The organism is Halomonas getboli (genome assembly GCF_023094245.1).
GTDB lineage: Bacteria > Pseudomonadota > Gammaproteobacteria > Pseudomonadales > Halomonadaceae > Halomonas > Halomonas getboli.
Map to the genome: position 1 here is coordinate 1 of NZ_JALMEW010000011.1, position 56,441 is coordinate 56,441.

Sequence of the window (56,441 nt, forward strand, 5' to 3'; positions counted from 1 at the left end):
TGGGCTTCACCGGCTCGCGCAGCGGCGGCACCGCGCTGATGCAGGCCGCCCAGGCGCGCCCCGAGCCGATCCCGGTCTACGCCGAGATGAGCTCGATCAACCCGGTGTTCCTGCTGCCGGAAGCGCTCCAGGCGCGCGGCAAGGCGCTGGGTGAGGCCTTTATCGGCTCGCTGACCATGGGCGCCGGCCAGTTCTGCACCAATCCCGGCCTGGTCATCGCCGTGAAGGGCGAGAGCCTGGACGCCTTCGTGGCCGCCGCCGGCGAGGCGGTGAAGGGCGCCGCGGCCCAGACCATGCTGACCCCGGGCATCCATGACGCCTACGTGCAGGGCGTTGACGGCCTCATTCAAAGCCGCAAGGCCCGCGAGGTCGCCCGCGGCGCCGCCGGCGACGGCCCCAACGCCTGCCAGACCGGGCTGTTCGTGGCCGCCGCCGAGGACTTCATGAGCGACGAGGCGCTGCAGGCCGAGGTCTTCGGCGCCACCTCGCTGGTGGTCGAGTGCGCCGACCTCGACGAGGTCAAGCGCGTGGCGGAATCCCTGGAAGGCCAGCTCACCGCCACCCTGCAGATGGACGACGCCGACCTGGATGCGGCCCGTGCGCTGCTGCCGACGCTCGAGCGTCGCGCCGGCCGGGTGATGGCCAACGGCTGGCCGACCGGCGTCGAGGTGTGCCACGCCATGGTGCACGGCGGCCCGTACCCGGCCACTTCGGACTCCCGCACCACCTCGGTGGGCAGCGCGGCGATCCATCGCTTCCTGCGCCCGGTGTGCTACCAGAACCTGCCGCAGGGCCTGCTGCCCAAGGCCCTGCGCGACGGCAACCCGGCCGGCGTCAGCCGCCTGGTCGACGGCCAGCGCGAGGCCTGAGGTCCAGCATCGCAACAGGCAAGCAAGCACGTCTTGGGGCGGCCTTCGGGCCGCCTTTTTTATGCTTGAAGCGGGGAGCAGGCGGCGGCAGACGCTGTTCGATGCGAGGCGCCAGGAGAACGTCGTGCTATACCAGCCCGAAGACTTTAAGGGTAAATATCCCCGCGCTGATGGTGAACAGGCTGAGCGTGGTGCTGACCACGATGATGCTGGCAGCCAGGGCGGCATTGGCGCCGGCGCCACGGGCCATCACGTAGGCCACCGCCGCGCTGGGGCTGCCCAGAAACAGGAAGAGGATACCGAGTTCGGGGCCGCGGAACCCCATCGGCAGGGCCAGCAGGATGCCGAGGGCCGGCATCAGCATGACCTTCCACAGGCTCGCCTCGAGGGAGAGCGCACTGCCTTGCTTGATCGCCGATACGCTGAGGCCTCCGCCGATACAGATCAGCGCCAGGGGCAGCGATAGCGAGGCCAGGTAGTCGCCCGACGTCATCAGCCAGGCCGGAAGCTGCACGCCCAGATAGTTGAGCGGTAGCGCCGCCACGATGCCGAGGATGAGAGGATTGATCGCAACGTCCTTGAGGATCGCCAGGGGGTGCGAGCTGATGGTGGGGCTATAGACCGCCAGTACGATGGCCGACAGCACCAGGTTGAGCACGATGATGGCGCCGGCCATGATGCCGCCGAGCGACAGCCCGAGATCGCCGTACATGCTGGCCGACAGCGCCAGGCCGACGATGCCGCAGTTGCCGCGGAAAGCGCCCTGCACGAAGACGCCGCGATCTTCGCGAGGGCAGCGGGGCAGAGCCCATAGCCAGATCAGCCCGAAGGCGAGGGCCGACACGCCGAGATAGAAGCCGACCAGATCGAGGTTGATCGCACGGCCGGGCTCGGCGCGCAGGATGCTCAGGAACAACAGCGTCGGCATGGTGGCCTTGAACACCAGGCTGGACGCGGTATTGACGAAGGCTTGATCGATCCAGCCCAGGCGTTTCAGCAGTGCGCCAATGAACACCATGGCGAAGACCGGGAGACTGACTTCCAGTGTCCCGTGCAGGATGCTTTCCATCGCTTACCCCTCTCTTCCTGGTGATCGAACGCCCCTGAAAGCCGCGGCAACATCGGCGCATGTCACGCGATCGTCTCGCGAGTCATCGGCGGTCTGACGTTGGCTTCGTCCCAGGCTCTGTTTCATTGCACTTTGGTATGAAAAGCGCTCCGGGGCGTTGTCAGTCATATGACGTCCGTCTAGCTTGTAATTCATATGATGTATTACATAGATTTCTCGCGTTAATTTCCAGGCATTCGTCGAGGGCGGGCGTTCACGGCCGGTAGACGCTCGTCAGGAAGAAAGAGGGCGGCTGAAACGCCGCTGCATGTCGCCCGGCGACGGGCAGATGCCTCGCCACAACACGCCACCTCACCCTGCACTCAAGGAGCTTGTCATGCTGATCAACAAGACCATCAATCTCAGCAAGACCCTGACACTCGTCGCCCTGGCTGGCGCCGTATCGGCCGCTTCGGCCTCGGCCCTGGCCGATCAGTGGCGCGGCTGGAACATCCATCCGCCTTCCTACCCGAACAGCATTGCCCTGGAGAGCTTCGCCGACGAGGTCGCGGAGAAGACCGAAGGCAGGATCGAGCCCAAGATCTATCACAACGCCGTGCTGGGCGATCAGCCGGATGCGATCGAGCAGACCCGCAACGGGGCCCTGGATTTCGCCAACTTCAACATGGGGCCGATGGGGCCGATCGTGTCGGCGACCAACATCCTGTCGCTGCCGTTCATCTTCAAGAGCCCCGATGACATGTACCGGGTGATGGATAGCGAGATCGGCGACCGCTTCGCCGATGCGCTGGAAGAGAAGAACCTGATGGCGCTGTCCTGGTTCGGCTCCGGCGCGCGCAGCCTCTATAACACCGATCATCCGGTGAACACCCCCGTCGACGTCGAGGGCCTCAAGGTCCGGGTCATGAACAACGATCTCTACGTGCAGATGATCGACGAGCTGGGCGGCAACGCCACGCCGATGGCCTACAGCGAGGTCTATCAGTCGCTCAAGACCGGCGTCATCGACGGGGCCGAGAACAACTATCCCTCCTACGAATCCAGCGGCCACTACGAGGTGGCGAAGTACTACTCCCTCACCGAACACCTGATCCTGCCGGAGTGCCTGTGCGTGGCGAAGTCGAGCTGGGACACCCTGTCCGCTGAGGACCAGGGGATCGTGCGCGAGGCGGCGCAGCACGCGGCCGTCGAGCAGCGCCAGCTGTGGAAGGAGCGCGCCGAGACCAGCCGCCAGCGGGTGCTCGATGCCGGCGTGGAGATCAACGAGGTCGAGGACAAGGCCGCCTTCCAGGCCAAGATGCAGCCCATCTATGACGACTTCGTCGCCGAGCACCCTGACCTCGAATCGCTGGTCGAAGACGTCCAGGCCGCGCAGGAGTGATCCTGCCAATCCCACCCGGTTTCCCGGCACCGGCCTCGGGTCGGGAAACCCCGCAAGGATGGAATATCGTGTGTGCTTACTCTGAACACGCCGCCGACGCGGAAGAGGAGGCGGTGGCGCCATCCGCCGTCGACAAGGTGCTGGATGGCGTCGCTCATGCCTGCATTGCCCTGTCGGGCATCCTGCTGGTGTTCCTGATCGCCTCGTTCGGCTGGCTGGTCTTCGGCCGTTACGTGCTCAACGACACCCCGACCTGGGTGGAGCAGTCATCCCTGCTGATCGTGGTCTACGTGACCTGCCTGGGAGCGGCCGCCGGCGTGCGCAACGGGACCCACCTCAGCATCGAGATGGTGCGCGAGGGGCTGCCGGCGCTGCCGCGGACGCTGATGTGCCACGTGGCCGATCTCTTCGTGCTCCTGTTCGGGGCCTTCATGGCCTGGCAGGGCGGGATCATGGTGCTGGACAACATCGGCCGCCCCATTCCCATGATCGGGCTCTCCGAAAGCTGGCGCGCACTGCCGCTGGTCATCTGCGGCGGGCTGATGATGCTGTTCTCGCTCGCCAACATCGTCCAGCGTCTCGTCGCGCATCGGGGGAGGTAATCTCATGGGACTCACGATCCTCTTCGGCGTCTTCTTCCTGGGGCTGATCGTCGGCGCGCCGGTGGCCTTCGCCGTGGGCCTGGCGTCGGTCGTCACCTTCCTCTATGAGGGGCTGCCGCTGTTCGTCGGCTTCCAGCGCATCCTGTCCGGCATCTCGGTGTTCTCGCTGCTGGCGATTCCCTTCTTCATCTTCGCCGGCGAGCTGATGCTTCACGGCGGCATCTCCAATCGCCTGGTGCGCCTGGCCTCGGCGGCCGTGGGGCGCATGCGCGGCGGGCTGGGCATGGTCAACGTCTCGTCGTCGATGCTGTTTGGCGGCATCTCCGGCTCGGCGGTCGCCGATACCTCGGCGCTGGGCTCGATCCTGGTGCCGGTGATGAAGGAGAAGGGCTACGACGCCGACTATGCGGTCAACGTGACCGTGACCTCGTCGGTGGCCGGGGTGGTGATTCCGCCCAGCCACAACATGATCCTCTACGCCGTGGCCGCCGGCGGCGGCATCTCGGTGACCCAGCTGTTCATCGCGGGCATCGTGCCCGGCATCCTGATGTGCCTGGCCCTGGCCGTCGCGGCCTATGTGGTGGCCGTCAAGCGAGGCTATGCCGGCGAGGCCTTCCCCGGCTGGCAGGCGCTGGCCGTCAGCTTCGCCGCGGCGCTGCCCGGCCTGCTGACGGCGGTGATCATCGTCGGTGGCGTGCTCTCGGGCATCCTGACGGTGACCGAGTCCGGCGCCTTCGGGGCCATCTACGCCATCGTGGTCACCGGTCTGGTGTATCGCGAGCTGCGCTGGGAATCGTTCAAGCAGGCCGTCTACCAGTCGGTGCGCACGACCTCCCTGGTAATGATCCTGGTGGGCTGCGCCTCGGCCTTCTCCTACCTGCTGGCGCTGTACAGCGTGCCGGAGATGCTGAGCCACGCGCTGCTGGCGATCTCCGACAACCCCTACGTGATCCTGCTGCTGCTCAACCTGCTGCTGCTCGGGCTGGGCATGATCATGGACATGGCGGCGCTGATCCTGATCTGCACGCCGATCTTCCTGCCCGTCGCCACCCAGTTCGGCATGGATCCGATCCAGTTCGGCATCATCCTGATGATCAACCTGGGGCTCGGGCTGTGCACGCCGCCGGTAGGGTCCTGCCTGTTCGTCGGCAGCGTGATCGGCAAGATCAGGATCGAGCAGACGGTGCGCACCATCTGGCCTTTCTACCTGGCGCTGTTCGCGGTGCTCATGCTGGTCACCTACGTACCGGCGGTGTCGCTGCTGCTGCCTTCCTTCTTCCAGTAACGCTCATCGCAAGCGACAGGACAGGAAACCACGATGAAGATCGAACGCGTACACACGCACATCCTCGACTACCGGCTCGACCAGGCCTTCGAGAGCGCCTCGATGCGCTTCGAGCGGCGCCAGCACTGCCTGGTCGAGATCGTCTGCGACGATGGCACCGTCGGCTGGGGCGAGTGCCTGGGCCCGGCCAGGGCCAATGCCACCATCGTCGGGCTCTATGCCGGGGCGCTGATCGGCGCCGACCCGCTCGAGACCGAGAAGCTGTGGCTCGAGCTCTACAACCGGCTGCGCGACCAGGGGCAGCGTGGTCTGACCATGACCGCCCTGAGCGGCATCGACATCGCGCTGTGGGACATCAAGGGCAAGCGCTACGGCGCGCCGGTCAGCGAGCTGCTCGGCGGGCGCTTCCGCGATGAGGTCCGCGCCTACGCCACCGGCTCGTTCCGCCGCGACGGCGTGGACCGCGTCCAGGACGTCGCCGAGGAAGTGGCCGACCATGCCCGGGAGGGCTTCCATGGCGTCAAGATCAAGATCGGCTTCGACGTCGAGGAGGACCTGCGCGTCATCGCCGCCGTGCGTGAGGCCATCGGCCCCGAGCGGCGGCTGATGATCGACGCCAACCATGGCTATGACGTGCTCGAGGCGATCGAGGTCGGCAAGCGCGCCGAGCGCTTCGGCATCGACTGGTTCGAGGAGCCGGTGCTGCCCGAGCAGCTCGACGCCTATCGTGCCGTGCGCCGGGGCCAGCCGATCCCCGTCGCCAGCGGCGAGAACTGGCACGGCCGCTACGCCATGCTCGAGCCGCTGTCGACTCGGGCGGTGGACATCGCTCAGCCGGACGTCTGCGGCGTCGGCGGTTTCTCGGAAATGCGCCGCGTGGCCGATATGGCGGCGATGTTCGGCGTGCGTCTGGTGCCGCACGTCTGGGGTACGGCGGTATGCATTGCCGCCAGCCTGCAGGCCATGGCCGCGCTGCCGCCCAATCCGCCGCGTCGTCGCCCCCTCGAGCCGATCATGGAATTCGACCGTACCACCAACCCCTTCCGCCAGGCCGTGGTCGAGACGCCCCTCGAGCATCGGGACGGCATCATGCGCATTCCCGACGGCCCGGGGCTGGGGATCGCCATCGACCGCGATGCCCTGCGGCGGTTCGCGCTCGAGGAGCAAGACGCATGACCGAGGTCCCCGCCAACACTCGGCCCCTCTACGGGCCTGCTCCTCGACTCCAGGCACCGCCCGGCGCTACCGACTGTCATATCCATCTCTACCTGCCGGGGCATCGGGCCCAGCCCGGCGGACCGGCGATCCCCGAGCTCGCCACGGTCGAGGACTATCGCCGCGTACAGCGTCGCCTGGGGCTGGAACGGGTGGTGGTCACTCAGTCCAACGCCTACCAGACCGACAACGCAGCGCTGCTCGAGGCGCTCGCCGAACTCGGCACCGACAGCGCCCGCGGCGTGGCGGCGGTGACGCCGGAGACCTCGCCCCGCGAGCTAGAGGCCTGGCACGAGAGAGGCGTGCGCGGCGCGCGCATCATGCAGCTGCCCGGCGGCGCGGTGCCGATCGAGCGCATGCCCGAGGTCGAGCGACGCATCCGACCGCTGGACTGGCACCTAATGGTGCAGTTCAACGGCCGCCATCTCGACGACTACCGTGACGCGCTACGCCGCCTCGAGGGCGATTACATCATCGACCACATCGGCAAGTTCATGGACCCGGTGGCGGCAGACGATTCGCGGGTCGACGAGATCCTGCGGCTGCTCGATCGCGGCAACGCCTGGTTCAAGATCTGCGCCGGCTACGAGGCCAGCCTGACGGGCGGGCCGCATTACGCCGATGTCGGGGCCATCGCCCGGCGCGTCATCGCCCACGCGCCGGAGCGCATCCTGTGGGGCAGCAACTGGCCCCACGTCGGGGTGCCGCGTTCGCAGTACCCCGACGATGCCGAGCAGCTCGACGTGCTGCTGGAATGGGCGAGCCCCGAGGCGCGACGCAAGATCCTGGTCGACAACCCGGCCGCACTCTATGGCTTCGGCGTCGACTGACGTCAACACTCGATGCTGCCCCCACTTTTTTCATTCGCTCCCGTCCTTCGGGGCCGGGAGCGACGCGAACGCGAAGGAGACAACCTGATGCTGAATCGAATTCTGGTGACCGGCGCCGCCGGCGGCGTGGGCAAGGCCATTCGCCCCCACCTTGCGCGTCTGGCTCACAAGGTACGGCTGTCGGACGTCGCCGACCTGGGCGAGGCGGCCGAGCACGAGGAGCTCGTATCCTGCGACCTGGCCGATGCCTCGGCGGTCAACGCCCTGGTGGCGGACTGCGACGGCGTGATTCACCTGGGCGGCGTGTCGGTGGAGAAGCCCTGGGAGGGCATCCTGCAGTCGAACATTATCGGCACCTACAACCTCTATGAAGCGGCGCGCAACCTGGGCAAGCCGCGCATCGTGTTCGCCAGTTCCAACCACACCATCGGCTTCTACCCGCGCAGCACCCGGATCGACAGCCGGGTACCGCACCGTCCCGATTCCCTCTACGGGGTCTCGAAGTGCTTCGGCGAGGACCTGGCCAGCCTCTACCACGACAAGTTCGGCGTCGAGACGCTGAGCGTGCGCATCGGCTCCTGTTTCCCCAAGCCGGCGGACACGCGCATGCTGGCGACCTGGCTGAGCGTCGAGGATTTCGTGGCCCTGCTCGAGCGCGCCTTCGCCGCGCCGAAGCTGGCCTATACGGTGGTCTATGGCGCCTCCGCCAACGCCGAGCGCTGGTGGGACAACAGCCAGGCGGCGTTCCTCGGCTGGATGCCCCGCGACAGTTCAGAGCCCTGGCGCGTCGAGGTCGAGGCCGAAGCGGGTGAGATCGATCCGGACGACCCGGCGGTGGTCTATCAGGGCGGCAAGTTCGTCACCCTTGGCCACCCCGACGATTGAGCGATGCCGTGCCATCGCCTCATTCGATACTCAGGGGAAACTGCCGCCATCACACGTAGCGAGGGGGCGGCCCGACGGCGCAGCCGGGAGTACGGGGTGCGATTCCCGAGCCCCTGTATCGTGAGCTGGTACGGCTGCGAGATGATAGCGCATGAGCCGCCGGCCATGCCGTTCGGAAGGGCTTTTCGTGTGATGTATGATAAATAGAGCGTGTCCCGTCGCCGCCGTCGAGGCGACCGACGGATAGGCCATCGAAGGCAAAGGATTCGGACATGACGAGATCGGGAACGTGGGAGGTTCAGCGCGTCAATCGAGCGGGCAGCCTGTCCCAGGCGGTCGTGGAGCAGCTCGAGCGGCGCATCGTCTCCGGCGAAGTGCCGGTGGGCAGCAAGCTGCCCACCGAGAGCGAGCTGTGCGAGGCCTTCGGGGTCAGCCGTACGGTGATCCGGGAGGCGGTCACGCACCTCAAGTCGCTGGGGCTGGTCGAGACCCGCCGCGGCGTCGGCACCACGGTGCTGCGCAACGAGGCCGCCGAGGCGCGCCCGGCGGTGCACGTCAGCCCGCGCACCGTGGAGGACATCCTGCAGGTGCTGGAGCTGCGCCTGACCCTGGAGCCGCGGGCCGCCGAACTGGCCGCCCTGCGCCACGACGACGAGGACCGCCGGCGGCTGGAGGCGCGCCATGCCGAGTTCGTCGCCGCCCAGGCGGCGCATTCACAGGCGCGTCGCGAGGACTTCGCCTTCCATCACGCCATCATCAAGGCGACCCACAACGACTGCTTCGACCGCCTCTACGAGCCGCTGAGCGACAGCATGATCCCGCGGGCCAAGCTGCTCAGCGCCGACATCGACCCACGCGGCACGGCGCGCTATCTGGAGCGGGTCAACGAGGAGCACGTGCGCATCCTGGAGGCCATCCTCGAGCGCGACGGCCCGGCGGCCCGCACGGCGATGCAGCAGCATCTTGAGCGCTCGCGCGACATGTACGCCCGCTATCGCGACAGCTGACACGGCATGGAGAGGGGCGTTTGAGGCCGGCTCGCTTCAGCGGGCCAGCCACAGGCCGACCACGATGGCGGCGATCACGGTGGCGAAGAACAGGCGGTTGCGCAGGCGGGTATCGCGGGGCGGCTTGTGGGGATTCACGCGGGACTCCGTTGGACGGGGTGGCCGAAAGACGACTTGGCGGCCCATGGTATTCTCGTTAGCCTGCCATCGCCACTCGCGCCCCGCGCCTCAACACGGATGATGCCATGCGCCGACACGCCACCGATGCCCCTCCACCGCTGGTCTTCGCCCACGCCAACGGCTTTCCGGGCCAGAGCTATCGCAGCCTGCTGGCACCGCTGGCCGAGCGCTTCGATGTCCATCCTCTGGACCGCCTCGGCCATCACCCCGATTTCCCCGTCGGCCACAACTGGCTGGCGCTGCGCGACGAGCTGCTCGAGCGCCTGGCCGAGTTCGACGAGCCGGTGATCGGCGTCGGCCATTCCATGGGCGGCGTGCTGATGGCGATGGCTGCCGAGCAGGCCCCGGAGCGCTTCCGCTGCGTGACGATGCTCGACCCGCCGCTGATGCTGGGGCTCGATGCCCTGGCGATGAAGGCGGTCAAGCGCCTGGGGCTGACCGACCGCTTCACGCCGGCGGGCAAGACCCTCGGCCGTCGCGACAGCTGGTCGAGTGCCCAGGCCATGCGCGACTACCTGCGCCGTCGGCGACTGTTCCGGAACTTCACCGACCAGGCCCTCGACGACTACGTGGAGGGCGGTACCCGCACCCTGGACGACGGCCGCGTGGTGCTGCTGTTCGACCCCGATATCGAGGTCGCGGTGTTCCGTCATCTGCCCGACCATCTCGATACGCTGCCCGACCTGCTGCAGGTACCGGTAGGCGTGTTGGCCGGGGGCGAGTCCGACCTGCTGACGCCGCATCGCTGCCGGCGGCTGAAGCGCCGCGGCGTGCGCCTGGCCGAGGTGCCGGGTGGCCACATGTTCCCCATGGAGCATCCCGACGCCACCCGGCGTGCCCTGACGGCGATGATCGACGAGATGCTGGAGACCACGCCATGACGGCGCCGACACCGCTGCGGCTGGCCGGTGGCCGCCTCGCCGCCCTGGCCTGGGGCGAGAGCACGGCGCCGACCTGGCTGGCGCTGCACGGCTGGCTCGACAACGCCGCCAGCTTCACGCGGCTGGCGCCGCTGCTGCTCGAGCGCCTGGGCATTCGCCTGGTGGCGCTGGACTTCGCCGGCCACGGCCACTCTCGGCACCGGCCGGGCAACGATGACTATGCGATCTGGGACTATTGCCACGACGCGCTGGATGCCCTGGACGAGCTCGGCGTCGAGCGGACCACGCTGCTCGGTCATTCCATGGGCGCCGGCGTGGCCTGCCTGCTGGCCGCCGCCGTGCCGGAGCGCGTGGCGGCGCTGCGCCTGATCGACGGGCTCGGCGTGCTGACCACCGAGGCCCTTGATGCGCCGGCGCAGCTGCGCAAGGGGCTGCGGGCCCATCGCCGGCCGGCGTCCCGGGCGCCGCGCTATGCTGATGAAGAGAGTGCCGTGGCGGCCCGGGTGGCCGGCGGCGTCACCCCGATCGACGCCGAGACCGCCCGCCCGCTGGTCAGGCGCAACCTGGCCGAGGAGGATGATGGCCGTCTGCGCCTGCGCACCGATCCACGCCTGCTGCGGGCGTCGCCGGTGCGCTTCACGCCCGAGCAGGCGACGGCCATGCTGGCGGCGATTCGCTGCCCGGTGCTGTGCGTGGAGGGAGAGGCGGGGATCCTCGGCGAGCGGGAACGGGCGCAGCGGGCCCGCGCCGCGGTGAGCGAGCTGCAGCGGCGCGTGCTGCCGGGCGGGCATCACCTGCATCTGGAGCCGGACCGGGTGGCGGCGGTGGCCGAGGCGATCGTGGCCGGCCAGGCGTGACGGGGGACGAACGATGAACGCGAGACGGGAAAGCGAGGGGCGTCGGGTCTCGCTGACGCTGGGCAGCGGCGGCGCCCGGGGCTATGCCCATATCGGCGTGATCGAGGAGCTGGAGGCGCGCGGCTACGAGGTGGTGGCGCTGTCGGGCTGTTCCATGGGCGCGCTGGTCGCCGGCGTGTACGCGGCGGGGCAGCTAGACCGCTATAAGGAGTGGGTGTGCCGGCTCGACTACTTCGATGTGCTGCGTCTGGTGGACGTCACCTGGAGCCCGATGGGGGCCATGAAGGCCAACAAGGTGATGGGCAAGCTCGACGAGCTGATCGGCGACATCCGCCTGGAGGACCTGCCGATTCCGGTGACCACGGTGGCCACCGACCTGACCCGCCAGCGCGAGGTGTGGTTCCAGGACGGCCCGCTGCTGGAAGCGATCCGCGCCTCCATCGCCGTGCCGGGCGTGATCACGCCGGTCCATCGCGGCGACCAGGTGCTGGTCGACGGCGGGCTGCTCAATCCGCTGCCGATCATGCCCACCGTGTCCACCCGTGCCGACCTGGTGATGGCGGTCAACGTCACCGCCCAGAGTTCCCAGCCGGTCACCCTGGAGGCCCTGCTGCCGCCCGACGAGGCGGCCGAGGAGCAGGCCCGCGAGGTGGCGCGGGACAAGGGCGCGGTCGACTTCGGCGGCTGGATGGAGGGCGTGCGCGGCGCCACCCGGCGGCTGTTCGGCAACGGCAGCGAGGGTGAATCCGCCGAGGCCGCGGAGCCCGAGCCGGGCCGCCGCGCCTGGGGGCGGCTGGACATGATCCTGGCGTCCTTCGACATCGCCCAGGCGGCGCTGGCCAAGTACAAGGTGGCGGGCTATCCGCCGGACGTGCTGATCGAGGTGCCCAAGACGGTCTGCGGGGCCTACGAGTTCCACCGCGCCGAGGCGCTGATCGCGCTGGGGCGGCATCTGGCCCGGGAGGCGCTCGACCGCCGCGAGCAGGGGCTCGGCCGGGTCTCGGGGCCGGAGGTGGTGGAGGCGCGGCCGGTCACGCCGAGCGCGACGGATGATCGGGAAGAGAACGCCTAGCGTTCAGCGGCCGTCGCGCTGGCGGCGCAGCATCACGTAGACCGCCCCGGTGCCGCCGTCGGCCTCGGTGGCCGAGCAGAACGCCAGCACGCTGGGCCATTCACGCAGCCAGGCGTTGACGTGGCTCTTGATCACCGGGTAATCGGCCTGGCCGGTCCAGGCCTTGCCGTGCACCACCAGCACGCAGCGGGCGCGGTTGGCGGCGGCGTCGGCGAGGAAGGTTTCCAGCTCGGCGCGCGCCTCTTCCAGGGTGTAGCCGTGCAGGTCGAGCCCCGCCTCCCAGGCGAGCTGGCCGCGCTTGAGCTGCTGGCGGTCGCGATAGGGCATGTCCGGCAGGAAGAAATCCAGATACTCCGAGGGGCGCACCGCCTCCACCCGACCGTCCGAGGTGCGCCCGCTGGCGGCGTCCTCGCCGGCCGAGGTGGCGGCCTCGCGCCGCGCCCGGGCGGCCTCGTCGGCGCGCCGGGGGCGACCCGGATCGGCACGGTTGCTCGCGAGCGGACGCACGCCGGCGTCGCTCAGGGCCTGGCGGAAGGCGCTGATCTCGTCGTCGTCGGGGCGGTGGCGGCGTCGGCTCATGGGGCTCTCTCGAGGCTCTCTGGCGGTGGCGGGGGAAACGGGATGATGGCGACGCGTCGGCCTCGGCGGGCGCGTCGCGAGAGACCCGAGTATACCGGCCCTGACGTGGCTGTGAACCGCCGCCGCGGGTACAATCACGGGCCTTGCCGATTTCCAACCGTCAACCACAGGATGTCTCGTGGCCGAACCTTCCGCTTCCTCGTCCGCTTCGACCCTGACGCTCTCCGATGAGGCCCTCGCCGAGGGGCTGATCACGCTCAGGGACTGCCTGCGCTGGACCGCCAGCGAGTTCCACCTGGCCGGCCTGCATTACGGCCACGGCACCGACTCCGCCTGGGACGAGGCCGTGGCGCTGACGCTCGGCGCCCTGCACCTGCCGTGGGACGTCGATCCCGGCGTGCAGGATGCGCGCCTGCTGCCCATGGAGCGGGCCCGCATCGTGGCCCTGGTGCGCGAGCGCATCACCAGCCGTCGCCCGCTGCCTTACCTGCTCGGCGAGGCCTTCTTCGCCGGCCTGCCGTTCAGCGTCGACGAGCGGGTGCTGATCCCGCGCTCGCCGATCGCCGAGCTGATCGAGCACGGCTTCGGCGCCTGGTTCCCGATGGAGCCGCCGGCCCGGGTGCTCGACCTGTGCACCGGCTCGGGCTGCATCGGCCTGGCCACCGCCCTGTACCTGCCGACCTGCGAGGTCGACCTGGCCGACATCAGCCCCGAGGCGCTGACGGTGGCGCGGCAGAACATCGCCCGCCATGACGTCGCCGACCGGGTGCGGGCCGTGGAGTCGGACCTGTTCGCCGGTCTCCAGGGGGAGCGCTACGACCTGATCGTCTCCAACCCGCCCTACGTGGACGCGCGCGACCTGGCCACCATGCCCGCCGAGTTCGGCCACGAGCCGGGCCTGGCGCTGGGCGCCGGCGACGACGGCCTGGACATCGTGCGGCGCATCCTGCGCGAGGCCCGCGACCATCTGACCGACGACGGCGTGCTCATCGTCGAGGTCGGCAACTCCGATCGCCACCTGGAGGCCGCCTTCCCCGAGGTGCCCTTCCTGTGGCTGGAATTCGAGCGCGGCGGCCAGGGCGTGTTCGCCCTCACCGCCGCGGAACTCGACGCCCATGCGGCGTCCTTCAGCTGAGCAGTCAAGAGGCACGCCCATGTCCGGCAACACCTTCGGCAAGTTGTTCACCGTCACCACCTTCGGCGAGAGCCACGGCCCGGCGCTCGGCGCCATCGTCGACGGCTGCCCGCCGGGCCTGCCGCTGACCGAGGAGGACCTGCAGCGCGACCTCGACCGTCGCCGCCCCGGTTCGTCGCGTCATACCACCCAGCGTCAGGAGCCGGACCGGGTGCGCATCCTGTCCGGCGTCTTCGAGGGCGTGACCACCGGCACCTCGATCGGCCTGTTGATCGAGAACACCGACCAGCGCTCCAAGGACTACTCGAAGATCAAGGACCAGTTCCGCCCGGCCCACGCCGACTACACCTACCAGCACAAGTACGGCATCCGCGACTATCGCGGCGGCGGACGCTCCAGCGCCCGCGAGACCGCCATGCGCGTGGCGGCCGGCGCCATCGCCAAGAAGTACCTGGCGAGCCAGGGCATCACCATCCGTGGCTACATGAGCCAGCTCGGCCCCATCGCCATCGATTTCAAGCAGTGGGACGCCGTCGAGCAGAATCCCTTCTTCTGCCCCGACCCGGACCGGGTGCCGGAGCTCGAGGCTTACATGGACCAGCTGCGCCGCGATCAGGACTCGGTGGGCGCCAAGGTCTCGGTGGTCGCCGAGGGCGTGCCGCCGGGGCTCGGCGAGCCGGTGTTCGATCGACTGGACGCCGAGCTGGCTCACGGGCTGATGAGCATCAACGCGGTCAAGGGCGTGGAGATCGGCGACGGCTTCGCCTCGGTGTCGAGCCGTGGCAGCGAGCATCGCGACGAGATGACCCCGGAGGGCTTTCTCTCCAACCACGCCGGCGGCGTGCTGGGCGGCATCTCCAGCGGCCAGGCGATCGTCGCGCATCTGGCGCTCAAGCCGACCTCCAGCATCACCACGCCGGGCCGGTCCATCGACCTGGACGGCAATCCGGTGGAAGTGGTCACCAAGGGCCGCCACGACCCGTGCGTGGGCATTCGCGCCACGCCGATCGCCGAGGCGATGATGGCCCTGACCCTGCTGGATCATCTGCTGCGCCATCGCGGCCAGAACGCCGACGTCAGCGTGAGCACGCCGCGGCTGTCCTGAGGTCGCGACTGCTACACTGACGGCACAGCCATTCATCTTCGACAAGGCGGTCATATGAAGATCAACGTCGAGTTCGACCTGACCCCGGACGAGTTTCGCCGCGCCCTGGGCCTGCCCGACGTGGAGGCCTTCCAGCAGGAGCTGCTGGCGCGCATCCAGAAGCAGATGGAGTCCGGCGTCGAGGGCTACGACCCCATGAGCCTGATGCAGCCCTTCCTGCAGCAGTCGATGTTCCAGCAGCCCGGCTTCCAGCAGGGGCTGTCCCAGGGCCTGGCCAGCTTCGGGAACTATCAGCAGATGATGCTCGACATGCTCAGCAAGGCCGCCGCGGGAGGGCGAAGCGGCGCCGGCGAGGGCGACGACGGCAGCCAGGACGGCGATGATGCCAAGGGCGGCGCCGGCGCCAAGGCCTCGGCCGCCAGCGCCCGCTCCCGGAGCAAGCGCGAGGGCTGATGCCGTGCGCGGCTCGCGCGCTTTTCCTGCGGGACTTGACGCCTGTCATGCGCTTGCAACGGCAGGCATGCAAGACTAGTCTTTGTGCAGTGCAGCACGGCTTTCGTCAGCATTCCTTCGGGAGGAGCGACCATGCAGGACAAGACGTTCGATGCCATCAACGAACAGACCCGTCAGTTCTTCGAGCCCATGCGCAAGCTGAACTCGCTGATGCTCCAGAACATGGAGCGCGTCAGCGAGTATCAGATGGAGTCCCTCAAGCGCTACAGCCAGATGGGAACCGAGCGTCTGCGCGACGCCACCGAGATCACCGATGCCGACAGCCTGCGCGACTTCGGCACCCGCCAGGCCGAGATGATGAACGAGCTCTCCCAGCAGATGCTGGAAGACGCCCGCACGCTCGGCGAGATGAGCCTCAAGTTCAAGGCCGAACTCGAGCAGCTTTACACCGAATCCGGTCAGGCCTTTGCCGAGCAGGCCGGCCAGGCGGCCAAGCCCGCCGCTACCGCCAAGCCCGAGGCGGAAAAGCCCGCGACCGCCGAGAAGCCGGCGCCGGCCAAGTCCACCAGCCAGGCCGCGCGCAAGCACAGCGGCGGCAGCGCCAGCTGATCGTTCGACCCGCTAGGTGATGGCCACCGCCCCGTGGTGCGAGGGGCGGTGGTCTTTCGTTTATGGCAGCGCGACAGGAGGTGTCAATGCAGCCAGGGAGTGAAGCATTCTCGCAGGCCGATCTGGAGGCCTGGGGCGCCCAGGTCCAGGCGATCGGCGAGGAGTACAAGGCCCTGTTGGAGGAGCTGATTCCGCGGATGGTGCCGGACGACGCGGCCCAGTCCGTCTATGCCCACATGCGCGAGGCCTTCCAGGCCGGGGCGGAATCGCTGATGCAGGATCCGGCCCTGCTGTGGGAGACCCAGGCGCGCCTGGTGCAGGACCAGTTCCAGCTGTGGCAGAACGGCATGCGCGCCATGGCCGGCGAGGCCGTGGAACCGCTGGTCACGCCGGCCAGGGGCGATCGCCGCTTCCAGGACGAGGCCTGGACCAGCGATCCTCACTATCTCGCCATCATGCAGCAGTACCTGCTGTTCTCGCGCTGGGTTGAGGAGCTGATCGAGCGCCTCGACGGGCTCTCCGCCGAGCAGAAGCGCAACCTGGCCTTCTACGCGCGCCAGCTGGTCAACGCCATGGCGCCGACCAACTTCGTCTCCACCAATCCCGAGGTGATGCGCCGCACCATCGAGACCCGCGGCGAGAACCTGGTCGAGGGCCTGGCCCGGCTGCGCCAGGACCTGCTGGCCTCCGCCGAGGGGCTGAACGTCACCATGACCGACCGCAGTGCCTTCAGCGTGGGCGAGAACATCGCCGTCACGCCGGGCTCGGTGGTGTACGAGAACGAGCTGATCCAGCTGATCCAGTACGCGCCGAGCACCGAGCAGGTGTTCAAGACGCCGCTGCTGATCGTGCCGCCGTGGATCAACAAGTACTACATCCTCGACCTGCGCCAGGACAACTCGCTGGTCAAGTGGCTGGTGGACCAGGGCCACACCGTGTTCCTGATCTCGTGGCGCAACCCGGGCCCCGAGCAGGGCGACCTGACCTGGGCCGACTACATGCAGCTGGGCCCGATCAGCGCCATGGAGGCGATCGAGCAGGCCACCGGCGAGAAGTCGGTCAACCTGCTGAGCTACTGCGTCGGCGGCACTCTCGCGGGCTCCACGGTAGCCTATCTGACCAGCACCCGGCGCGGGCGCAAGGTCAAGTCGGCGACCTACATGACCAGCCTGTGGGACTTCCGCGATCCCGGCGAGATCGGCGTCTTCCTCGGCGAGCCGGTGCTCAGCGGTATCGAGGCCAAGCTCGAGCAGGACGGCTACCTGGATGGCCGCATCATGGCCTATTCGTTCAACCTGCTGCGCGAGAACGATCTGTTCTGGTCGTTCTACATCAACAACTACCTCAAGGGCGACGTGCCGGCGCCCTTCGACCTGCTGTACTGGAACACCGACGGCACCAACCTGCCGGCGGCCACCCACGGCTGGTACTTGCGTCACCTCTATGCCGAGAACCGCCTGGTCGAGCCCGGCGGCATCGAGCTCGATGGCGTGAAGATCGACCTGCGCAAGATCTCGGTGCCGAGCTACTTCGTCTCCACCCGGGACGACCACATTGCCAAGTGGAACAGCACCTACCACGGCGCGCTGCTGCCCAAGGGGCCGGTCAAGTTCGTGCTGGGCGGGTCCGGCCATATCGCCGGCATCGTCAATCCGCCGCACAAGAACAAGTACGGCTTCTGGACCAACGACGAGCTGCCGCCGACCCCGGAGGAGTGGCTGGAAGGGGCCGAGGCCCACGAGGGTTCCTGGTGGCCGAACTGGCAGGCCTGGATGACCGACAACGGCTACGCCGACGCCGAGAAGAGGGTGCCGGCGCGCCAGCCCGGCGACGGCGAGCTGGATATCTTGGAGCCGGCGCCCGGGCGGTTCGTCCGCATGACCATTCCGGAAGTGCTCGGGGAAGCGCAGGAGTAAGGGGTTAGGGGAAAGATGCGAGAGGTAAGGAGCAAGGGGCGGCTAGGCCGCCCCTTGTGCTATCCGAGCGGCGGCTCAGGCTGTCCTCGCACCTCGCACCTCGCACCTCGCACCTCGCACCTCGCACCTCGCACCTCGCACCTCGCACCTCACCCCTTGCGGCGAATCCGCAGCCCCGGCAGCACCAGCAGCGCGCCGAGCAGCCACATCGGCCAGCTGCCGGTGCGCGAGAAGGGTGTGAGGCCCTGCATCGGCGTGACCTCGCCGGTCAGCGTGGCGACCTCGAACTGCGGTGCCCGGTCGGTGACCCGGCCCTGGTCGTCGATCAGCGCGGTGACGCCGTTGCTGGTGGCGCGGATCACCGGACGGCCGTTCTCCAGCGCCCTCAGCCGGGCCATCTGCAGGTGCTGCAGCGGGCCGATCGAGTGCCCGAACCAGGTGTCGTTGGAGACGGTAAGGATCACGTTGGAGCGGCGCGCCTGGCGGGCCACCAGGTCGGCGTAGATGATCTCGTAGCAGATGGCGTTGCCGATGCGGGTGCCGGCGGCGTCCAGCGGCGCCTGGTGCTGCGGCCCCGGGGTCATGGCCGGCATCGGCAGGTCGAAGAAGGCGATGGCGCCGCGCAGCAGGGCCTCCAGCGGCAGGTACTCGCCGAACGGCACCAGGTGGCGCTTGAGGTAGGTCTCGCCGTCGTCGACGTCGAGCACGCCGTTGTAGTAGCGGCCGTCTTCGCGGGTCAGGATGCCGGTGAGCAGCGTGCTCTGGGGCGGCAGCAGGGTCTGGGCGCGCTCGAGGATCGGCCGCGCCTGGTCGGCGAACATCGGCAGCGCTGCCTCGGGCCAGATCACCAGGTCCGGGGCGTCATCCAGCCGGGCGGTCAGCGACAGATAGGTGTTGGCGGCCTGGCGCTGGCCCTCCGGCGTCCACTTGATCAGCTGGGGCAGGTTGCCCTGCAGCAGGGCAACGCGCAGCGGCTCGCCGGCGGGCGTCGTCCACTGGGCGGGCAGCGCCAGCGGCACCAGCCACAGCGCGGCCAGCGGCAGGGCGGCCCACCAGCGGCGGCGCAGCAGCGACACGCCGAGGGCCCCGGTCAGGGCCACGATCAGCGACAGCAGGTAGACGCCGCCGACCGGCGCCCAGGGCGCCAGCGGCGAGTCCACCTGGCCGCTGCCCAGCAGCAGCCAGGGAAAGCCGGTGAACAGCCAGGTGCGCAGCGCCTCGCCCAGCACCCAGGCGCCGGCGAAGGTCAGCACCGACAGCCGTGGCCCGCACAGGCGACGGTAGAGGCCGAGGGTGACGGCGAAGAACAATGCCAGGGCGGCGACGAACAGCGCGGTCAGCGCCAGCGCCAGGGGCACGCCGGTATAGCCGTAGTCGTGGATCGACACATAGACCCAGGACGCGCCGGTGCCGAACAGGCCGAGCCCGTAGCACCAGCCGCGCCAGGCGGCCTGGCGGGCATTGAGCGATGGCAGCCCGGCATAGAGCAGGCCGGCGGCCACCGGGGCCAGCCACCAGAGCTGAAACGGGGCGGCGGAGAGCGTGGTGAGCACGCCGGCGGCGATCGCCGCCAGGGGCCCGAGGAACCGATGAAGGCGAGGGGGCGTCATGGCACCGTCCTTGGTGAAAAAAGCCGGCGGAAAAGGGCCTGGGGCAACGGGTGAGCGGATCAGTCCTCGGCGGACGCCGAGGCCGGCTCGGCTTCCAGCAGGCGGATGCGGCGGTTGTCGGCGTTGAGCACGGTGAAGCGCCAGCCGCCGATCTCGGTGTGCTCGCCGCGGCCGGGCAGGTGGCCGAAGCGCTGCATCACCAGGCCGCCGAGGGTGTCGAACTCCTCGTCGGAGAAGCGCGTGCCGAAGCGCTCGTTGAAGTCCTCGATGGGGGTCAGGGCGCGGATCGCATAGCGCGACTCGTCGAGGGCACGGATGTCTTCTTCCTCGTCGGTGTCGTGCTCGTCCTCGATGTCGCCGACGATCTCCTCGAGGATGTCCTCGATGGTGATGATGCCGGCGGTGCCGCCGTATTCGTCCACCACCAGGGCCATGTGATTATGGGTGTCGCGGAACTCCTTGAGCAGGCTGTTCAGGCGCTTGGATTCCGGCACGAACATGGCCGGGCGCAGCACCTCCTCGAGCCGGAAGGGATGTTCGCTGTCCTGGCCCTGGCGCAGCAGCGGCAGCAGGTCCTTGACCAGCAGGATGCCCTTCACCTCGTCGAGGTTCTCGCCGACGACCGGATAGCGCGAGTGGCCGGTCTCGAGGATCAGCGGCAGGTACTCCTCCAGCGGCTGGTCGAGGCCGATGGCGGTGATCTGGGAGCGCGGGATCAGCACCTCGCGGACCTGCTGATCGCTGATGTTCAGGGCGCCCTCGATGATCATCATGGCGTCCTGTTCGAGCTTGAGGCGGGTCGCCGCCTGGCGCAGGAACTCCAGCAGCTCGTCTCGCGAGCTCGGCTCGTCGCTGTCGCTGGACAGCGCGCTGAACAGCTTATCGAGCCAGGACCTCTGGCCCTGGCCGGTCGATCGGTCTTCGCTCATGCGTCGGCTCTCTCGTCATCGGGGTCGGAATCGCGATGCGCCGGGCCGGAGGCCCGATAGGGGTCGGCGATGCCGAGGCCGGCGAGAATCTCTCGCTCCAGCGCTTCCATGATCTCGGCCTCGTCGTCCTCGATATGGTCGTAGCCCATCAGGTGCAGGGTGCCGTGAACCACCATATGAGCGTAGTGATCGCCGAGCGCCTTGTCCTGATCGAGGGCTTCATCGACCACCACCGGGTGGCAGATCACCAGATCGCCGAGCAGCGACAGCGGCACGCCCGGCGGGCACTCGAAGGGGAAGGACAGCACGTTGGTGGGTTTGTCCTTGCTGCGGTAGTCGCGGTTGAGCGCCTGGCTTTCCTCGGCGTCGACGAAGCGCACCGTCAGCTCATGGCGCGTCTCGTCGGGTTGTTTGGCCAGTACCGCGCCCACCCAGGCCTCCAGCGCATCCTGGCTCGGCAGCCCCTCGGCGTCGATGGCCGTCTGGCGGTCGATCTCGGCGGCGCTCATTCGTCTTCCTCGCGGCCGTTCTGGCGCTCGAGGCGCTCCTGGCGGATGGCCTCGCGCTCCTGCTCGCGGGCCTCGCGCTTGGCGCGGGCCTGGGCCTCTTCCTTGGCCTCGAACTGGTCGTAGGCCTCGATGATGCGCTGCACCAGCGGGTGGCGTACCACGTCCTTGGCGGCGAAGTGGGTGACGCCGATGCCCGGGGTGCCGTTGAGCACGTCAAGCACCTGGATCAGCCCCGAGGCCTGGCCGCGGGGCAGGTCGACCTGGGTGATGTCGCCGGTGATCACCGCGGTGGAGCCGAAGCCGATGCGGGTCAGGAACATCTTCATCTGCTCGCGGGTGGTGTTCTGGCTCTCGTCGAGAATGATGAAGGCGTTGTTCAGGGTGCGGCCGCGCATGTAGGCCAGCGGCGCGATCTCGATGATCTGGCGCTCGATCAGCTTGGCGACCTGCTCGAAGCCGATCATCTCGTACAGGGCGTCGTACAGCGGGCGCAGGTAGGGGTCGATCTTCTGCGCCAGGTCGCCGGGCAGGAAGCCGAGCTTCTCGCCGGCCTCGACCGCCGGGCGCACCAGCAGGATGCGGCGCACCTGCTGCTGGTTCAGCGCCTCCACCGCGGCGGCAACGGCCAGGTAGGTCTTGCCGGTGCCGGCCGGGCCGATGCCGAAGTTGATGTCGTGGTCGCGGATGCTCGAGACGTAGCTCTGCTGGTTGAGTCCGCGCGGCTTGATCAGCGCCTTGGGCGTGCGCAGCAGGACGTCGCCGTCGCCGCTGCCGCCTTCTTCCTCTTCCAAGGCCTCGAGGCCGGATTCCTGCAGGAACAGGTGCACGGTGTCCGGGGTCAGCTCGCCGGCCTCGGTCTCGCGATAGAGATGCTCGACGACGTTGGAGGCGGCCTTGACCCGGGGGCCGGGGCCGGCCAGCTGGAAGACGTTGCCCCGGTTGCGCAGGGTGACGCCGAGGCGTTCCTCGATCAGCTTGAGGTGCTCGTCCTGCTGGCCGCAGAGGTTGGCCAGGCGCTGGGGATCGTTGGGCTCGAGATTCAGGGTGATGACGCGGTTGGCCGCGGAGGCTGCTGGCTGGCTCAAGACGGGCGAGTCCGTGAGTTGATGGATGTCGGGGTCAGCTTACTGCCCCGGCAGCTGCCGGGGCAATGTGCGTGGACGTCCATGATCTGCTGCGCGTCGGCCATACGGCGTTGAAACCGTGATCAGAATGCTCATTTGGCGAGCTAAACTGCGCTTCTTCTCACGGTTTCGCCTTGTCTGGCCTTAGCTCGCGAGATCATGAATCGTCCCCGGCCTGAGGAGGGAAGGGTCAGAAACGCTCCGGCGAGGCCAGGTCGCCGCGCAGCGAGTTGGGCAGCGCCTCGGTGATCTCCACGTCGACGAAGTAGCCGATCAGTTCGGTGGGGTTCGGCGCGCGGAAGTTGACCACCCGGTTGTTCTCGGTGCGGCCGGACAGCTGGCCCGGGTCCTTCGGCGAGAAGCCGGTGACCAGCACGCGCTGGACGGTGCCCACCATGCGGCGGCTGATCTGCATGGCCTGCTGGTTGATGCGCTCCTGCAGGATCGCCAGGCGCTGCTTCTTGACCGACTCTGGGGTGTCGTCCTCGAGGCCGGCGGCCGGGGTGCCGGGGCGGGCCGAGTAGACGAAGCTGAAGGAGACGTCGAAGCCGATGCGACCGATCAGGTCCATGGTGTTCGCGAAGTCCTCCTCGGTCTCGCCGGGGAAGCCGATGATGAAGTCCGAGGAGAAGCTGATGTCCGGACGTAGCGCACGGATGCGCTCCATCTTGTCCACATACTCCTCGACGGTGTGGCCGCGCTTCATGGCCGCGAGGATGCGGTCGGAGCCGGCCTGCACCGGCAGGTGCAGGTGGCTGACCAGCTCCGGGATCTCGCCGTAGGCCTCGATCAGGCTGTCGGAGAACTCCACCGGATGCGAGGTGGTGAAGCGGATGCGGTCGATGCCTTCCACCGCCGCCACGCAGGCGATCAGCTCGGCCAGGTCGATCTCCTCGCCGAGCTGGTTCTCGCCGCGGTAGGCGTTGACGTTCTGGCCCAGCAGGTTGATCTCGCGCACGCCCTGGTCGGCCAGGTGGATGACCTCGTCCATCACCGCTTCGAAGGGCCGCGAGACCTCCTCGCCGCGGGTGTAGGGCACCACGCAGAAGGTGCAGTACTTGGAGCAGCCTTCCATCACCGAGACGAAGGCGGTGGCGCCGTCGGAGCTCGGCTTGGGCAGGTGGTCGAACTTCTCCACCTCGGGGAAGGTCACGTCGACTACCGAGATCTGGTTGTCCTGGCGAGCGTCGAGCATCGACGGTACCCGGTGCAGGGTCTGTGGACCGAACACCATGTCGACCTGGGGCGCGCGCTTGCGCAGTGCCTCGCCTTCCTGGCTGGCGACGCAGCCGCCCACGCCGATGACCAGATCCGGGTTGGCCTCCTTGAGCTTCTTCCAGCGGCCGAGCTGGTGGAAGACCTTCTCCTGGGCCTTCTCGCGGATCGAGCAGGTGTTGAGCAGGATGACGTCGGCGTCGCGCTCGTCGTCGGTGAGCTCCAGCTGGTGGGATTCGCCGAGCAGATCCGCCATGCGTGCGGAATCGTACTCGTTCATCTGGCAGCCATGCGTCTTGATGAAGAGTTTCTTCGCCATAAGAATAGGTCGTGGCGCCGTGGCCCGACGTTGCACCGGTGGATATTCGTTCGCAGGAGAGGCGGCCGGCGGGGCCGTCCGATTGAGAGCGTGGATTATACGCGCCCAGTCGAGGCGGGGCCAGAGCGCCGCAACGCCCGGCCCCCGGGGCTGTGGTACCCTTGTCGGTTTCGGGCGGGTCGGCTTGGTGGTCAGGAAATGACCGAAATGCTGCCGTATCGGTAGCCACGCCGCCTGGCCGAGGGTTTCCAGCGGTTTTCCCGGCACTTGTCCACAGATGCTGTGGATGATCCGGAGACGCACTCTCATTGCGGCCGACCGGGCAGGGATGGTCCGGTGATGGCCACCATCGCCGCGAGCGGCGGACACAGAGCCTTGGACAGCCAGGACGACGCATGACGATGCAACGATACAAGACACTGATGACGCTGGGCGCACTGCTCGGGGCCCTGGCCCTGCCGGCGCAGGCCCAGCAGGACGATGCCCAGGACGCCGATGCGCGCTGGGTCTCCGGCGACCTCACCACCTATGTGCGCAGCGGCCCCACCGACGGCTATCGCATCGTCGGCACCCTGACCGCGGGCGATCCGGTCGAGCTGCTCGGCACCCAGGGCGACTACAGCCGGGTGCGCAGCCAGAGCGGCGACGTGGTCTGGGTGCCCTCGAGCGACCTGCAGGGTGAACCCAGCGCCAAGGTCCAGCTGCCCGCGCTGGAGAAGCGCGTTCAGGATCTCTCCGAAGAGCTCTCCGGCATCAACGAGACCTGGGAGAGCCGCATGGCCTCGCTCACCGAGACCCTCGACGCCCGCGAGCAGCGCATCGCCGACCTAGAGCAGCGCAATCAGGCCCTGGAATCGGAAAGCGAGCACGCCAGCGATACCGTGCGCGAGCTGCAGGCGCGACTCGATACCCAGGAGGAAGACCTGCTGATGCGCTACTTCATGTACGGCGGCGGGGTGGCCGGGGCCGGCCTGCTGGTGGGCCTGATCGTGCCGCACCTGCCGCGTCGTCGCCGCAAGCGCGACCGCTGGTTCTGAGGCGCGACCATGGACAACGAATGGCTCGCCCGCTGGCGCGAGGGACGCATCGGCTTTCACCGCCACGAGACGCATCCGGCCCTGGTGCGCTACTGGCCCGATCTGGGCGTGGCGCCGGGCACCAAGGTGCTGGTGCCGCTATGCGGCAAGAGCCTGGATATGCGCTGGCTGGCCGGTGAGGGGCACCCGGTGCTGGGCATCGAACTGGCCGATCAGGCCGTCGAGCAGTTCCTGGCCGAAGGCGAGGGCGAGGTCTCCCGCTACCGCGGCGACGGCTTCGATATCAGCCGCCAGGGCAACGTGGAGCTGTGGCGCGGCGACTTCTTCCACTTCCATATCGAGGCCGCCGCCGAGGTGGGCGCCTTCTATGACCGGGCGGCGCTGATCGCGCTGCCCGAGGCGACCCGCCAGCGCTACGCCTTCCACCTGGCCCAGCTGCTGCCGCCCGGCAGTCAGGGGCTCTTGATCGGCCTGACCCGCGCTTCCGGCGACGAGGGCGGCCCGCCCTTCAGCGTCGACGCCGACGAGATACGCGAGCTGTTCGCGCCCAACTTCGAACTCGTCCATCTGGCCGATGGCGAGCCCGAACCGGGCAGCGGCTTTCGCGAGAGCGTCTGGTCGCTGACCCGACGCGGCCCCCGCGGCGACTGATCGCACGGTTCACCATCCGCCCCGTCGGCGTTGCGCCGACGGGGCGGGGCGTTGTGGCGGTGACGAGGGAGGCGCGATCAGCGCGCCAGCAGGCCGGCCAGCTCCGGGTCGCGGAAGGCGCGGTTCAGCGCGTCGGAGAGCAGCTCCTCGATCATCGCCTGGTTGGCCTCGCGATCCGGCTTCACCGCGTACTGCTGGGTGCGCCGCGCGGTGTAGCTGCCGGTATAGGTGGTGCCGTCGTTCTGGGCCTTGGCTTCCAGCACCGCCGTCAGGCGCACGCTGCCGACCATCGGCGGGGCATCGCCGCGGCCGTAGTCGAGCCGCTTCAGGGTCAGCGTCAGGCTGGGTCGGCCCGATGCGGCGCCGCGCACGGGCTGGAAGCCCATGTCGCGCACCGCGCGCTCGGCCTCGGCCTGCAGGCGGGGCGTCAGTTCGCCCGGGTCGACGATCACCACCGCCGTGGAGCCGGCGCTGCCGGAACGGGTGCCGATCACCGCGTCCTGGCGCGTGTCCCGGGCGGTCACGCTGACCTCCTGGCCGTTGCCGGTGGCCGGCACCTGGACGCTGCGCTTGGGATCCGGCGTCAGATAGTGGGGGCCGGCGCAGCCGGCGAGCCAGCTCGTGGCCAGCAGCACCAGGCCGAGGCCGAGAAGGCGTCGAGTCGTCATGGGCGGTCTCCTTGTCGATCGCGAAGGCCCGAGTATAGCGATTCTTCTCGACGCGGATCACGCCGGCGAACGGCCGTGCCGCCGAGCGGTGGCGCGGCCGAGGGGCGGACTAGAGTCCCATCGCCGAGGAGGTGGAGCGGCGCGGGTCGGCGCCGCCGTAGAAGCGGCCGTCGTCGATCACGATCGACTGGGCCGCGCCCATCGCCGACTGCTGGCTGATGGTGTGGCCGCGGGCCTCGAGCAGCGACAGGGTGTCTGGGCTGAAGCCGGCCTCGACGCGCAGCTCGTCGGGCAGCCATTGATGGTGCAGGCGCGGGGCGGCGACCGCCGACTGGATGTTCATGCCGTGGTCGATCACGTTCATCAGCACCTGCAGGGTGGTGGTGATGATCCGCGAGCCGCCGGGGCTGCCGGTGATCAGGAAGTTCTCGCCGTCGCGCTTGACGATGGTCGGCGTCATCGACGACAGCATGCGCTTGCCGGGCTCGATCTTGTTGGCTTCGCCGCCGATCAGGCCGTAGGCGTTGGGCACGCCGGGCTTGGCGGAGAAGTCGTCCATCTCGTTGTTGAGCAGGAAGCCGGCGCCGTCCACGGCGATGCCCGAGCCGTAGCTGAAGTTGATGGTGTAGGTGTTGGAGACCGCCAGGCCGTCGTCGTCGGCGATCGAGAAGTGGGTGGTCTCGTTGGATTCGTAGGGCACCGGGTCGCCGGCGGCGATCTCGGCGCTCGGCGTGGCGCGGTCGATGGCGATCTGCTCGCGCAGCTCGTCGGCGTAGGCCTCGGAGGTCAGGCCCTCGAGCGGCACGTCGACGAAGTCGGTGTCGCCCAGATACTCGGCGCGGTCGGCATAGGCACGCTTCATGGCCTCCGCCATCAGGTGCATGGTGTCGGCGGCGCCGAAGCCCATGCCGCCGATGTCATAGGCCTCGAGGACGTTGAGGATCTCGACGATATGCACGCCGCCGGAGGAGGGCGGACTCATGGCGTAGACGTCGTAGCCGCGGTAGGTGCCGTGGCTCGGCTCGCGAATCACCGGCTGGTAGCCGGCCAGGTCCTCGCGGGTGATCAGGCCGTCGTGGCGCTGCATCTCGGCGACGATCAGCTCGGCGGTCTCGCCCTCGTAGAACTCCCGCGCGCCCTGCTCGGCGAGGCGCTTGAGCGTCGCCGCCAGGTCCGGCTGGCGGAAGGTCTCGCCCGCTTCGTAGGGGCTGCCGTCCTCCTTGTAGAACATCGCCTTGGTGGCGTCCCATTTCGTCAGGCGCTCGCCGGCCTCGGCCACGCCGTCGACGAAGCGCTGGGGCACCGTGAAGCCGTCCTCGGCCAGGCGGATCGCCGGCGCCAGCGCCTCGGCCAGGCTCAGGGTGCCGTACTTCTCGAGCGCCAGTGACAGGCCGGCCACGGTGCCCGGCACGCCGGCGGCGCGGTGGGTGAAGCGCGACCACTCGGCGACGGCGTTGCCGTCCTCGTCCTGGAACATGGTCTCGGTGGCGGCGGCCGGGGCGGTCTCGCGATAGTCGATGGCGATCACCTCGCCGCTGTCCTCGTCGGAGATCAGCATGAAGCCGCCGCCGCCGATGTTGCCCGAGCGAGGCTGGGTCACCGCCAGGGCGAAGCCCGCGGTGACGGCGGCGTCGACGGCGTTGCCGCCCTCGGCGAGCACGTCGTGGGCCACCCGGGAGGCCAGGAAGTGGCTGGTCGCCACCATGCCGTGTTCGCCGACCTCGGGATGGAAGCGTTCGCCCTCGAGGATGGCCGACTGAGCGGCGGCGAGCTGAGGGGCCAGCAGCGCGGCGGCCAGTACGCCGGTGCCGAGGGTACGGGGCAGAGCAAGATGGGGCAGGGCGGGGATTCGCATGGACGTCTCCGTGTCGCGAAGTGGAGCCTTCACTATCGAAGGCGTGCGGCCGGGGTGCAAGGCGAGAGCGCGCGATGCTGTTAGAATGCCGTCCACATGACCGTGACCCGACAGGACCCCGTTCCCATGAGCGATTCGACGACCGACTTCAAGCTTGCCCCCTCGATTCTCTCCGCCGATTTCGCCCGCCTCGGCGCGGAGGTCGACGACGTGCTCGCCTCCGGCGCCGACATCGTGCACTTCGACGTCATGGACAATCACTACGTGCCCAACCTGACCATCGGCCCGATGGTCTGCGAGGCGCTGCGCAAGCACGGCGTGACCGCCCCCATCGACGCCCATCTGATGGTCAAGCCGGTGGATCGGCTGATCGGCGATTTCATCGACGCCGGCGCCAGCTACATCACCTTCCATCCCGAGGCCTCGGAGCACATCGACCGCTCGCTTCAGCTGATCCGCGACGGCGGCTGCCAGGCCGGCCTGGTGTTCAATCCGGCCACGCCGCTGTCGTATCTCGACTACGTGATGGACAAGGTCGACATGGTGCTGCTGATGAGCGTCAATCCGGGCTTCGGCGGCCAGTCGTTCATTCCCGGCACCCTCGACAAGCTGCGCGAGGCGCGCCGTCGCATCGATGCTTCGGGTCGCCCGATTCGCCTGCAGATCGACGGCGGGGTCAAGGTCGACAACATCGCCGAGATCGCCCGCGCCGGTGCCGACACCTTCGTCGCCGGCTCGGCGGTGTTCAAGGCCCGCAACGAGGCCGATCCGAACCGCTACGACGGCATCATCGCCGACTTCCGTCGCGCCCTGGCCGAGGCCTGAGCGTGACGGACCAGGCCGCCCCGCGCTGGCATCTCTACCTGATCGAGACGGCGGCCGGGGCGCTCTACACCGGCATCACCACCGACGTGACGCGGCGCCTCGCCGAGCATCGCGCCGGTCGGGGCGCCAAGGCCCTGCGTGGCAAGGGCCCGTTGCATCTGGTATATCACGAATGCATCGGCGAACGCGGCGAGGCACTGCGCCGCGAGGCGGCGATGAAACGTCTCAGCCCCGCGGCCAAGCGCCGTTGGCTGGCCGAGCGGCACGCCATTCGGGCAAGCGGGGAATCCTTCCCCTAGGCTGTGTCGATAGCGTCGGCCGGGCGCCGTCGCGACCTCCGACATGGCCCCAACATGACAGGGAGAGCCTATGGACCTTCAAGGAATCATCGACTTCGTGCAGTTTCAGGGCACGAACCTGGCCGTCAATCTGGTGGCGGCACTGGCCATCTTCGTGGTCGGCCGCTGGGTGGTGAAGCTGCTGCATTCGCTCAGCGTCAAGGCCATGCAGCGTGGCAATCTCGACCCGCTGCTGGTCAAGTTCCTGGGCAACATCCTCTATGCGCTGCTGATGATCTTCGTGGTGCTGGCGGCGATCAGCCAGGTCGGCATCCAGACCACCTCGCTGATCGCGGTGATCGGTGCCGCCGGTCTGGCGGTGGGGCTGGCGCTGCAGGGCTCGCTGGCCAACTTCGCCGCCGGCGTGCTGGTGATCATCTTCCGCCCCTACAAGATCGGCGACTACGTGGAGGCCGGCGGCGTGGCCGGTACCATCGACGACGTGCAGATCTTCACCACCGAGCTGAAGACCGCGGACAACCGCAAGATCATCGTGCCCAACGGCCAGATGATGAGCGGCGCCATCACCAACTATTCCAGCCACGACACCCGCCGGGTGGACCTGGTGGTCGGGGTCGGTTACGACGACGATATCGATGTCGTGCGTCGGGTGCTGGAAGGCGTGGTGGCCGACGATCCCCGCGTGCTGGCCGAGCCCGCGCCCAACATCCGCATGAGCGCCATGGGCGACTCCTCCGTCAGCTGGATCGTGCGTCCCTGGGTCAAGGCCGCGGACTACTGGAGCGTCTACTGGGAGATGACCGAGGAGATCAAGCGCCGCTTCGACGCCGAGGGCATCAGCATTCCCTTCCCGCAGCGCGACGTGCACGTCTATCACCATCCCGAGAAGGACGGCGAGGCGAGCCTCGAGCGCTGAGTCTCACGCGCCGATCTGCATGCTCGAAAACGACACGGGCCCCGGCATTTGCCGGGGCCCGTGTCGTTTCAGGCGGTGTTCACTGTCTCAATGGAGTTTCAGGCGCGGCTTGAGGAACCGGTTCAGTCCGTCGACGACGACCATCAGGCCGGTCTTCAGCGCGCCGTGAATCGCCCGCTGGTGCATGCGGTAGAGCGAGGCGTAGAAGAACTTGGCCAGGTGGCCCTCGATGAACAGGCTGCGCGCCGAGGCGCCGCGCATCAGGCTGCCGATGGCGTCGAAATGGGCCAGCGAGATCAGCGAGCCGCGGTCGCGGAACACGAACGGCTTGAGCGGCTTGTCGTCCAGCCGGGCCAGCAGGTTCTTGTACAGGCGATCGGCCTGCTGGTGGGCGGCCTGGGCCCGCGGCGGCACCGTGGAGCCGTCCGCCTGGGGGCAGCTGGCGCAGTCGCCGAAGGCGAAGACGTGCTCGTCGTCGAGGCTTTGGAGCGTGGCGTCGACCTTGAGGCGATGGTTGCGCTCGGTGGACATCCCGAGCTCCGAAAGCAGTGCCGGCGCCTTGATGCCGGCCGCCCAGACGCCGAGGTCGATATCGATGCGCTCGCCGTCGGCGGTGATGATGGCCTCGTCGTTGACCTCGGTGACGCGGGTGCCGACGTGAACGTTGACGCCCAGGCGTTCCAGCTCGGCGTGAACGGCGCCGCTGATGCGCTCGGGCAGCGCGGGCAGCACCTTGGGCGCGGCCTCGATCAGGTGGACCTCGAGATGGGCGCTGTCCAGGGTGGTGAAGCCGTAGCTGTTGAGCATCTGGGAGGCGCCGTAAAGCTCGGCAGCCAGTTCCACGCCGGTGGCGCCGGCGCCGATGATGCCGACCACCATTTTCGCCGAGGGCTCGCAGGCGGTGTTGTAGCGCAGGAAGGCGTTGAGCATCGACTGGCGGAACAGCTCGGCCTGATGGGGGCTGTCGAGGAAGTGGCAGTGCTCGGCGACGCCGGGGGTGCCGAAGTCGTTGCTGACGCTGCCCAGGGAGAGCACGAGTTCGTCGTAGGGAAGGGTGCGGGCGGGGAGGACTTCTTCGCCGTCGTCGTCCAGCACCGGCGCCAGGGTCAGGGTGCGTGCTTCGCGGTCGAGGTCGGTCAGGGTGCCGAGCTGAAACTGATAGCCGTGGGCGCGGGCGTGGCCCTGGTAGGAAATTTCATCGAGCCCGGAATCCAGTGCCCCGGTGGCGACTTCGTGAAGCAGAGGCTTCCAGATATGGGTGGGGTTGCGATCGACGAGTACGATCTCGGCGCGCTTGCGCTTGCCGAGCTTGCGGCCGAGCCGGGTCACCAGCTCGAGTCCGCCCGCACCTCCGCCGACCACCACGATGCGTGGTAGTGTCATGAAGACTCCTGACTGAATGCGTAAAGGGACGTGGCAAAGAGTTGCCCAGGTCAGGGCTCAGGCCTCGATACGGCGGTCGGGCGTCACGGCGGTCGTCGTTGGCGTCCGGCCGAGGTAGGGGACATGCCCTGTAGTCGGCAACGGCTGGCCTTAGCATAACGCTGCGACCGGCGTCTGCCTATGGGCGACAGGGAAAAAAACGGTATTTTCTCGTAATATTACATGCATGATCTCGGGGTGGCCGGCGAGCGCCGGCCTCAAGGACATGCAGACAATGGAAGGGAGAGACGCGCCCATGCACGCTTGCCTGGAAGGCATCACCCTGGTCGCCTTCGACCTGGACGGCACCCTGGTCGATTCGGTGCCCGATCTCGCCGCGGCGGTGGATGCCGCCCTGGTCGATCTGGCACTCCCCGCGGCCGGCGAGCACAAGGTGCGCGACTGGGTCGGCAACGGCTCGCGGGTGCTGGTGGAGCGCGCCCTGACCGACGCCCTGGGCGAGGCGCCGGCCCAGGCGTTTCTGGACACCGCTCACGAGGGCTTCCTGGCGCGCTACGGCGAGGCGCCCTGCGCGCGAACTCGCCTGTATTCCGGCGTGCGCGAGGCGCTGGAGGGGCTCTCCGCCAGCGGCCGGCGGCTGGTGCTGGTGACCAACAAGCCCGAGGCCTTCATCGCGCCGATCCTCGAGGCCACCGGCATCGCCGAGCATTTCTCGCTGTGCCTGGGCGGCGACAGTCTGCCGCGCCGAAAGCCCGATCCGCTGCCGCTGATCCACGCCGCCGAGCGCTTCGACGTGGCCCCCGGCCGCTGCCTGATGGTCGGCGATTCGCGCCACGACATCGCCGCGGGCCGGGCGGCGGGCTTCCGTACCCTGGCCGTGCCCTACGGCTACAATCACGGCGAGCCGGTGGCGGCGAGCGGGCCGGATGCGACGGTTGAATCGCTGGCACAACTCGTTTAATGTGAATCGAGTTGCGCTATAACGATGTAATTATTGATTATTTTTCGTTATATGCGATTCCGCCACTGCCGATGGAACTCCGCATCATGCCGGCCTTTTCCGTATCCTCGATTGTCTTCCGCCTTCCCCGTGCCACCGGCATGCTCGGCGGCTGGCGATGGTGACGCCCGCTGCCTGAGACGGCGCCCTTCGGGTCGACCGTCCCCGCTCACCGTCGCACACCCTGATATCGAGGATACGGGCCCATGATGACCCCCGAACGCTTCCAGTCCCTGGCCGAGTCCGGCTACAACCGCATCCCGGTCACCCGCGAGGTGCTGGCCGATCTCGACACGCCGCTGTCCACCTACCTCAAGCTCGCCGACGCGCCCTGGACCTTCCTGCTGGAATCCGTGCAGGGCGGCGAGAAGTGGGGCCGCTACTCGATCATCGGCCTGCCGTGCCAGGAGCGCATCGAGGTGCGTGGCTTCCAGGTCACGCACGTCATCGACGGCGAGGCCCAGGGCGTGACCGAGGTCGAGGACCCGCTGGCCTGGATCGAGGCCTTCCAGGCGCGCTTCAAGGTGCCGCGCCTGGACGATCAACCGCGCTTCGACGGCGGCCTGGTGGGCTACTTCGGCTACGACACCATCCGCTATATCGAACCGCGCCTGAGCGGAGTGGAAAAGCCCGATCCCATCGGCGTGCCCGATATCCTGCTGATGGTCTGCAACGACCTGGTGGTGTTCGATAATCTCTCCGGGCGGCTGACGCTGTGGACCCACGCCGATCCGGCCGAGCCCGAGGCCTACGAGCGCGCCGTGGCGCGCCTCGACGCCCTCGAGGAGCAGCTGCGCGGGGCGGTGCTCGACGCCCGCAGCCCCGGCACCGGCGGCCGGGCGGTGGAGGAGGGGCACTTCACCTCCGGTTTCACCGAGGCCGGCTTCAAGTCGGCGGTGGAGACGATCAAGGAATACGTGCTGGCCGGCGACATCATGCAGTGCGTGCCCTCCCAGCGCATGTCGATTCCCTATCAGGCGCCGCCGCTGGATCTGTACCGCGCGCTGCGCAGTCTCAACCCCTCGCCCTACATGTTCTACTTCGACCTGGGCGATCATCAGGTGGTGGGCTCCTCGCCGGAGATTCTGACCCGCCTCGAGGAGGGCGAGGTCACCGTGCGCCCGATCGCCGGCACTCGGGTGCGCGGACGCACCGAGGCCGAGGATCAGGCGCTCGAGGCCGACCTGCTGAACGACCCCAAGGAGTGCGCCGAGCACCTGATGCTGATCGACCTGGGGCGCAACGACGTGGGCCGCATCTGCGAGACCGGCTCGGTGACCGTCACCGACAACATGGCCGTCGAGCGCTACTCCCACGTCATGCACATCGTGTCCCAGGTCACCGGAAGGCTGCGGCCCGGGCTGACCGCCATGGACGCGCTGCGCGCCACCTTCCCGGCGGGCACGCTGTCCGGGGCGCCGAAGATCCGTGCCATGGAGATCATCGACGAGCTGGAGCCGGTCAAGCGTGGCGTCTACTCCGGCGCCGTGGGTTACCTGTCCTGGCACGGCAACATGGACACCGCCATCGCCATTCGCACCGCGGTGATCAAGGACGGCGAGCTGCACGTCCAGGCCGGCGCCGGCGTGGTGGCCGATTCCGTGCCCGAGATGGAATGGCAGGAGACCCTCAACAAGGGGCGGGCGCTGTTCCGCGCCGTGGCCATGGCCGAGCGTGGCCTGGACAATCTCGAGTGAGGTCGGCTCGAGCCAGCGCCTCTCGAACAGACGCCTCTCGAACGCGCGCGAGGCCCCGTCACTCCGGGGCCCGGGCATCTTGACAGGGTCGGCCGGCGGCGAGCACTATGACGAGCATGAACATATCCGATCAGACATTCGGCCCGATGGCGTGGTGGCGCTCCTGAGCGAAGGGGCGGCACGCTTGCGACCGAAGAAAATGCCGCCGCCAGGGCGGCATTTTTGTGTCTATTGATCCCTGTACGGCTGGCGCAGGTACCGCGAACGATCTGGATAAGATCCTGGGTAACGAATAGAACCCGAAAATAGAAACCACTGTAAAATCAAGGACTCTATCGCCATGTCCGTGCTGATGATCGACAATTACGACAGCTTCACCTTCAACGTCGTGCAGTACCTGGGGGAGCTCGGCGCCGAGGTGGTGACCCATCGCAACGATGCCATCACCCTGGAGCAGATCGAGGCGCTGGCGCCCAGCCATCTGGTGGTCTCGCCGGGCCCCTGCACGCCCAACGAGGCAGGCATCTCCATGGAGGCGATCCGCCATTTCGCCGGCCGCCTGCCGATCCTCGGCATCTGCCTGGGTCACCAGGCCATCGGGCAGGTGTTCGGCGGCCGGGTGGGCCGCGCACCGCAGGTGATGCACGGCAAGACCTCGCGCATTCGCCACACCGGCCTCGGCGTGTTTGAGGGCCTCGAGGACCCGCTGGAGGTGACCCGCTACCATTCGCTGGTGGTGGATCGCGACAGCCTGCCGGACTGCCTGGAGATCACCTCCTGGACCGACGAGGACGATGTGACCCCGGGGCTGATCATGGGCATGCGCCATCGCGAGCTCGACATCGAAGGCGTCCAGTTCCACCCGGAATCGATCCTGACCCGCCAGGGCCACGAGCTTCTGGCCAACTTTCTCAAGCGTCGCTGAATCGCTGCCACTGCCACAAGGAGACGACGGCCATGCAGATGCGGGAAGCCCTTGGTGCCCTGATGCGCCACGAGAACCTGAGCTTCGACCAGACCCATGCGCTGATGACCGCCATCATGACCGGGGAGGCCAGCGACGCCCAGATCGCCGCCTTCCTGATGGGCATGGCGATGAAGGGCGAGACCCCCGAGGAGATCAGCGCCGCCGCCCAGGTGATGCGCGAGCTGATGTCGCCGGTCACGCTGCACGCCGAGAACGTCGTCGACATCGTCGGCACCGGCGGTGACGGCGCCAACCTGTTCAACGTGTCCACCGCCTCGAGCTTCGTCGCCGCCGCCGCCGGCGCCCACGTGGCCAAGCACGGCAACCGCGGGGTGTCGTCGTCTTCGGGCAGCGCCGACCTGTTCGCCGTGGCCGGCATCGGCCTCGACCTGAACGCCGACCAGGTGGCGCGCTGCATCGAGGACGTGGGCGTCGGCTTCATGTTCGCCCCCAACCACCATCCCGCCATGCGCCATGCGATCACCGCGCGGCGCGAGATGGGCGTGCGCACCCTGTTCAACATCCTCGGCCCGTTGACCAACCCGGCCGGTGCCCGCCGCCAGCTGCTCGGCGTCTATTCCGCCGAGCTGGTGCCGCTGATGGCCGAGGTGCTCAGGCGCCTGGGCAGCGAGCACGTGCTGGTGGTGTGCGCCGAGGACGGCCTCGACGAGATCTCGCTGGCCGCACCGACCCGGGTCGCCGAACTCAAGGACGGCGAGATCCACGAGTACACCATCGCCCCCGAGGACTTCGGCATCGCCCGCCACGACCTCGACGCCCTCAAGGTCAAGACCGCCGAGGACAGCCTGCGGCTGGTGGAGCAGGCGCTGATCGGCGAGGGCCCGGCGGCCGACATCGTGGCGCTCAACGCCGGCGCGGCACTGTATGCCGCCGACGTCGCCGATACCCTCAAGGAAGGCGTGGCCCTGGCGCAGGACGCCCAGGACTGCAAGCTGGCCCGCGAGAAGCTCAGGGAGCTGGCCAACTTCACTCGCGTCTTCGCTCAGTAGTCACCCGCCCAGGATCCATCGATGACCGCATCCAACGCTACTCCGACCATCCTGACCCGCATCCTGGCGCACAAGGACGCCGAGGTCGCCGAGCGCCGCCAGGCCGTGTCCGAGGACGAGCTGCTGCGCCTGGCCGGCCTTCAGTCCGCGCCGCGCGGCTTCGTGGCCGCCCTGGACGCGCGCATGCGTGACGGCGACCCGGCGGTGATCGCCGAGGTCAAGAAGGCCTCGCCCTCCAAGGGCGTGATTCGCGAGGATTTCCGTCCGGCCGAGATCGCCGCCAGCTATGCCGCCGGCGGGGCCGCCTGCCTGTCGGTGCTCACCGATGTCGACTTTTTCCAGGGTCACGAGGACTTCCTGGTCGAGGCCCGGGAGGCCTGCTCGCTGCCGGTGATCCGCAAGGACTTCATCACCCATGGCTACCAGGTCAGCGAGGCGCGGGCCATCGGCGCCGACTGCATCCTGCTGATCGTCGCCGCCCTGGACGACGCCCAACTGGCCGACCTGCATCGCCAGGCCACCGAGCTCGGCATGGACGTGCTGGTCGAGGTCCACGATGCCGCCGAGCTGGAGCGCGCTCTGGCGCTGGACCTCTCGCTGGTCGGCATCAACAACCGCGACCTGCATACCTTCGCGACCCGCCTCGAGACCACCCTGGACCTGCTGCCGCGCATTCCCGCCGGCGTCACCGTGGTCACCGAGTCCGGCATCCACAGCCGCGACGACGTGCTGCGCATGCGCGAGCACGACGTCCACGGCTTCCTGGTGGGCGAGGCCTTCATGCGCGAGGACGACCCCGGCGAGGCGCTGCGTCGGCTGTTCTACTAGCGCGTCTTCGACGCAGCACGACGCCTCCGGCGCTGAATTGCCGGGGGCGTCGTCGTTTCAGGGCGTGCCGCTGCGTCAGTGGCGGTGCCGGGCCAGGGTGGCGGAGGGGGATTCGCCGAACAGCCGGCGGTAGTCCCGGGCGAACTGCCCCAGGTGGTAGAAGCCCCAGTCGGCGGCCGCCTGACTCACCGTGGTGGCGTCGTCCGGCTCGCTCAGGCGACGGCGGACGCGGTTGAGCCGCGTCAGGCGCAGGAACTGGATGGGGCTCACCCCGAGGATGCTGGTGAAGCTGTAGCGCAGGGTGCGCTGGCTGACGTGGGCGATCTCGCACAGTTCATCGAGGCTGACCGGCGGCGTCGCGCCGCTCTCCAGGTGGTCGCGGACGCGATCCACGACCTGGCGGCGGTGGCGATAGCTGGGCGGGCGCTCGGTGTTGGGCGTTTCCTCGCGCAGGATCTCCTGCAGCGCCAGGCCGAGGATGTCCTGATGCACCTGGGCCTCGAGCCCTTCGCCCTTGAGGCCCAGCAGGCGCTCGATCAGGAAGGTCGTGGCCTGGCGCGTCTGGCGCGGCAGCTGCAGGCGCATCAGCCGCTCCGGATCGGCGTCCAGCAGCGGGCGCGCCGCCTCGCCGCCTGCCCGGGCCAGCCAGTCGCGGCCGACCACCAGCCCGTAGATGCCGAACGCATCCGGAGTGACCAGCTCGAAGTCGTGGCCGCCGGGCTGGCACATGATCTCCCGCTCCCCGACCCGGTGGCCGTTGATGCGGCAGTCTCCGGTGTCGGCCGGAATGCCGATCCACAGCGAGTCGGGCCAGACGTTGCACTGCTGGCCCAGCGCATGGCTGGTGTATTCCTTGAACACCTGCATCGCCGGCAGGTGGATCTCGTCGATGCGGCCGTAGAAGCCGCCCTGGCCGAACTGGTCATATTCCTGGGACCAGTCGGTCAGGTTGTGGGCGTGCTCGTTGGCGTCCCATGCCTCCCACATGCACTTCCTTGGTGCACTCTCGGCGGTTCGAATCGTCTGTGACACGCGGCGTCACTCCTTCTGCCCCGGCCCTTCACGGTGCTCTATGGGGTAAGTTGTTGTTTGAATTGAACTATTGGCTTTTGCCGAAAATCGATAACGCCGGCCTTGGCGCCCTCGTTACTCTTGCATGAAGCAACATTCGTTCCGTTCCGGCGCCTCGCGGCGGCCCGAACGCTCGACATGGAGACGCTCATGGCCAAGGCCTATCACCATACGCTGGGAAATCGGCGCTATCACTTCGCGAGTCTCGCCGAGCTGATGGCCAAGGCCACGCCGGCCCGCTCCGGCGACCGGCTGGCCGGCGTCATCGCCGACTCCGCCGAGGAGCGGGTGGTGGCCCAGATGGCGCTGGCGGAGCTGCCGCTGTCGACCTTCCTTGAGGACCATCTGGTGCCCTACGGCGAGGACGAGATCACCCGCCTGATCGTCGATACCCACGACGCCGCCGCCTTCGCGCCGATTCGACACCTGACGGTGGGCGACTTCCGCAACTGGCTGCTGAGCGATCTCGCCACGCCCGAGGCGATCGTCCGGGCGCGTGCCGGCATCACCCCCGAGATGGCGGCTGCGGTGAGCAAGATCATGCGCAACCAGGACCTCATTCTCGTCGCCCGCAAGTGCCGGGTGACCACCGCCTTTCGCAACACCATCGGCCTGCCGGGGCGGCTCTCCACCCGGCTGCAGCCCAATCATCCCACCGACGACGCCACCGGCATCGCCGCCAGCATTCTCGACGGCCTGCTCTACGGCAACGGCGACGCGGTGATCGGTATCAACCCGGCCACCGACAACGTCGCCCAGAGCGTCAAGCTGATGACGCTGATGGACGAGGTGATCCAGAAGTACGCGATTCCCACCCAGTCCTGCGTGCTGACCCACGTCACCAACACCCTGGAGGCGATCGAGCAGGGTGCCCCCGTGGACCTGGTGTTCCAGTCCATCGGCGGTACCCAGGCCACCAACGAGAGCTTCGGCTTCGATCTCGCCACTCTCGGCGAGGCGCGGGACGCCGCCCGCAGCCTCAAGCGCGGCACCGTGGGCGACAACGTCATGTACTTCGAGACCGGGCAGGGCAGCTCGCTGTCCGCCAACGCCCATCACGGCCTCGACCAGCAGACCTGCGAGGCCCGCGCCTACGCCGTGGCTCGCCACTTCGAGCCGCTGCTGGTCAACACCGTGGTCGGTTTCATCGGCCCCGAGTACCTGTTCGACGGCAAGCAGATCATCCGCGCCGGTCTCGAGGATCACTTCTGCGCCAAGCTGCTCGGCGTGCCCATGGGCTGCGACATCTGCTACACCAACCACGCCGACGCCGATCAGAACGACATGGACAACCTGCTGACCCTACTGGGCGCGGCGGGCTGCACCTTCATCATGGGCATCCCCGGCTCGGACGACATCATGCTCAACTACCAGACCACCTCCTTCCACGACGCCCTCTATGCGCGCCGGGTGCTCGACCTGTCGCCGTCGCCGGAGTTCGAGAAGTGGCTCGACGAGATGGCGATCTTCGAAGACGTGGCTCGCCATCGCCCCAGCGGCCGGCTGCCCGACGCCTTCGCCCGTCCGCTGAGTCGCCTGCCCGAGGGAGGTGCCCGATGAGCGATGCGACCCCCACTCACGGCGTCACCGATAACCCCTGGCATCGGTTGCGCGAGTTCACCGACGCGCGCATCGGCCTCGGCCGTGCCGGCACCAGCCTGCCCACGCATCGTTCGTTGGAGTTCCAGCTGGCCCATGCCCGCGCCCAGGACGCCGTGCATCTGCCGCTGGACGTCGAGTCGCTGTGCCGCGACCTCGACGTCCTGAGTGGCGGTCAGCCAATCCACCGCCTGCACAGCCGGGCGGCCGATCGCGAGACCTACCTGCAGCGTCCGGACCTGGGACGGCGCCTCGATGACGCCTCCCGCGAGCGGCTGGCCCAGGCCAACGACGCGCCGCGACCCGCCGTCGACCTGGCCATTGCCGTGGTCGACGGGCTGTCGTCGCTGGCCGTTCAGCAGAACGCGCCGCCCTTCCTCGAGGCGCTGGCTCGGGAGCTGGCCGAGGACGACCAGGACTGGTCGCTGGCGCCGCTGACGGTGGTCGAGCAGGGTCGGGTGGCGATCGGCGACGAGATCGGCGAAAGCCTCAACGCCCGGGTAGTGCTGGTGCTGATCGGTGAGCGGCCGGGCCTCAGCTCGCCGGACAGCCTCGGCCTCTATCTGACCTGGGGGCCGCGGGTCGGGCTGAACGATGCCGCCCGCAACTGCATCTCCAACGTGCGCCCGGCGGGCTTCGTCTTCGACGAGGCCAGCCGGCGGCTGATGTACCTGCTGCGCGAGGCCAGGGTCAGGGGCCTGTCCGGCGTACGGCTCAAGGATCGCACCCAGGACGACGTCATCGAGTCCTCGGGCGGCGTCCAGAACTTCCTGACCTCCTGAGCCCTTGGCCCCCGAGCTCCCCGAATCGGCGGGCCCCGTGCTCGTCATCCTCCATCGCGACACGACCTCACGACACGATTTCACAACGCCATTTCATAACAACAGCGCAAAGGTGACCCGATGAACGATGCGACTCTGGACCAGGAGTACCTGGCCAAACGACAGCTGAAGAAGGGCAGCGCCGGCTGGCTGCTGCTGGCCGGCCTCGGCGTGTCCTACGTGATCTCCGGCGACTTCGCCGGCTGGAACTTCGGCATCGCCGAGGCGGGCTGGGGCGGCTTCGTCATCGCCGCCGGCCTGATGGGGCTGATGTACTTCGCCCTGGTGCTGTCGCTGGCCGAGATGTCGGCGGCGATTCCCGCCGCCGGTGGCGGCTACAGCTTCGCCCGCCAGGTCATGGGCCCGGCCGGCGGCTACCTGACCGGACTGGCGGTGCTGATCGAATACGCCCTGGCGCCGGCGGCCATCGTCATCTTCATCGGCGCCGCGGTGGAGGAGCTGTTGGGGATTAACGGCCCCGCGGTCTATGCGCTGTTCTACGCGGTGTTCATCGGCATCCACCTGAGCGGCGCCGGCGAGGCGCTCAAGGTGATGATGGTGATCAGCGGCCTGGCGGTGTGCGCCATCCTGGCCACCGCCCTGGCGCTGTTCGGCGTCTTCGATGCCGGCAACCTGTTCGACATCGCGCCCACCGACGCCGCCGGCGCCAGCGCCTTCCTGCCCTTCGGCTGGGCCGGGGTGTGGGCCGCGCTGCCCTTCGGCATGTGGCTGTTCCTGGCGGTGGAGGGCGTGCCGCTGGCCGCCGAGGAAGCCAAGAATCCGGCTCGGGACGTGCCGCGCGGCATCATCGGCGCCATGCTGTTCCTGCTGGTCACGGCGGTGCTGGTGGTGGTGCTGCTGGCGGGTGCCGCCGGGGCCGGTGCCATCGGTGCGAGCGGCGTGCCGCTGGTCGACGCGCTCAAGGCCGCCGATCATCCGACGCTGGCGACCCTGGTCAACGTGCTGGGCCTGGCCGGTCTCATCGCGTCCTTCTTCTCGATCATCTACGGCTACAGCCGCCTGGTGTTCGCCCTGTCCCGGGCCGGCTATCTGCCGAAGATGCTGTCGCTGACCAGCCGCCGCAAGGCGCCGACCTGGGCGCTGGTGGTCCCGGGCATGTTCGGCTTCCTGGCGTCGCTGAGCGGCGAGGGCGACCTGATCCTCGGCATGGCCGTGGTGGGAGCCACCGTGTCCTACGCGCTGATGGCGCTGAGCCATATCCTGCTGCGCCTGAAGCGTCCCGAGCTGGCGCGTCCCTACCGGACCCCCGGCGGCATCCTGACCTCCGGCGTGGCACTGGTGCTGTCGCTGGTGGCGCTGTCCGGCGTGTATGCCTTCGATCCGCGGGCCTTCATCTACACCCTGGGGCTGTTCGCGGTCGGCGCGGCCTACTTCTTCCTGTACAGCAGGAACACCCTGGTGGCGAAGACCGCCGACGAGGAGTTCGCCCTGGTGGCCGACGCCGAGGAGAGCCTCGAGGCCAGCCCTGTCAGCTGAGCGTGAGAACCTGCCGCCAATGCAACGGGGCCGCCCAGATGGGCGGCCCCGTTTGCGTGGTGGGCAGCAGAGAAGATCGCGCCTAGATCGGGCTCGCCACCGTCTGCAGCGAGTGCTTGGGCGAGTCGGCGAAGACCAGGCTGATCAGGGTGTCGCCGCGCTTGGGCGATAGGCCGGTCTCGCCCGTCGCTATCCTGAGTCGTCCGGCCGGGCCGATGCACAGCATCGGCAGCCAGCGACCGGCGTGGGCCTGGCGCTGCGGCTCCATGCGGAACTTCTCGCCGCAGCGCTCGAGGCGCACCTCGCCGCCTTCCGCCACCAGGCGCGACAGCTTGGCAAAGGTCACGTCGCGACCGAACAGCAGCGGCAGGTGATCCAGCGCCTGGCCCTGGGGGCGGTTGCCGCGCCGGCCCTCGTCCACCGCCAGGCGGAAGACCCGGTCACGGCCCAGCAGGTGCTCGAAGTGCAGCGCCGCCAGGTCGTTGAGCTCGCGATAGGGCGAGATCGGCAGCAGGTAGCCGATGCCGCTGAGCTCGAGGTGCTGGGCGGCGTGCTCGGAGAGCGGGTCGCCGTAGTAGGTGGTCAGGCCCTCGTTGCGGGCCAGCTGGACGGCATCCCAGCTGCTGTCGGCCAGCACCACGCTGACGCCGGCGTCGCGCAGGGTGCAGGCCAGCTGGCGCGCCACGGCGTTGGCGCCGATGATCAGCACGCCGTTGGGCGAGGGGCGCTGTACGCCCAGCCAGCGGGCCAGGGGGCGCGACAGCAGGCTCTGGCTGACCACGGTGCTGATGATCACCAGGAAGGTCACCGGCACCAGCATCTCGGCGCCGGGCATGCCTTCCTCCTCCAGGCGCAGGGCGAACAGCGAGGCCACCGCGGCGGCCACGATGCCGCGCGGCGAGATGAACGCCAGCAGCGTCTTCTCGCGCCACGCCAGGCCGCTGCCCAGGGTGCACAGCCACACGGACAGCGGCCGGGCGATGGCCACCAGCACCAGCAGGAAGACCCAGGCCGGCCAGCTCAGCAGGGCCAGCTGCTCCACGGTGAGGCGGGCGGCGAGCAGCAGGAACAGCCCGGAGATCAGCAGCACCGAGAGGGTTTCCTTGAACTCGATGATGGGGCGGGTGGGCACGCCGCGCATGTTGGCCATCCACACCCCCATCACCGTCACCGTCAGCAGGCCCGACTCGTGGAACAGCTGATTGGACACGGTGAACAGCGTCAGCATCAGCATCAGGGTGCCGAAGCTGTGCAGCTGGTGGGGCAGCCAGTGGTGGCGGAGCATGAGGCCCCAGCAGTAGCCGCCGGCGATGCCCAGGCCGAAGCCGATCAGCGCCGTCTGGCCGAACAGCGCCAGGGTGTGCGTGGCCGCCTCGCCGCCGGAGCCCAGGGCCACGAACTCGTAGACCAGCACCGCGCCGATGGCGCCCATGGGGTCGATCAGGATGCCTTCCCAGCGCAGGATCTGGGTCAGGTGCTCGCGGGCGCGCAGCGTCTGCAGCATCGGCAGGATCACCGTGGGGCCGGTGACCACCAGCAGCGCGCCCAGCACGCTGGCCATCTCCCAGGAGAGGTCCAGCAGCAACCGGGCCGCGACCGTGCCGATGACGCCGGTGATCAGCGCGCCCCAGGTCACCAGCCGGCGCACCGTGCGGCCGTGGCCGCCCAGCTCGCGAAAGTTCAGCGTCAGGCTGCCCTCGAACAGGATCACCGCCACCGCCAGCGAGACCAGCGGGAACAGCAACTCGCCGAACAGGGCGTCGGGATTCAGCAGGCCCGTGACCGGACCGGCGGCGATACCGGCGACCAGCAGCGTCAGGATGGCGGGCAGCTTCAGCTGCCAGGCGAGCCATTGGCAGATCAGCGCCAGCAGGCCGATCATCGCCAGGTCGAAACCGGCATGCTCCATGGTCGTTCGCTCTCTCGTCAGGGTTGGGTTAAAGGGCGCGCAGCCTAGCGTTGCCGACCCCGACATGCAATCGATGGAAGCGATGAATAACGTCGATAACGCGTCAACGTCGGAAAAGCCACAGCAGCAGCGTCAGTATGGCGCTGATCAGCAGCATGGTGGTGAGGGGAAAGTAGAAGGTGGTGTGGCCGCGGCGGATCAGGATATCGCCCGGTAGCTGCCCCAGGGGCAGCCGACCGAGCCAGGGCCACAGCAGCCCGGTGGCGACCAGCAGCAGGCCGATGACGATCAGCGCGCGTGACATGATCTCTCCTCCGGGCCGGGGGGAGGTGTGGGCCGCGCTCAGGCGGCCCGCTTGAGCGCGGTCAGAAGCCCCTGCAGCGGATGGGGCAGGGCGGTATCCGAGAGGCGCTTGGCCTGGCTGCGGCAGGAGTAGCCGCTGGCCAGCAGCCGCCCGGCGTTGGCCGGGTCCTCGACCTTCGGCTGCCAGGACTGAGCGTAGATGGTCTTCGAGGTCTCGAGGTTGCGCGCCTCGTGACCGTAGGTGCCGGACATGCCGCAGCAGCCGGTGGCGACCACCTCGAGCTCGAGACCGAAGGCGGCGAACAGCCGCTGCCAGGCCTTGGGCGTACCCGGGGCGTTGGTCTTCTCGGTGCAGTGGGCGAGCAGCCGGTAGCCGGGGTCGTCGAGACGGGCGCCTTCCGGTGCCAGCTCGGGCGCGCGCTCGCTCAACCATTCGGGCAGCAGCTGCACCTCGGGCACGGCCTCGGCGCCCAGCGCCTTCACGTACTCCTGGCGGTAGGTCAGGGTCATGGCCGGGTCGATGCCCACCAGCGGCACCCCGGCGTCGGCCAGTGTCCGCAGGCGCTCGGCCTGCTTATCGGCGGTACGCTCGAAGGCACCGAGGAAGCCCTGGACGTGCAGCGGCTTGCCGTTGGGCGAGAAAGGCGCGACGAACACCCGCACGTCGAGGCGCTCGAGCAGCTCGACCACGTCCATCACCAGCCGGGACTCGAAGTGGCTGGTGAAGGCATCCTGTACCAGCACCACGCTGTTGGCCTTCTGCGCCTCGGTGAGCCGGCCGAGGGTGGTCGGCGTGGCCGGCGCCACGCCCCAGGCCGCGAGCTGCTTGTCGAGGCGCGCCCGGGACAGCCGGGGGCTGTCGACCATGCCCACCGGGCCGGCCAGCAGGCGGCTGACCCAGCGGCTGTCCAGGGCGGCATTGTAGAGCGGCGCCACGCGGGACAGCGCCGGCATCATGAACTCCAGCCCGCCGATCAGGTAGTCGCGGGGTGGACGCAGGTAGCGGCCGTGATAGACCTCGAGGAACTGCGAGCGGAAGGTCGGCACGCTGACCTTCACCGGACACTGGCCGGCGCAGGACTTGCAGGCCAGACAGCCGGCCATGGCGTCATAGACCTCGTGGGAGAAGTCGTCCTCGCCGCGGCGCTTGGCCAGGGTGTTCTTCAGCTTGCCGGGAAAGGCCTTGAGCGCGCCCCAGGCGCCGCCGCGTCGGGCGTCGCGCGAGGCATCGATCACGTCGACGCCGGCCTCGCCCTGCAGGCGCAGCCATTCGCGCATCAGGCTGGCGCGCCCCTTGGGCGAGTGGATACGCTGGCGGGTGGCCTTCCACGACGGGCACATGGCGTCGTCGGGATCGTAGTTGTAGCAGGCGCCGTTGCCGTTGCAGTAGACGGCGTCGCCGTGGGCCTGCCAGACCCGCTCGTCGATCCGGCGGTCGTGCTGGCCGCGGGTCGGCACCCCGTCGATGGCCAGCAGCCCCGGGTCGACCCACTTCACGGCCTGCTCGTCTTCGCCCCCTTCTGGGCGGGACTGGGCGTCATTTTCGACCGACGGAGCCCTACCCGCGTGTTCGGGCGGGGGAAATGAAGAGAAAGGCGTGGCGATCTTGCCCGGATTCAACTGGTTATGCGGATCGAAGGCGCCCTTGAGCCGCTGCAGGCTCGGGTAGAGCGGGCCGAAGAAGGCCGGGGCGTATTCCGAGCGCACGCCCTTGCCGTGCTCGCCCCACAACAGGCCGCCGTATTTCTGTGTCAGCGCGGCGACCTCGTCGGAGATCTCGCGGATCATCGCCTCCTGGGCCGGGTCCTTCATGTCCAGCGCCGGGCGCACGTGCAGCACCCCGGCGTCGACGTGGCCGAACATGCCGTAGGCCAGGCCGCGGGCGTCGAGCAGGGCGCGGAACTCGGCGATGTAGTCGGCCAGGTGCTCCGGCGGCACCGCGGTGTCCTCGACGAAGGGCAGCGGGCGCTTCTCGCCCTGGACGTTGCCGAGCAGGCCCACGGCGCGCTTGCGCATGCCGTAGACCCGGGTGATCGCCTCCCGGCCCACGGCCTGGGTGTAGCCCAGCCGGGTGACGCTGTCGTCCTCGGCGAGGTGCTCGCAGAAGGCCGCGACCCGTGCGGCCAGACGCTCGGGGTCGTCGTCGTTGAACTCGACCAGGTTGATGCCGTGGGTTGGCGTGTCGCCGGTGTCAGGAAAGAACTCGCCGACGCTGTCCCACACGAAGTCCTGCTGGGCCAGGCCCAGCACCTTGTCGTCCACCGTCTCGATGGAGGTGGGGGCGGCGGAGCTTGCCATGAGGGCCTTGGCGTCGCGCAGGGCGTCCATGAAGCCGGCGTAGCGCACGTTGACCAGGGTCGAATGCCTCGGGATCGGCAGCACGTTGAGCACCGCCTCGCTGGTGAAGGCCAGTGAGCCCTCGGCACCGCACAGCACGCTGTTGAGGTCGAACTTGCCGTCCTCGGTGCGCAGATGCGCGAGATCGTAGCCGGTCAGGCAGCGGTTGAGCGGCGGGAAGGTCTCGCGGATGCGCTCGCGCTCGGTGTCGATGATCTCGCGGGCCATGCGGTGCACCTGGCCCACGGTGTCGTCGCGCTGGCACAGCGCCTCGAGCTCGTCTTCGTCCACCGGGCGAGTGACCAGGCGCTCGCCGCCGAGCAGCACGCTGTCGAGCTCGAGCACGTGATTGCGGGTCTTGCCGTACTCGCAGCTGCCCTGGCCGCTGGCGTCGGTGGCGATCATGCCGCCGATGGTGGCGCGGTTGGAGGTGGAGAGCTCCGGGGCGAAGAACAGCCCGTGGGGCTTGAGCGCGGCGTTCAACTGGTCCTTGACCACGCCGGCCTGGACGCGCACCCGGCGCGCCTCGACGTCGATGTCGAGGATGGCGTTCATGTGCTTGGAGACGTCGACCACCAGGCCGTCGGTCAGCGACTGGCCGTTGGTGCCGGTGCCGCCGCCGCGCGGGGCGAGCGCGACCCGGCGGAATTCGTCGCGGGCGGCCAGCCGGGCCAGGCGCTCGAGGTCGGTGGCGTTCCTGGGATAGATCACCGCCTGGGGCAGGCGCTGGTAGATCGAGTTGTCGGTGGCCAGCACCGTGCGGTTGGCGTAGTCGGGGGCGATCTCGCCCTCGAAGCCGGCGTCCGCGAGGGCCTCGAGGAAGTGCAGGTAGGGCGCGTCGGCGCGGTCGGAGGCGCTGAGGCGCCCGGTGTCCAGTCTGGCGATCATGGCGTTTTTTAGTGTCGCTGTCGCTGCCGTGCGGGCAGGGGAGAGAAGGAATCCCTACTGTACCGCGACAGGCCACGCCGCGCACCCGGGCGCGTGGCGCCGGGGCGGGCTTTTGCCTACAATGGCCGCCTTGCGTTTGTTGATTTCACCGACTGCGACGGACCGGATTCCATGCTCGATCCCAAACTGCTGCGCGGCGACCTCGAGATGGTCGCCCAACGACTGGCCACCCGAGGCTTCGCCCTCGACACCGCTCGTCTCGCCGACCTCGAATCCCGGCGCCGGGAGCTCCAGGCCGAGACCGAGCGCCTGCAGAACGAGCGCAACACCCGGTCCAAGGCGATCGGCAAGGCCAAGGCCGCCGGCGAGGACATCCAACCGCTGCTCGACGAGGTCAGCGACCTGGGCGAACGCCTGGACGCCGCCAAGTCGCGCCTGGCCGAGCTGCAGGCCGAGTGGGACGACCAGATCAGCGGCCTGCCGAACCTGCCCCACGAGAGCGTGCCCCAGGGCGAGAGCGAGGACGACAACGTCGAGCTGCACCGCTGGGGCACGCCGCGCACCTTCGACTTCGACGTCCGCGACCACGTCGACCTGGGCGCACAAACCGGCCAACTCGACTTCGACCTGGCCGCCAAGCTGACCGGCGCCCGCTTCGCGGTGATGCGCGGCACCATCGCGCGCCTGCACCGTGCTCTCACCCAGTTCATGCTCGACAAGCAGACCCTCGAGCACGGCTACGAGGAGTGCTACGTCCCCTACATGGTCAACGACGACTCGCTGTACGGGACCGGCCAGCTGCCCAAGTTCGGCGAGGACCTGTTCCGCCTGGAGGACGAGCGCGGCTATCGCCTGATCCCCACCGCCGAGGTGCCGCTGACCAACTTCGCCCGCGGCGAGATCCTCGAGCACAAGCAGCTGCCGATGCGCCTCACCGCGCACACGCCGTGCTTCCGCAGCGAGGCCGGCTCCCACGGCCGCGACACCCGCGGCATGATCCGCCAGCACCAGTTCGACAAGGTCGAGATGGTGCAGCTGGTCGAGCCCGCGACCAGCTACGACACCTTGGAGGAGATGCGCGGCCACGCCGAGGCGATCCTCCAGGCGCTCGACCTGCCGTACCGCGTGGTGACCCTCTGCACCGGCGATATGGGCTTCGGTGCCGCCAAGACCTACGACCTGGAAGTCTGGCTGCCGAGCCAGGGCACCTACCGCGAGATCTCCTCGATCTCCAACTGCGAGGACTTCCAGGCGCGCCGCATGCAGGCCCGCTTCCGTCATCCCGACGAGAAGAAGCCGCGGCTGCTGCACACCCTCAACGGCTCCGGCCTAGCCGTGGGGCGCTGCCTGATCGCGGTGATGGAGAACCATCAGAACGCCGACGGCTCGATCACGGTGCCGGAAGCGCTGCGGCCTTACATGGGCGGCGTCGAGACGGTCAACGTCTAAGCGCCGGGCGCCGAGCGACAAGAAACCCCGAAGGTTGAGCCTTCGGGGTTTTCTTTTGCGGCAGGCGGTTTCAGGCTGTTGATGTGCGGCTTTCAGCCTTCAGCTCGCACCTCGCACCTCGCACCTCGCACCTCGCACCTCGCACCTCGCACCTCGCACCTCGCACCTCGCACCTCGCACCTCACTCCTCACCCTGTGGCCCCTCGATCTCCCAGCCGACGCTGACCGCGGCGTCGATGGAGAGGCTGCCTGGGCGGTATTCGGTGGCGCCGCCGCTTTCGCGGGCGTCGGCGCTCATAGCCATCATCCGCGGCTGGAACACCGGCGCCTGGTTCTCGCTCACCGACAGCACGTCGCCCAGCTCGACGCCGAGGCTCTTGGCCATCAGCTCGGCCTTGTGTTTCGCGCGCTGCAGGGCCTGGTTCAGCGCCTCGTCGGTGGCCGCGTCGCGGTCGGCGAGGTCGTAGGTGACGCCGTCCAGGGCGTCGACGCCGGCCTCGGTCAGGGCGTCGAGGATCGTGGGCAGGCGGTCGAGTTCGTTGATCTCGATATTCACCGGGCGTTCGAGGCGGGTGCGCGCGAGCATCTTGCCGTCGCCGTCCTGGCCGCTGGGCTCGCGCAGCATCTCGGGCTGTACGCTCAGCGAGCCGGCGCTGATGGCGTCGCGATCGACGCCGGCCGCCTCGAGCGCCTGGATCAGCGTGGCGGCGCGTTCCTCGAGCCGGCTGCGGGCCTGGCTCAGCGCCAGGGCGTCGCCGCCGCTGGCGTCGCGTTGGGCGATGGCCGGGGTGCGCTCCCACAGCCGGGCGCTGAGCGTGGCCTGGTCCGGCACCACCTCGAGTTCGGCCCGGGCCTGAACGTCGAGGCGATGCGGCGCGGGTGAGGCATCGGCCATGGCGGCCAGCGGCAGGGCGGCGAGAGCCAGGGCGAGCAGGCCGCCGGAGAGGCGGGGAAGAGGAAGAGCGGGGCGGCGATCTAGCTTCATGAGATTTTCCTTGTTGGCGGTGGCGTCGTGGTCCTGGAATTCTAGGCTTGGAGCCGCGGTCGGCGCCCGGGTTCCGGCGCGCCGGTCGATTGCACCAAGCTTGCACGCTCATGGGCCGCCCGCGCGTTGTGCCCTGGGGCCCCAGGCGTCATGATGGCGGTCCTTGTAATGGCGGAGTGGGCGGCATGGCGGCACCCGAGGACGATCAAAGCAGCATCCCCCTCAACCTGACACTGGCGCTGGCCTCGCTGGTGGTGATCGTCGCCGGCATGCGGGTGGGCTCCAGCCTGCTGGTACCGCTGCTGCTGTCGCTGTTCATCGCCGTCGTGTGTACCGCGCCGGTGCACTGGCTCAATCGCCTGGGGGTCGGCCTGCGGCTCTCGGTGTGGCTGACGCTGGTGGTGATCGGCGGGCTGCTGTCGCTGCTGGGGCTGCTGCTGGTCAACAGCGTCGGCACCTTCATCGATGCCCTGCCGGGGATCGAGGAGAAGCTCTACCAGTACTACCTGAGCTTGCTCGACGGACTCGCGAGCCTGGGGCTGGCCATCGATACCGAACGCCTGGCCGAGCTGCTCGATGCCCAGAAGCTCGGCGGCTGGATTCCAGCGCTGCTCGGGCAGGTCGGCAATCTGATGGTGCAGTGCGTGATGGTGGCGCTGCTGGTGATGTTTCTGCTGTTCGAGACGCTGAACTTCCGCGACAAGCTGTCCCGGGCGCTGGTCAATCCGGCGCCGAGCCTGCGCCGGTTCCAGGAGTTCAGCCTGACGCTGAAGCGCTATCTGGCGGTGAAGACGGTGATCAGCCTGGCCACCGGGGCGCTGATCTGGCTGGCCTGCAAGCTGGTCGGGGTCGAGTTCCCGCTGCTGTGGGCGGTACTGGCCTTCGCCCTCAACTATATCCCCAATATCGGCTCGGCCATTGCCGCGCTGCCGCCGGTGCTGCTGCTGCTGGTGTCGCCGGAGGGCGGGGCGGTCAAGGCGCTGATGCTCAGCGGCGCCTACCTGGGCGTGAACTTCGTGCTCGGCAATCTGGTCGAGCCGCGGGTCATGGGGCGCGCACTGGGCCTCTCCACCTTCGTCGCCTTCCTGTCGCTGGTGGTGTGGGGCTGGATCTTCGGCGTGGTGGGCATGCTGCTCTCGGTGGTGCTGACCATGACCCTGAAGATCGCCCTCGACAGCCATCCCCAGACGCGCTGGATCGCCCATCTGCTGGGGTCGGGCAGCGCGCCGCTGGAGACCGCCAATCGTCCGCCTTCCGAGCGGCGCGAGGGCAGGGACGAGCGCGGCGACTGAGCTCAGACGACGACGCCCCGGCCGGAGCCGAGGCGTCGTGGAGACCGTAGCCTGAGGGTATCGATCAGGCGTTCTGATCGATGAACTGGGTCAGCTGTGACTTGGACTGGGCGCCGACCAGTGAGGCGACCTTGGCGCCGGACTTGAACAGCATCACGGTGGGCACGCCGCGCACGCCCTGCTCGGCGGCGATTTCCGGGGCGTCATCCACGTTGATGCTGACGATCTTGAGGCTGCCTTCGCGCTCTTCGGCGACCTCGTCGACCACCGGCGCCATGACCTTGCAGGGGCCGCACCAGGGCGCCCAGAACTTCAGCAGCACCGGGGTCTCGGCGTTCAGCACTTCCTGCTCGAAGTTGGCATTGGTGACATCGACGTTGTTGGCCATGGGGATTCTCCAATTACTGCATTGCGCATCATGCGCGGATGGTCTGGGCATGCTCTCAGGCATGCTGGGTGGCTCGATGTTAGCGGTCGGTTAGGATGCTGGCAAATCCCGCGTTTCAGCGTGGCGTCTCTTCCCCGGACGTGTGTCGCTTGCCCTGCTATGCTATAAAGTAATTATGAATGATATTCTTATGTCACAATGGTCTTTTAACGGCCGGGCGAGCCAGGGGGACACGCGCGCATGAAGCTTCAGCAGCTGAGATACATCTGGGAAGTCTCGCGTCACAACCTCAACGTGTCCGCCACCGCCCAGAGCCTCTATACCTCCCAGCCGGGCATCTCCAAGCAGATCCGCCTGCTCGAGGACGAGCTGGGCGTGGAGATCTTCGCCCGCAGCGGCAAGCACCTGACCCGGGTCACCCCGGCGGGGCAGGCGATCATCGAGCTGGCCGGCCAGGTGCTGCGTCTGACCGAGAATATCAAGCACGTCGCCCAGGAGCACAGCGACGAGCGCCGCGGCAGCCTGTCGATCGCCACCACCCATACTCAGGCGCGCTACGCGCTGCCGCCGGTGATCCGGGAGTTCACCCGCAAGTATCCCGACGTCGCCCTGCATATGCAGCAGGGTACGCCCAAGCAGATCGCCCAGATGGTCAGTGAAGGGCAGGCGGACTTCGCCATCTGCACCGAGTCGCTGGAGCTGTTCAACGACCTGGTGCTGCTGCCCTGCTATCGCTGGAACCGCTGCCTGCTGGTGCCCAAGGAGCACCCTCTGGCGGCGCTGGAGACGCTGACGCTGGAGGCGCTGGCGGAGTATCCGCTCGTGACCTACGTGTTCGGCTTCACCGGCCGCTCGCAGCTCGACGACGCCTTCCGCGCCGAGGGGCTCACACCCAACGTGGTGCTGACCGCCGCCGATGCCGACGTCATCAAGACCTACGTGCGCCTGGGCATGGGCGTGGGCATCGTCGCCCACATGGCGGTGGACCCTGAGCAGGACGACGACCTGGTGGCGCTGGACGCCAGTCACCTGTTCGAGAGCTCGACCACCAAGATCGCCATCCGCCGCGGCACCTTCATGCGCAGCTTCATGTACGACTTCCTGCAGGGCTTCGCCGACCACCTGGACCGCGAACTGGTCGATGCCGCCCTTGCCGCCGGGCCGCGTCACGAGCAGGCGCTGTTCGACGACATCGCGCTGCCGGTGCGCTGAGGGCCCGCTCCCGCGCGCCGGCCTGTCGCCCGATCTATGCTGAAGACGGGCAACGGGCCCGCTTCGGCATCGGGAGGTCGCGGTGAACATCTCTTTCCATGGCGCCGATCAGGGCGTGACCGGCTCCTGCCATCTGGTGGAATGCGCCGGGAAGCGGATACTCATCGACTGCGGCCTCTATCAGGGCGGGCGCTCGATCGAGGAGGAGAACGCCGAGCCGTTCGGCTTCGAGCCCGCCGATATCGACGTCCTGCTGCTGACCCACGCGCATCTGGATCACTGCGGGCGGATTCCTCTGCTGGCCAGGCGCGGCTTTCAGGGCGAGATCATCACCACGCCGGCTTCCCGGGAGCTGGCCCGGCTGGTGATGCTCGATGCGGCCCATCTTCAGGAAGAGGAGGCGGCTCGTAACAATCGCCGCGCCGCCCGGCACGGCCGCCATCGCCGCCGCGAGGAGACGCCGCTGTTCACCGTGCTGGACGCGCTGAACAGCCTCGACGCCTTCGGTCGCTGCGCCGCCTACGGCGAGCGCCTGCAGGTGCTGCCGGGGATTCACGCGACCTTCCTCGACGCCGGTCATATCCTCGGCTCGGCGAGTCTCCTGCTGGAGCTCGAGGAGGACGGCGAGCAGCGGCGCCTGCTGTTCTCCGGCGATCTCGGCAATCGCGGGCGCCCGCTGCTGGGGCAGCCCGAGGTGGCCACTGACCTGGATGCGATCGTGATGGAGACCACCTATGGCGATCGCGCCCACAAGGCGCTCGAGCCGACCGTCGACGAGTTCTATGCCGCGATCAACGCCACCTTCCGGCGCGGCGGCAACGTGATCATTCCCACCTTCGCCCTGGAGCGTGCCCAGGAGCTGCTGTATTTCCTGCGTGAGGGCGTCGAGCGCGGCATTCTCTCCCAGGCCACCCAGGTCTTTCTCGATTCGCCGATGGCGATCTCCGCCACCGAGATCTTTCGCCGCCATCCCGAGGCCTACGGCGACGATACTCGGGCCCTGTTCCAGGCCGGCCGGGACCCCTTCCAGCTGCCCGGGCTGCATTTCGTCCGCGAGACGGCCGACTCCATGGCGCTGAACAAGATCGGCGGCGGGGCGGTGATCATGGCGGGCTCGGGAATGTGCACCGGCGGCCGGGTTCGCCATCACCTTCGTCATCACCTGTGGCGCCGCGACAGCAGCGTCATCTTCGTCGGCTTCGCGGCCCGGGGCACCCTGGCGCGGCGGATCATCGACGGCGCCGAGTCGGTGCGCATCTTCGGTGAGGACATTCCGGTCCATGCCAGTGTCCACACCATCAACGGCTTCTCCGCCCATGCCGACTGCCACGAGCTGATGGACTGGTATCGGCGCGCCGGCGGCGCCCCGGTGACCTATCTCGTGCATGGCGACGTCGATGCCATGCAGGCGTTCGCCGATCGGCTGTCCGATTCGGAGGTGCGGATCCCGGCGCTGCATGAGCGCCATGCGCTGTGAGGGCCTGGTCGCGAGCAACCTGAAACGCCGGCGCCCGTCCATCTGGACGGGCGCCGGCGTTGGCCATCACGGTCGGCTCAGTGCTGCAGGTGCAGGCCGCACTCGCGTTTCTCTTCCACCTTGGTGGGGTCGAAGTAGTCGAACTCGTTGGGCAGGCCGTGGGCTTCCAGGTACTGATACATGTCGCGGGCGCTCCAGTGCAGCAGCGGGGCGATCTTCAGCAGGCCGTCGGCGTTGCGGCTGACCGGGTCCATCCTGGCGCGCTCCGGGGTGTCCTCGGCGCGCAGCGCGGTGAACCAGACGTCCGGGGCCATCTCGCTCAGGGCGCGATTGAAGGGCTCGAGCTTGACCTCCTCGGTGAAGGCCGCGTGACGCGGGTCGTCGATGCCCGGCATGGGGCCCTCGACGGCCTCGCGGTGCGCCCGGGTGCGACGCGGAATGTAGCTGACCAGGTTGAGGCCGAGCTGCTTCACCACGCCATCGGCGAAGCGGTAGGTGGCCTCGGTGTTGTAGCCGTGGTCCATCCACACCACCGGGATGTCCGGGCGCACCCGGCTGACCATGTGCAGGATCACCGCCTCGAAGGGGCGGAAGTTGGTGGTGACGATCGGCCGGGCGCCCTGTTCCAGGGCCCAGCGGACCAGGGCCTCGGGGTCCTGGCCCAGGTCGCGATTGATGGCGTCGAGTTGCGGCTCCATGAGCGCCTCCCAGAATGATGGTGTTCTCGATGACGCTACCCTAGCAGAGCCGCCATGAGCGGCCCCAATACCGATTGCTTGGGTATTTATTCCGCTAAGAATTAAAAGCGCGTTTTCGTTATTCCAAGGCGGATTAATCGGGCGATGGGGCCGCGGTCGTCTCGAGCGGGCGGCCTGAGCGACGTCAGTCGGGATCGCTCAGCGCCGCCATCAGATGGCGGATCTTGTCCAGGGTCTCGGTGTATTCCGCCTCGCCCTCGGAGTCCGCCACCAGGCCGCCGCCGCCCCACAGGTGCAGCCGGCCGCGGTCGGCCACGGCGGTGCGGATGGCGATGGAGGTGTCCATGTGGCCGCGCACGTCGACGTAGCCGAGGCTGCCGCAGTAGGCGCTGCGCGCCGAGGGCTCCAGCTCGTCGATGATCTGCATGGCGCGCACCTTGGGGGCGCCGGTGATCGAGCCGCCGGGGAAGGCCGCGGCCAGCAGCGCCAGGGGCGATTGCTGCTCGGCCAGCTCGCCGGTCACCACGCTGACCAGGTGATGGACGTTGGCGTAGCTCTCGAGCCCGCACAGCTGCGGCACTTGCACCGTGCCGGGTCGGCATACCCTACCCAGATCGTTGCGCAGCAGGTCGACGATCATCACGTTCTCGGCGCGATCCTTGACGCTCGTCGTCAGTTCCTCCGCCAGGCGGCGGTCCTCTTCCGGCGTGGCGCCCCGCGGCCGGGTGCCCTTGATCGGGCGGGTTTCCACCCGGCCCTCGGCGCAGTGCAGGAAGCGCTCCGGCGACAGCGACAGGATCGCCTGCTCGCCCCATTCGAGGAAGCCGGAGAAGGGCGTGGGCGTGGCCCGGCGCAGGCGGCGATAGGCCGTCCACAGATCGCCCTCGAAGGGGGCGCTGAAGCGCTGGGCGAGGTTGATCTGGTAGCAGTCGCCGGCGCGGATGTAGCGCTGCACGGCGTCGAAGCGCGTGAGGTATTCCTCACGGCTGAGCTCGGCCCCGAACTCGCCGGTCAGCTGGAACGTTGCATCGCTCGTCTCGCGCTCGTCGATGTTGCTCAGCCATCCCAGCACCTCGGCGCGGCGTTCCGGCGTGGCGATCAGCCAGGCCTCCCGGCGCTCGTGGTCCTGGATCAGCGCCCAGTCATAGAGGCCGACCCGGGCCGCCGGCAGCCCGGCCGCGGGCCGCGCGCTGCCGGGCACCGGCTCCAGGCAGCGGCCCAGGTCGTAGCTCCAGTAGCCGATCAGCCCGCCGAGGAAGGGCAGCTCGCTGTCGGGCACGTCGCGCGGCAGCCGCTCGAGCAGTGCCCGCTGGGCGTCGAAGGGCGCGAGGTCCGTGGGCACGTCATCGCCGTGGCAGCGGCCCTCGGCGTCGACCTCCAGCACGCTCAGCGGGTCGCAGGAGAGGATGTCGTAGCGGCCGCCCGGGGCGTCCGGGCGGCCGCTGTCGAGCAGCACGGCGCCCGGGCGCTGGCGCAGGGCGGCGAAGGTGGCCAGGGGCGAGTCCCGATAGGGCAGGGGGGTGATCTCGAGTGGTGATGTCATCGATGCGGTTTCCCTCGTCAGGCGGCACATTCTAGGCGCCGGCGAGGGCTTTGTCCCGTCGCCCGGCGGCTCGCGGTCGGTACGAGCCTGGGTGGGCGGTCACCTTGCCCGAGCGATCGCTTGGTTGTTTACAACCAAAGGGGGAGAAGTGCGATCATTGGGCGTATTGACCCCCGAGATGGCACTGGCTAGAGTGCTTA

Annotated in this window: 51 protein-coding genes; 33 read left to right on the top strand and 18 right to left on the bottom strand. The window is 68.6% G+C overall.

Going from position 1 to position 56,441, the window contains the following annotated elements; all coding sequences use genetic code 11:
• Window positions 1-869: aldehyde dehydrogenase family protein (locus MYL53_RS16345; RefSeq protein ID WP_247855076.1), on the top strand; the 869-nt coding region annotated here is incomplete at its 5' end.
• A gap of 127 nt (window positions 870-996) precedes the next feature.
• On the opposite strand, the gene MYL53_RS16350 is transcribed toward MYL53_RS16345, so the two are convergent.
• Window positions 997-1,938: an AEC family transporter gene (locus MYL53_RS16350; RefSeq protein WP_247855078.1), complete on the bottom strand. Its 942-nt coding sequence runs from the start codon at window positions 1,936-1,938 to the stop codon at window positions 997-999.
• Window positions 1,939-2,314: 376 nt separating this feature from the next.
• Between MYL53_RS16350 and MYL53_RS16355 the strand changes: the two genes are divergently transcribed.
• The 10 genes from MYL53_RS16355 to MYL53_RS16400 all read left to right on the top strand — a co-directional run bounded on the left by MYL53_RS16355 (window position 2,315) and on the right by MYL53_RS16400 (window position 12,133).
• Window positions 2,315-3,319, top strand: a complete 1,005-nt coding sequence (locus MYL53_RS16355) for a TRAP transporter substrate-binding protein (protein ID WP_247855080.1) — start codon at window positions 2,315-2,317, stop codon at window positions 3,317-3,319.
• Window positions 3,320-3,387: 68 nt separating this feature from the next.
• The gene (locus MYL53_RS16360; protein ID WP_247855082.1) at window positions 3,388-3,921 is read left to right on the top strand and encodes a TRAP transporter small permease; all 534 of its coding nucleotides are present in this window, start codon (window positions 3,388-3,390) and stop codon (window positions 3,919-3,921) included.
• Window positions 3,922-3,925: 4 nt separating this feature from the next.
• Window positions 3,926-5,206 (top strand): TRAP transporter large permease, encoded by a 1,281-nt coding sequence (locus MYL53_RS16365; protein ID WP_247855084.1) that lies wholly within the window; start codon window positions 3,926-3,928, stop codon window positions 5,204-5,206.
• A gap of 33 nt (window positions 5,207-5,239) precedes the next feature.
• Window positions 5,240-6,382, top strand: a complete 1,143-nt coding sequence (locus MYL53_RS16370) for a mandelate racemase/muconate lactonizing enzyme family protein (RefSeq protein WP_247855085.1) — start codon at window positions 5,240-5,242, stop codon at window positions 6,380-6,382.
• A complete protein-coding gene (locus MYL53_RS16375; protein ID WP_247855086.1) occupies window positions 6,379-7,251 on the top strand; it encodes an amidohydrolase family protein in 873 nt (290 codons plus the stop codon). Before MYL53_RS16370 ends, MYL53_RS16375 begins: the two co-directional genes overlap by 4 nt.
• 87 nt (window positions 7,252-7,338) lie before the next feature.
• Entirely contained in the window at window positions 7,339-8,136 is a 798-nt protein-coding gene (locus MYL53_RS16380) for an NAD-dependent epimerase/dehydratase family protein (protein WP_247855088.1), read from the top strand.
• 272 nt (window positions 8,137-8,408) lie between these two features.
• Window positions 8,409-9,143, top strand: coding sequence for a FadR/GntR family transcriptional regulator (locus MYL53_RS16385; protein WP_247855090.1), 735 nt, complete (start codon window positions 8,409-8,411; stop codon window positions 9,141-9,143).
• Window positions 9,144-9,388: 245 nt separating this feature from the next.
• Window positions 9,389-10,204: an alpha/beta fold hydrolase gene (locus tag MYL53_RS16390; protein ID WP_247855091.1), complete on the top strand. Its 816-nt coding sequence runs from the start codon at window positions 9,389-9,391 to the stop codon at window positions 10,202-10,204.
• The gene (locus MYL53_RS16395) at window positions 10,201-11,061 is read left to right on the top strand and encodes an alpha/beta fold hydrolase (RefSeq protein WP_247855094.1); all 861 of its coding nucleotides are present in this window, start codon (window positions 10,201-10,203) and stop codon (window positions 11,059-11,061) included. The genes MYL53_RS16390 and MYL53_RS16395 overlap by 4 nt, the downstream gene beginning before the upstream one ends.
• Before the next feature lie 13 nt (window positions 11,062-11,074).
• Window positions 11,075-12,133, top strand: a complete 1,059-nt coding sequence (locus tag MYL53_RS16400; protein WP_247855096.1) for a patatin-like phospholipase family protein — start codon at window positions 11,075-11,077, stop codon at window positions 12,131-12,133.
• A gap of 3 nt (window positions 12,134-12,136) precedes the next feature.
• Here the strand turns inward: MYL53_RS16400 and MYL53_RS16405 are convergent, their stop codons facing one another.
• On the bottom strand, window positions 12,137-12,712 hold the full coding sequence (locus MYL53_RS16405; RefSeq protein ID WP_152479545.1) for a Smr/MutS family protein: 576 nt from the start codon (window positions 12,710-12,712) through the stop codon (window positions 12,137-12,139).
• A gap of 178 nt (window positions 12,713-12,890) precedes the next feature.
• On the opposite strand from MYL53_RS16405, the gene prmB reads away from it, so the two are divergent.
• From prmB to phaC, 5 genes are all read left to right on the top strand, one after another.
• Entirely contained in the window at window positions 12,891-13,847 is a 957-nt protein-coding gene (gene prmB, locus MYL53_RS16410) for a 50S ribosomal protein L3 N(5)-glutamine methyltransferase (RefSeq protein WP_247855098.1), read from the top strand.
• A gap of 19 nt (window positions 13,848-13,866) precedes the next feature.
• Complete coding sequence (gene aroC / locus MYL53_RS16415) at window positions 13,867-14,952, top strand: chorismate synthase (RefSeq protein ID WP_247855100.1); 1,086 nt, start codon at window positions 13,867-13,869, stop codon at window positions 14,950-14,952.
• 54 nt (window positions 14,953-15,006) lie between these two features.
• Window positions 15,007-15,405, top strand: a complete 399-nt coding sequence (locus MYL53_RS16420; protein WP_247855102.1) for a DUF6489 family protein — start codon at window positions 15,007-15,009, stop codon at window positions 15,403-15,405.
• A 132-nt stretch (window positions 15,406-15,537) separates the two neighbouring features.
• Entirely contained in the window at window positions 15,538-16,014 is a 477-nt protein-coding gene (locus MYL53_RS16425; RefSeq protein ID WP_247855105.1) for a phasin family protein, read from the top strand.
• Between the two features lie 86 nt (window positions 16,015-16,100).
• Window positions 16,101-17,930, top strand: coding sequence for a class I poly(R)-hydroxyalkanoic acid synthase (phaC, locus tag MYL53_RS16430; RefSeq protein ID WP_247855108.1), 1,830 nt, complete (start codon window positions 16,101-16,103; stop codon window positions 17,928-17,930).
• Between the two features lie 149 nt (window positions 17,931-18,079).
• On the opposite strand, the gene lnt is transcribed toward phaC, so the two are convergent.
• The 5 genes from lnt to miaB all read right to left on the bottom strand — a co-directional run bounded on the left by lnt (window position 18,080) and on the right by miaB (window position 23,636).
• Window positions 18,080-19,540, bottom strand: coding sequence for an apolipoprotein N-acyltransferase (gene lnt, locus MYL53_RS16435; protein WP_247855111.1), 1,461 nt, complete (start codon window positions 19,538-19,540; stop codon window positions 18,080-18,082).
• 59 nt (window positions 19,541-19,599) lie between these two features.
• Window positions 19,600-20,469, bottom strand: a complete 870-nt coding sequence (locus MYL53_RS16440) for a CorC family transporter (protein ID WP_247855114.1) — start codon at window positions 20,467-20,469, stop codon at window positions 19,600-19,602.
• On the bottom strand, window positions 20,466-20,978 hold the full coding sequence (ybeY, locus tag MYL53_RS16445; protein WP_247855117.1) for an rRNA maturation RNase YbeY: 513 nt from the start codon (window positions 20,976-20,978) through the stop codon (window positions 20,466-20,468). Before ybeY ends, MYL53_RS16440 begins: the two co-directional genes overlap by 4 nt.
• Window positions 20,975-22,063, bottom strand: a complete 1,089-nt coding sequence (locus tag MYL53_RS16450; RefSeq protein ID WP_247855120.1) for a PhoH family protein — start codon at window positions 22,061-22,063, stop codon at window positions 20,975-20,977. Before MYL53_RS16450 ends, ybeY begins: the two co-directional genes overlap by 4 nt.
• Window positions 22,064-22,292: 229 nt before the next feature.
• Window positions 22,293-23,636, bottom strand: a complete 1,344-nt coding sequence (gene miaB / locus MYL53_RS16455) for a tRNA (N6-isopentenyl adenosine(37)-C2)-methylthiotransferase MiaB (RefSeq protein WP_247855123.1) — start codon at window positions 23,634-23,636, stop codon at window positions 22,293-22,295.
• A gap of 395 nt (window positions 23,637-24,031) precedes the next feature.
• Between miaB and MYL53_RS16460 the strand changes: the two genes are divergently transcribed.
• Together MYL53_RS16460 and MYL53_RS16465 are read left to right on the top strand one after the other, a co-directional pair.
• The gene (locus MYL53_RS16460; RefSeq protein WP_247855126.1) at window positions 24,032-24,673 is read left to right on the top strand and encodes a TIGR04211 family SH3 domain-containing protein; all 642 of its coding nucleotides are present in this window, start codon (window positions 24,032-24,034) and stop codon (window positions 24,671-24,673) included.
• A 9-nt stretch (window positions 24,674-24,682) separates the two neighbouring features.
• On the top strand, window positions 24,683-25,324 hold the full coding sequence (locus tag MYL53_RS16465) for a class I SAM-dependent methyltransferase (RefSeq protein WP_247855127.1): 642 nt from the start codon (window positions 24,683-24,685) through the stop codon (window positions 25,322-25,324).
• A 77-nt stretch (window positions 25,325-25,401) separates the two neighbouring features.
• Here the strand turns inward: MYL53_RS16465 and MYL53_RS16470 are convergent, their stop codons facing one another.
• Both MYL53_RS16470 and ggt read right to left on the bottom strand, forming a co-directional pair.
• A complete protein-coding gene (locus MYL53_RS16470; protein WP_247855129.1) occupies window positions 25,402-25,992 on the bottom strand; it encodes a YajG family lipoprotein in 591 nt (196 codons plus the stop codon).
• A 109-nt stretch (window positions 25,993-26,101) separates the two neighbouring features.
• The gene (ggt, locus tag MYL53_RS16475) at window positions 26,102-27,847 is read right to left on the bottom strand and encodes a gamma-glutamyltransferase (protein ID WP_247855131.1); all 1,746 of its coding nucleotides are present in this window, start codon (window positions 27,845-27,847) and stop codon (window positions 26,102-26,104) included.
• Window positions 27,848-27,973: 126 nt separating this feature from the next.
• Between ggt and rpe the strand changes: the two genes are divergently transcribed.
• From rpe to MYL53_RS16490, 3 genes are all read left to right on the top strand, one after another.
• The gene (gene rpe, locus MYL53_RS16480) at window positions 27,974-28,672 is read left to right on the top strand and encodes a ribulose-phosphate 3-epimerase (protein WP_247855133.1); all 699 of its coding nucleotides are present in this window, start codon (window positions 27,974-27,976) and stop codon (window positions 28,670-28,672) included.
• A 2-nt stretch (window positions 28,673-28,674) separates the two neighbouring features.
• Window positions 28,675-28,971, top strand: coding sequence for a GIY-YIG nuclease family protein (locus MYL53_RS16485; RefSeq protein WP_247855135.1), 297 nt, complete (start codon window positions 28,675-28,677; stop codon window positions 28,969-28,971).
• Window positions 28,972-29,041: 70 nt separating this feature from the next.
• Window positions 29,042-29,887 carry a mechanosensitive ion channel family protein gene (locus MYL53_RS16490; RefSeq protein WP_247855138.1) on the top strand — a complete coding sequence of 282 codons (846 nt, stop codon included), beginning with the start codon at window positions 29,042-29,044 and terminating at the stop codon, window positions 29,885-29,887.
• A gap of 87 nt (window positions 29,888-29,974) precedes the next feature.
• Here the strand turns inward: MYL53_RS16490 and MYL53_RS16495 are convergent, their stop codons facing one another.
• Window positions 29,975-31,270 carry an NAD(P)/FAD-dependent oxidoreductase gene (locus tag MYL53_RS16495; RefSeq protein ID WP_247855140.1) on the bottom strand — a complete coding sequence of 432 codons (1,296 nt, stop codon included), beginning with the start codon at window positions 31,268-31,270 and terminating at the stop codon, window positions 29,975-29,977.
• Window positions 31,271-31,565: 295 nt separating this feature from the next.
• On the opposite strand from MYL53_RS16495, the gene MYL53_RS16500 reads away from it, so the two are divergent.
• From MYL53_RS16500 to trpC, 5 genes are all read left to right on the top strand, one after another.
• Complete coding sequence (locus MYL53_RS16500; protein ID WP_247855142.1) at window positions 31,566-32,231, top strand: phosphoglycolate phosphatase; 666 nt, start codon at window positions 31,566-31,568, stop codon at window positions 32,229-32,231.
• 248 nt (window positions 32,232-32,479) lie between these two features.
• Complete coding sequence (trpE, locus tag MYL53_RS16505; RefSeq protein ID WP_247855181.1) at window positions 32,480-33,967, top strand: anthranilate synthase component I; 1,488 nt, start codon at window positions 32,480-32,482, stop codon at window positions 33,965-33,967.
• Between the two features lie 340 nt (window positions 33,968-34,307).
• Window positions 34,308-34,892, top strand: a complete 585-nt coding sequence (locus tag MYL53_RS16510; RefSeq protein ID WP_247855145.1) for an anthranilate synthase component II — start codon at window positions 34,308-34,310, stop codon at window positions 34,890-34,892.
• A 32-nt stretch (window positions 34,893-34,924) separates the two neighbouring features.
• Window positions 34,925-35,944 (top strand): anthranilate phosphoribosyltransferase, encoded by a 1,020-nt coding sequence (gene trpD / locus MYL53_RS16515; protein WP_247855146.1) that lies wholly within the window; start codon window positions 34,925-34,927, stop codon window positions 35,942-35,944.
• Between the two features lie 21 nt (window positions 35,945-35,965).
• Complete coding sequence (trpC, locus tag MYL53_RS16520) at window positions 35,966-36,772, top strand: indole-3-glycerol phosphate synthase TrpC (protein ID WP_247855149.1); 807 nt, start codon at window positions 35,966-35,968, stop codon at window positions 36,770-36,772.
• A gap of 75 nt (window positions 36,773-36,847) precedes the next feature.
• Here trpC and MYL53_RS16525 read toward each other — a convergent pair whose 3' ends face one another.
• The gene (locus tag MYL53_RS16525) at window positions 36,848-37,759 is read right to left on the bottom strand and encodes a helix-turn-helix domain-containing protein (protein ID WP_247855150.1); all 912 of its coding nucleotides are present in this window, start codon (window positions 37,757-37,759) and stop codon (window positions 36,848-36,850) included.
• 234 nt (window positions 37,760-37,993) lie between these two features.
• On the opposite strand from MYL53_RS16525, the gene MYL53_RS16530 reads away from it, so the two are divergent.
• The 3 genes from MYL53_RS16530 (at window position 37,994) to eat (ending at window position 41,760) form a co-directional block, all read left to right on the top strand.
• Window positions 37,994-39,403, top strand: coding sequence for an ethanolamine ammonia-lyase subunit EutB (locus MYL53_RS16530; RefSeq protein ID WP_247855151.1), 1,410 nt, complete (start codon window positions 37,994-37,996; stop codon window positions 39,401-39,403).
• Window positions 39,400-40,224: an ethanolamine ammonia-lyase subunit EutC gene (gene eutC, locus MYL53_RS16535; protein ID WP_247855152.1), complete on the top strand. Its 825-nt coding sequence runs from the start codon at window positions 39,400-39,402 to the stop codon at window positions 40,222-40,224. The genes MYL53_RS16530 and eutC overlap by 4 nt, the downstream gene beginning before the upstream one ends.
• Window positions 40,225-40,344: 120 nt before the next feature.
• Window positions 40,345-41,760, top strand: a complete 1,416-nt coding sequence (gene eat, locus MYL53_RS16540; RefSeq protein WP_247855154.1) for an ethanolamine permease — start codon at window positions 40,345-40,347, stop codon at window positions 41,758-41,760.
• 82 nt (window positions 41,761-41,842) lie between these two features.
• Here eat and MYL53_RS16545 read toward each other — a convergent pair whose 3' ends face one another.
• The 3 genes from MYL53_RS16545 to MYL53_RS16555 all read right to left on the bottom strand — a co-directional run bounded on the left by MYL53_RS16545 (window position 41,843) and on the right by MYL53_RS16555 (window position 47,197).
• The gene (locus MYL53_RS16545; RefSeq protein WP_247855155.1) at window positions 41,843-43,669 is read right to left on the bottom strand and encodes a cation:proton antiporter; all 1,827 of its coding nucleotides are present in this window, start codon (window positions 43,667-43,669) and stop codon (window positions 41,843-41,845) included.
• A 103-nt stretch (window positions 43,670-43,772) separates the two neighbouring features.
• Window positions 43,773-43,973, bottom strand: coding sequence for a DUF2905 domain-containing protein (locus MYL53_RS16550; protein ID WP_247855157.1), 201 nt, complete (start codon window positions 43,971-43,973; stop codon window positions 43,773-43,775).
• Window positions 43,974-44,011: 38 nt separating this feature from the next.
• Window positions 44,012-47,197 (bottom strand): FAD-binding and (Fe-S)-binding domain-containing protein, encoded by a 3,186-nt coding sequence (locus MYL53_RS16555; RefSeq protein WP_247855158.1) that lies wholly within the window; start codon window positions 47,195-47,197, stop codon window positions 44,012-44,014.
• Between the two features lie 171 nt (window positions 47,198-47,368).
• Here MYL53_RS16555 and serS point away from each other — a divergent pair, with 171 nt between their 5' ends.
• The gene (gene serS / locus MYL53_RS16560; protein ID WP_247855160.1) at window positions 47,369-48,646 is read left to right on the top strand and encodes a serine--tRNA ligase; all 1,278 of its coding nucleotides are present in this window, start codon (window positions 47,369-47,371) and stop codon (window positions 48,644-48,646) included.
• 181 nt (window positions 48,647-48,827) lie between these two features.
• On the opposite strand, the gene MYL53_RS16565 is transcribed toward serS, so the two are convergent.
• Window positions 48,828-49,631 (bottom strand): SIMPL domain-containing protein, encoded by an 804-nt coding sequence (locus MYL53_RS16565; protein WP_247855161.1) that lies wholly within the window; start codon window positions 49,629-49,631, stop codon window positions 48,828-48,830.
• 185 nt (window positions 49,632-49,816) lie between these two features.
• On the opposite strand from MYL53_RS16565, the gene MYL53_RS16570 reads away from it, so the two are divergent.
• The gene (locus MYL53_RS16570; protein WP_247855163.1) at window positions 49,817-50,923 is read left to right on the top strand and encodes an AI-2E family transporter; all 1,107 of its coding nucleotides are present in this window, start codon (window positions 49,817-49,819) and stop codon (window positions 50,921-50,923) included.
• Window positions 50,924-50,987: 64 nt separating this feature from the next.
• Here MYL53_RS16570 and trxA read toward each other — a convergent pair whose 3' ends face one another.
• The gene (trxA, locus tag MYL53_RS16575; protein WP_247855164.1) at window positions 50,988-51,311 is read right to left on the bottom strand and encodes a thioredoxin; all 324 of its coding nucleotides are present in this window, start codon (window positions 51,309-51,311) and stop codon (window positions 50,988-50,990) included.
• 240 nt (window positions 51,312-51,551) lie between these two features.
• On the opposite strand from trxA, the gene cysB reads away from it, so the two are divergent.
• Window positions 51,552-52,523, top strand: a complete 972-nt coding sequence (cysB, locus tag MYL53_RS16580) for an HTH-type transcriptional regulator CysB (protein ID WP_247855166.1) — start codon at window positions 51,552-51,554, stop codon at window positions 52,521-52,523.
• A gap of 82 nt (window positions 52,524-52,605) precedes the next feature.
• Complete coding sequence (locus MYL53_RS17350) at window positions 52,606-54,000, top strand: MBL fold metallo-hydrolase RNA specificity domain-containing protein (protein WP_247855168.1); 1,395 nt, start codon at window positions 52,606-52,608, stop codon at window positions 53,998-54,000.
• Between the two features lie 77 nt (window positions 54,001-54,077).
• Here the strand turns inward: MYL53_RS17350 and MYL53_RS16590 are convergent, their stop codons facing one another.
• Window positions 54,078-54,698 (bottom strand): phosphoadenosine phosphosulfate reductase domain-containing protein, encoded by a 621-nt coding sequence (locus MYL53_RS16590; RefSeq protein ID WP_247855169.1) that lies wholly within the window; start codon window positions 54,696-54,698, stop codon window positions 54,078-54,080.
• A gap of 184 nt (window positions 54,699-54,882) precedes the next feature.
• The gene (pabB, locus tag MYL53_RS16595) at window positions 54,883-56,241 is read right to left on the bottom strand and encodes an aminodeoxychorismate synthase component I (RefSeq protein WP_247855170.1); all 1,359 of its coding nucleotides are present in this window, start codon (window positions 56,239-56,241) and stop codon (window positions 54,883-54,885) included.
• Window positions 56,242-56,441: the final 200 nt, after the last annotated feature.

Coding starts and splice junctions, on each gene's coding strand:
- MYL53_RS16395 (WP_247855094.1), top strand. CDS start 10,201: ATGACGGCGCCGACACCGCTGCGGCTGGCCGGTGGCCGCCTCGCCGCC.
- phaC (WP_247855108.1), top strand. CDS start 16,101: ATGCAGCCAGGGAGTGAAGCATTCTCGCAGGCCGATCTGGAGGCCTGG.
- aroC (WP_247855100.1), top strand. CDS start 13,867: ATGTCCGGCAACACCTTCGGCAAGTTGTTCACCGTCACCACCTTCGGC.
- miaB (WP_247855123.1), bottom strand. CDS start 23,636: ATGGCGAAGAAACTCTTCATCAAGACGCATGGCTGCCAGATGAACGAG.
- MYL53_RS16465 (WP_247855127.1), top strand. CDS start 24,683: ATGGACAACGAATGGCTCGCCCGCTGGCGCGAGGGACGCATCGGCTTT.
- MYL53_RS16570 (WP_247855163.1), top strand. CDS start 49,817: ATGGCGGCACCCGAGGACGATCAAAGCAGCATCCCCCTCAACCTGACA.
- MYL53_RS16565 (WP_247855161.1), bottom strand. CDS start 49,631: ATGAAGCTAGATCGCCGCCCCGCTCTTCCTCTTCCCCGCCTCTCCGGC.
- cysB (WP_247855166.1), top strand. CDS start 51,552: ATGAAGCTTCAGCAGCTGAGATACATCTGGGAAGTCTCGCGTCACAAC.
- MYL53_RS16470 (WP_247855129.1), bottom strand. CDS start 25,992: ATGACGACTCGACGCCTTCTCGGCCTCGGCCTGGTGCTGCTGGCCACG.
- eat (WP_247855154.1), top strand. CDS start 40,345: ATGAACGATGCGACTCTGGACCAGGAGTACCTGGCCAAACGACAGCTG.
- MYL53_RS16380 (WP_247855088.1), top strand. CDS start 7,339: ATGCTGAATCGAATTCTGGTGACCGGCGCCGCCGGCGGCGTGGGCAAG.
- trpE (WP_247855181.1), top strand. CDS start 32,480: ATGACCCCCGAACGCTTCCAGTCCCTGGCCGAGTCCGGCTACAACCGC.
- rpe (WP_247855133.1), top strand. CDS start 27,974: ATGAGCGATTCGACGACCGACTTCAAGCTTGCCCCCTCGATTCTCTCC.
- MYL53_RS16425 (WP_247855105.1), top strand. CDS start 15,538: ATGCAGGACAAGACGTTCGATGCCATCAACGAACAGACCCGTCAGTTC.
- MYL53_RS16525 (WP_247855150.1), bottom strand. CDS start 37,759: ATGTGGGAGGCATGGGACGCCAACGAGCACGCCCACAACCTGACCGAC.
- ggt (WP_247855131.1), bottom strand. CDS start 27,847: ATGCGAATCCCCGCCCTGCCCCATCTTGCTCTGCCCCGTACCCTCGGC.
- MYL53_RS16370 (WP_247855085.1), top strand. CDS start 5,240: ATGAAGATCGAACGCGTACACACGCACATCCTCGACTACCGGCTCGAC.
- MYL53_RS16490 (WP_247855138.1), top strand. CDS start 29,042: ATGGACCTTCAAGGAATCATCGACTTCGTGCAGTTTCAGGGCACGAAC.
- trpD (WP_247855146.1), top strand. CDS start 34,925: ATGCAGATGCGGGAAGCCCTTGGTGCCCTGATGCGCCACGAGAACCTG.
- MYL53_RS16405 (WP_152479545.1), bottom strand. CDS start 12,712: ATGAGCCGACGCCGCCACCGCCCCGACGACGACGAGATCAGCGCCTTC.
- serS (WP_247855160.1), top strand. CDS start 47,369: ATGCTCGATCCCAAACTGCTGCGCGGCGACCTCGAGATGGTCGCCCAA.
- MYL53_RS16460 (WP_247855126.1), top strand. CDS start 24,032: ATGACGATGCAACGATACAAGACACTGATGACGCTGGGCGCACTGCTC.
- MYL53_RS16500 (WP_247855142.1), top strand. CDS start 31,566: ATGCACGCTTGCCTGGAAGGCATCACCCTGGTCGCCTTCGACCTGGAC.
- MYL53_RS16375 (WP_247855086.1), top strand. CDS start 6,379: ATGACCGAGGTCCCCGCCAACACTCGGCCCCTCTACGGGCCTGCTCCT.
- MYL53_RS16350 (WP_247855078.1), bottom strand. CDS start 1,938: ATGGAAAGCATCCTGCACGGGACACTGGAAGTCAGTCTCCCGGTCTTC.
- MYL53_RS16400 (WP_247855096.1), top strand. CDS start 11,075: ATGAACGCGAGACGGGAAAGCGAGGGGCGTCGGGTCTCGCTGACGCTG.
- pabB (WP_247855170.1), bottom strand. CDS start 56,241: ATGACATCACCACTCGAGATCACCCCCCTGCCCTATCGGGACTCGCCC.
- MYL53_RS16555 (WP_247855158.1), bottom strand. CDS start 47,197: ATGATCGCCAGACTGGACACCGGGCGCCTCAGCGCCTCCGACCGCGCC.
- MYL53_RS16355 (WP_247855080.1), top strand. CDS start 2,315: ATGCTGATCAACAAGACCATCAATCTCAGCAAGACCCTGACACTCGTC.
- MYL53_RS16365 (WP_247855084.1), top strand. CDS start 3,926: ATGGGACTCACGATCCTCTTCGGCGTCTTCTTCCTGGGGCTGATCGTC.
- MYL53_RS16440 (WP_247855114.1), bottom strand. CDS start 20,469: ATGAGCGAAGACCGATCGACCGGCCAGGGCCAGAGGTCCTGGCTCGAT.
- MYL53_RS16530 (WP_247855151.1), top strand. CDS start 37,994: ATGGCCAAGGCCTATCACCATACGCTGGGAAATCGGCGCTATCACTTC.
- MYL53_RS16420 (WP_247855102.1), top strand. CDS start 15,007: ATGAAGATCAACGTCGAGTTCGACCTGACCCCGGACGAGTTTCGCCGC.
- trpC (WP_247855149.1), top strand. CDS start 35,966: ATGACCGCATCCAACGCTACTCCGACCATCCTGACCCGCATCCTGGCG.
- MYL53_RS16385 (WP_247855090.1), top strand. CDS start 8,409: ATGACGAGATCGGGAACGTGGGAGGTTCAGCGCGTCAATCGAGCGGGC.
- MYL53_RS16590 (WP_247855169.1), bottom strand. CDS start 54,698: ATGGAGCCGCAACTCGACGCCATCAATCGCGACCTGGGCCAGGACCCC.
- MYL53_RS16550 (WP_247855157.1), bottom strand. CDS start 43,973: ATGTCACGCGCGCTGATCGTCATCGGCCTGCTGCTGGTCGCCACCGGG.
- MYL53_RS16390 (WP_247855091.1), top strand. CDS start 9,389: ATGCGCCGACACGCCACCGATGCCCCTCCACCGCTGGTCTTCGCCCAC.
- MYL53_RS16545 (WP_247855155.1), bottom strand. CDS start 43,669: ATGGAGCATGCCGGTTTCGACCTGGCGATGATCGGCCTGCTGGCGCTG.
- ybeY (WP_247855117.1), bottom strand. CDS start 20,978: ATGAGCGCCGCCGAGATCGACCGCCAGACGGCCATCGACGCCGAGGGG.
- MYL53_RS16510 (WP_247855145.1), top strand. CDS start 34,308: ATGTCCGTGCTGATGATCGACAATTACGACAGCTTCACCTTCAACGTC.
- MYL53_RS16495 (WP_247855140.1), bottom strand. CDS start 31,270: ATGACACTACCACGCATCGTGGTGGTCGGCGGAGGTGCGGGCGGACTC.
- trxA (WP_247855164.1), bottom strand. CDS start 51,311: ATGGCCAACAACGTCGATGTCACCAATGCCAACTTCGAGCAGGAAGTG.
- lnt (WP_247855111.1), bottom strand. CDS start 19,540: ATGACGCCCCCTCGCCTTCATCGGTTCCTCGGGCCCCTGGCGGCGATC.
- eutC (WP_247855152.1), top strand. CDS start 39,400: ATGAGCGATGCGACCCCCACTCACGGCGTCACCGATAACCCCTGGCAT.